Consider the following 56,370-nt stretch of genomic DNA (forward strand, 5'->3'; position numbering starts at 1 on the left):
CCCGGTCAACGGGCGAGCGAAGCCGCGAGGCGGTCGTAGAGCGGGTTGTCGCGCGAGAAGACATAGTCGAGCTCGGCGACCGACACGGTCTCGGCGCCGCGGTCGCGCAGGAAGCGGCCAAGGGCGAAGACCTGCTTCGGCGGGCAGTGCAGCGTCAGCATGCCGGACGAGGTCGGGCCGCCAAAGGGCGCCTCGACGCCGAAGCGCTGGCGCGTCTCGGCGAGCAGCGCCGCGTCCGCGCCGGCAAAGCGGGTGCGGACCTCGCGCAGCTGGCGCGCGCGCGCCTGGGCATGGATGCGGTCGAGCATGTCGCGCGCGCAGGCGAGCGCGCCATCGCCCCAGGCGGCCGTCCGGGAGGCGACGAGATGGGCCTCGGACTTCAGGATGACGCCATCATCGAGCACTTTGAGGGCATTGGCGGCGAGCGTCGCGCCCGTCGTGGTGATGTCGACGATGAGCTCCGCCGCGCCGGCGGCCGGCGCGCCCTCGGTGGCGCCCGCGGATTCGACGATGCGGTAATCGGCAATGCCGTGGCGGTCGAAGAAGGCGCGGGTGAGGTTCAGGTACTTGGTGGCGACGCGCATGCGCGTGCGATGGCGGGCGCGGTACTGGCTCGCGACATCATCGAGATCGGCCATGGTCGAGACGTCGATCCAGGCCTGCGGCACGGCGACCACCACGTCGGCGCGGGAGAAGCCGAGGGGGGTGAGCGAGACGAGGCGGTCCTCGGGCTCGGGCGTTGCCTCGTGCATGAGGTCGAGGCCGGTGAGGCCGAGATGGACGGTTCCGGCGACGAGTTCGCGGGCGATGTCGGAGGCCGACAGGAAGGCGACCTCGACATTGTCGAGACCCGGGATCGTGCCGCGATAGTCGCGGGCGCCGCGGCCCTGCACGGGCTTCAGGCCGGCGCGGTCGAGGAAGTCCTGGGCGGATTCCAGGATGCGGCCCTTGGAGGGGATGGCGAAGACGAGCGTATCGGTCATGCGCGGCCTCCCACCGCCGCGAGGCGTTCGACCCAGAAGGCGCAGCCGACGGCTGGCACCCTGGTGGCAAGCCCCAGCTTGGCGGCCATCATCTCGGTGAGGCGGTCATAGCGGCCACCGCCGACCAGCGGGCGGGCTTCCGTGCCGGCACCGTCGTGGATCTCGAAGACGAGGCCTGTGTAGTAGTCGACGTCGCGGCCGAAGCGGGTGGAGAAGCGGGCGGCGGCAAGGTCGATACCGGCATCGGCGAGGAGCTGGTGGCGGCGGGCGAGCCGGTCGATCGCCTCGTCCATGGCAAGGCTGGCGCCCCTCGCGATGTCGCGGATGGCGGGCTCGGCGGAGGCCGCATCCGTGTCGATGGCGAGGAGCTTCTCGACCACCGCGAGCTGTTCGGCGGACAGTCCGCCGGTGCCGAGCGCCGCCTGTTCGAGGAAGCGCTCCGCCACATCGGCGGCGGAGCGGCCGCCGACCGTGGTGATGCCGGCGATGGAGAGGAGATCGGTGACGAGGGCGCGCGCGGCCTTGGGGTCCGAGCCCTCCAGCGCGGCGAGGAGGCCGGCATGGGTCGGCGCGCCGCGGGCCGGCTCGGCCAGGCGCTTCAGGTCGCCCGCCAGCATGCCGGAGCGGCGGAAGTCCTTGGCCAGGCGCCGGCGCCAGGCCGGCGGCAGGCCGAGGGCGTTCACCAGCGCCATGAAGATGCCGACGTCGCCGAGGGCGAGGGTGAGCGGGCCATCGGTGTAGAGACGGGCGCCCTTGAGGCCGAGCGCCACGACTTCCGCCTCCGCCGCCTCGCGGTCGGTGCGGCCGAGAAGCTCGATGCCGGCCTGGTTGAACTGGCCGTCCATGCCGGGGCGATGGCGGAAGACCGGGCCGAGATAGGCATAGGCGGCAGCCTCGGCGGCGCGGGGACCTTCAAGATGCGCCTGCACCACGGGGATGGTGTAGTCGGGCCGCAGGCAGAGCTCGCGGCCCTCGGCATCGCTGGTGAGGAACAGGCGGCGGGCCATGGCCTCGCCGACGAGATCGCGCACGAGGTCGGCGGCAATCAGCAGCGGCGGCTCGGCGCGCGTGAAACCGGCCTCGCCCAGAAGGGCGGCGAGGCGGAGGTCGAGATCGGACAGGGCGCGCGTCATGCGGGTTCCCGGCGGATGGTGAGAAGCAATGAGCGGCGCCTGGCACACCGGAATTGCGTCCTTCGAGGCTCGCGGCCGGACGATGCTGACGCATCGCCGTGGCTCGCACCTCAGGATGAGGATGGTTGAGCCCTGCCCCTGGACCAAGCTGCCGGCGCCGCAGCCATCCCATGCAGGTCACCACCCGCCTCATCCTGAGGTGCGAGCGAAGCGAGCCTCGAAGGACGCACTGCCGATATGCAGCACACGGCCCGAAGCCTTGCCGCCAAGCCTCTAGCCGTCCCGCGCCGTCAGGTCGAGCCCCTGGTCCCAGTAGGGCACCGGCCCATAGAGCCCGGCGAGCCAGTCGACGAAGACGCGGACCTTCTGCGGCAGGAAGCGGCGGGTGGGATAGACGGCATGGACGGCGACGCGGCGGGTCGCCCGCCATTGCGGCAGCACGACCTCCAGCCGGCCGTCCTTCAGCTCCGGTCCCACGTCCCAGGTCGAGCGCAGCGCGATGCCGATGCCGGCGAGCACCGCCTCGCGCACGACCTCGGAGGAATTGGTGCGCAACGGGCCACGCAGGCGGACGAGTTGCAGGCCCTCGGGCCCCTCGAGCCGCCAGGTGTCGGTGTTGTGCGAGAGGAGCGAATGGCTGGCGAGGTCGGTGAGCGTCTTCGGCCGGCCGGCGGCGTTGAGATAGCCGGGGGTGGCGACCAGCAGGCGATGGTTCGGCGCGAGGCGGCGGGCGACGAAGGAGGAATCGTCGAGCTCGCCGATGCGTATGGCCACGTCGTAGCCCTCGCCGACAATGTCGACGAAGCTGTCCGAGAGCTCGAGATGGACGACGAGGTCGGGATTGGCGGCGAGGAAGGGCCGCAGGTGCGGGGCGATGTGTAGCCGGCCGAAGGAGGTCGGCGCCGAGACGCGCAGTGTGCCGCGGGCGAGGTTCGAGCGGCGGGTGACGAAGGTCTCCGCCTCGTCGATCGAGGCGAGGATGGCGACGACGCGCTCGTAATAGCCCTGCCCCGCCTCGGTCAGCGACAATTGCCGCGTCGTGCGTTGCAGGAGGCGCGTGCCGAGGCGCTCCTCCAGCCGCTTGATGCGCTTGGAGATGACCGCGGGGGACAGGCCCATTTCGCGCCCCGCCGCCGACATGCCGCCGGCGGTCACGACCCGGGCGAAGATTTCGAGATCGGCGAGAGGCGTCACGAACGGCTCTCCATTATTTCCCTGGAGGAAACAATCTTCGCCTCACCCGCGGCATTCCGCCATTGGCAATCCGTCGTATAGTCGTTTGAAACAATTCCAGACGGAGCGCTGCGCAGCAGCCTCCGGACGAGAACGAGGGGAGACCGCCATGGCCATCGCCTTTCCCGCCCCGCGCGCCGATGTGCTGGCGAAGCGCGACCGGGTGATCGCGGCGCTGAAAGCCATCGTGCCGGGCGAAGGGGTCATCACCGAGGAGAACGAGCGCCGGGCCTTCGAGACGGATGCGCTCACGTCCTATCGCCGCATCCCGATGGTCGTGGTGCTGCCGGAGACGACGGAACAGGTCGCGGCGATCATGGCGCTGTGCCATGCCGAGGGCGTGCCGGTGGTGGCGCGCGGCGCCGGCACGTCGCTGTGCGGCGGCTCGATCCCGCAGGAGGACGCGGTCGTCCTCGGCGTCGCCAAGATGAACCGCGTGCTCGACGTGAACTTTTCCGACCGCACCATGCGGGTGCAGGCCGGAATCACCAATCTCGCCATATCAGGCGAGGTCGCCCATGCCGGCTTCTTCTACGCCCCCGATCCGTCGAGCCAGCTCGCCTGCACCATCGCCGGCAATGTCGCGATGAATTCGGGCGGCGCCCATTGCCTGAAATACGGCGTCACCGCCAACAACATCCTCGGCCTCAAGCTGGTGACCGTAGAGGGCGAGATCGTCGAGATCGGCGGCGGTGCGCTGGATGCGCCGGGCTACGACCTCATCGGCCTGCTGGTCGGCTCTGAAGGCCAGCTTGGCGTCGTCACCGAGGTGACTGTGCGCATCCTGCGCCAGGCCGAGGGTGCGCGTCCCGTGCTCTTCGGCTTCCGCGAGATTGCGGCAGCCGGCAAGACGGTCGCCGACATCATCGGCGCGGGCATCATTCCCGTCGCCATCGAGTACATGGACCGCGAGGCCATCCATATCTGCGAGGCCTTCGCCAAGGCCGGCTATCCGCTCGACGTGGAGGCCATGCTGATCATCGAGGTCGAGGGCTCGGATGCCGAGATGGACGCGATGCTCGCCCGCATCGTCGAGATCGCCCGGCGCCACGACGTGGCGGTGGTGAAGGAATCCAAGTCGGCTATGGAGACGGCCGCCATCTGGAAGGGCCGCAAGTCGGCCTTCGGCGCCACGGGCCGCGTCGCAGACTACATCTGTATGGACGGCACGATTCCGACCGGCCGCCTGCCGGAGGTGCTCGAGGGCATCGACCGGATCGTGAAGGGCTATGGCCTGCGCGTCGCCAATGTCTTCCATGCCGGCGACGGCAACCTGCACCCCCTCGTCATGTTCAACGTCAACGATCCCGCGGAGCAGGTGAAGGCCGAACATGCCGGCGAGGACATTCTCCGGCTCTGCGTCGCGGTCGGCGGCTGCCTGACCGGCGAGCATGGCGTCGGCATCGAGAAGCGCGACCTGATGCGCGAGCAGTTCACCGAGGTGGACCTCTTGCAGCAGACGCGGATCAAGACGGCGCTCGACCCGAAATGGATCCTCAACCCCGCCAAGGTCTTCCCGCTGGATGCCCCGCGGGACGAGGCGCCGCGCGCGGCGGCCTGAGGCATCCATGACCGTCCACACACCGTCCACCGCGGCCGAACTTGCTGCCATCGTCACCGACGCCCGCGCCGCGAAAACCCCGCTCGCCGTGGCGGGCGGCGGGACACGTGCCGGCCTCGGCCGCCCGGTCCAGGCCGCGGCGACCCTCTCGACCGCCAGGCTCTCGGGCATCACGCTCTACGAGCCGGCCGAACTCGTCATCGCCGCCAAGGCCGGCACGCCGCTGCGCGAGGTGACGGAGACGCTCAGCCAGCGCGGCCAGCGCCTGCCGTTCGAGCCGATGGACCACCGGCGTCTGCTCGGCACGACCGGGGAGCCGACGGTCGGGGGCGTCGCGGCGGCCAATGTCTCGGGTCCCGCGCGGATCAATCTCGGCGCGGCACGCGACTCGATGATCGGGCTGAAATTCGTCAACGGGCTCGGCGAGGACGTGAAGTCCGGCGGACGGGTGATGAAGAACGTCACGGGCCTCGACCTGGTGAAGGCGCTGGCCGGCTCCTACGGCACGCTCGCCGTTTTCCACGAGGTCTGCTTCAAGGTGCTGCCGGTCGCCGAGGGCGAGCGGACGCTGGTGATCGCTGGCCTTCCCGTCGCCAAGGCGGTGGCGGCGCTCTCCGCAGCCCTCGGCTCGCCCTTCGAGCCGACCGGCGCGGCGCATGTGCCGGCTTCGGGCACCGAGGCCGCCCGCACGCTCATCCGCATCGAGGGCTTTGACGCCTCGCTCGCCTACCGCACGGACGCGCTCGCCAAGCTGCTGGCGCCCTTCGGCGCCGTCTCGGTCATCGACGGTGACGAGGGCCGTGCGCTCTGGGCGGGCATCCGCGATGCCGCCCTCTTCGCCGGCACCGACGAGGCCGTCTGGCGCATCTCGGTGCCGCCGAGCGCGGCCCCGGCCCTGGCGGACCGTCTGGCGCCGCTCGCGCCGCGCATGCTTATGGACTGGGGCGGCGGCCTCGTCTGGGCCGGCGTCGCCGCCGAGGGGGATGCCGGCGCCAAAGCCGTCCATGCTGCGGCCAAGGCCGCGGGCGGCTACGCGACGCTGATCCGGGCGCCGGAGACCATCCGGGGCGCGGTGGACGTTTTCGCGCCTCCCGCAGGCCCCGCCATGGCCCTGCAGCAGCGCATTAAGGCGAGTTTCGACCCGGACGGGATCCTCAATCCCGGTCGCATGTATCGGGGGATGTGAGGCCATGCAGACCAACTTCACGCCCGAACAGCTCGCCGATCCCGCCATCGCCACGTCGGAGAAGATCCTCCGGACCTGCGTCCATTGCGGCTTCTGCACCGCGACCTGCCCGACCTACCAACTGCTCGGCGACGAGCTCGATTCCCCGCGCGGCCGCATCTACCTGATGAAGGAGATGTTCGAGACGGGGCGTCCGGCGACGGCCGAGGTGGTCAAGCATGTCGACCGCTGCCTCTCGTGCCTCTCCTGCATGACGACCTGCCCCTCGGGCGTGCATTACATGCACCTCGTCGACCATGCCCGCGCCCATATCGAGGCGACCTACCAGCGGCCCTGGCAGGACCGGCTGATGCGTGGCGTGCTCGCCACCATCCTGCCCTATCCGAACCGCTTCCGGCTGGCGCTCGCCGGCGGTTTCCTCGCCAAGAAGGCGCTCTCCGTCGTCTCGGTGCTGCGCTGGAAGGGCCGCGCGGCGGTCGCCGTGTCGCGCAAGGCGATCGGTCCCATTGCCGAGCGCGCCGGCATCCTCAAGCGCACCCGCGCCATGATCGAACTCGCCCCCGACCGGCTGCCCTCGCGCTCGCATCTCGACCGGGGCGGCGTGCATCCGGCGGAAGGTGTGCGCCGTGGCCGCGTGGCGCTGCTGCAGGGCTGCGCCCAGCCGGTGCTGCAGCCGGGCATCAACGAGGCGGCGGTGCGGCTGCTGACGCGGCTCGGCGTCGAGGTGGTCTTCGCCAAGGGCGAGGGCTGCTGCGGCGCGCTCGTCCACCATATGGGCCGCGAGGAGCAGAGCCACGCGCAGGCCAAGCGCACCATCGATGCCTGGATCGCCGAGATGGATGGCGCGGGCCTCGATGCCATCATCATCACGGCATCGGGCTGCGGCACGACGATCAAGGATTACGGCTTCATGTTCCGCAACGACCCCGCCTATGCCGAGAAGGCGGCGCGAGTCTCGGCCATGGCCAAGGACGTCACGGAATATCTGGCGACGCTGGACCTGCCCGCCCGTCCCGGCAACGGCATCGTCGCGACCTATCACTCGGCCTGCTCGATGCAGCACGGCCAGCAGATCAAGGACACGCCGAAGAATCTGCTGAAGGCCGCCGGTTTCACCGTGAAGGAGCCGCCGGAGGGCCATCTCTGCTGCGGGTCGGCGGGCGTCTACAACATCATGCAGCCGGAGATCGCCGAGCGGCTGCGCGACCGCAAGGTGGCGAACCTCGACAAGACGCGGCCTGACGTGATCGCCGCCGGCAATATCGGCTGCATCACCCAGATCGCGAAGGGCTACGAAGACCACGCCCGGCCGGTGCCGATCGTCCACACCGTGGAACTCATCGACTGGGCCCATGGCGGACCGGTGCCGGAGGCGCTGGCCGATACGCTGCTGACGGCGCGGCCGGCGGGGCTTGCCGCCGCCGAATAGGGTCAGGCCGGGTCGGTTGCCCCGGCCGTGGCGTTGAGCGCATCGCGCAGCGCGGCGATGTCCTGTCGCAGCCGGATGACATCCGGCCAAGGGCGGCCGATGGCGCAGCCGAGCGCGAGCGGAATGTCCTTCGCCTTGGCCTTCAGCGCCCGGCCCTCAGCCGTGAGACCGATCCGCACGGACCGCTCGTCCTCGGGATCGCGACGGCGCGCGACGAAGCCGAGCTTCTCGAGGCGCTTGAGGAGCGGGGTCAGCGTGCCCGAATCGAGCCCGAGCCGCTCGCCGATCGCCTTGACCGAGAGGTCGTCCCGTTCCCAGAGAACGAGCATGGTGAGGTACTGGGGATAGGTCAGCCCCAGCGGCGCCAGCAGCGGCTTGTAGACGCGCGTGAAGGCCTGCGCCGCGGAATAAACCGCGAAGCACAGCTGGTCGCCGAGCTTCAGAACGTCATGATCGTCCGCCATCATCGCCTCCGCTGCCCAGAGACCGCAGCCGCCGCCGCAGCGCAAGGCTGCACATTGGGCGAGATGACCTATTGCAAACAATTTGATTGTGTGCAATCTAATTTATGACGCTGATCGAGCGCCCCTTTCACCATCGCCCCAGGGAGAGCCCCATGAAGATCCTCTACACCGCCCACGGTTCCGCCACCGGTGGCCGCACCGGCTCCGCCGCCTCGGATGACGGCCGCCTGTCCGTGACCCTCGACACGCCGAAGGAGCTCGGCGGTGGCGGCGGCCAGGGCACCAATCCCGAACAGCTTTTCGCGGCCGGCTATTCCGCCTGCTTCCTCGGCGCGCTGAAGTTCGTCGCCGGCAAGGAGAAGGTCGCCCTTCCCGCCGAGACCAAGGTGAGCGCTGCGGTCGGCATCGGCCCGCGCGATGACGGCACGGGCTTCAGCATCGATGTCGGCCTGACCATCAGCGCCCCGGGCGTGGACAAGGCCGTGCTCGAGGACCTGGTCGCGAAGGCCCACATCGTGTGCCCCTATTCGGAGGCGACCCGGAAGAACCTCGACGTGCGCCTCGCCGTCGCCTGATCAGGCCAGTTCCTCCAGCAAGGGCGTCCGCGGCTCGCCGCGGGCGCCCTTGTCGCGTCAGGCCGACGCCGGTCCGAGCGCCGAGCCAAGCCCATAGGCGGCGACGAAAGCGTCGAGATCGGCCTGGGTGATCGCGCCGCCCGCCATGGCCAGGGCGCGGTTGCCGATGAGCGCCCATTTGTCGACGGGGATGTGCCGCATGATCTCGGACCTGACGCGCGGCATGGCGGCAGCGACCTCGGGAATGGTCAGGACCCCGCGCCGGCGCTGGAAGGCCTGCTCCTTGCGGGCGAACCGGCGATTGGCGCCGCTGTCGATCTCGTAATTGGCGAAACCGAGCCCGGTCTTCAGGTACTTCATGTGCCAATAGGCGAAGCCGGCGAAGACCCGGCGGAAATGATACTTGCGGAAGTCCTCGAAGCGGCGGTCGTGGACGAAATAGGCGTCCGGCGTCATGGCGAAGAAGCCGATGTCGCCATTGCCGGAAAAGGGCGTGTCGGCGTGGATGCCGATGAGGCCCGCCTCGTCGCGGACGAGGTTGAGCCCGGAGAAACACAGCATCCGGCCGGGCGCGAGGCCCTCGTCGCGCAGCCGCTTCACCATGGGGACGAGGCCGCGCTCGAAGGCGATGTGGTCGTCGTCGAGCTTGACGACGATCTGCCTGTTCGTCCGGGTCAGGGCGAAGTTCGAGTAGTTGACGACGCTGTGCGGCGAGGCCGCGGGCTCCGCCGCATGGGCCGTGGAGCCGGGCGGATGGACCCGCGGCAGGTAGTGAAACACCTTAAGCTTGTCGGGGCCGAGCTCGTCCTGCAAGGCGGCAAGGACCGCCTCGGTGCCGTCGGTGCACTGGTTGTAGACGGCGACGATCTCATCGACGAAGGGCGCGTGGCTGAGGATTGTCGGGCGCAGGAAATCGGCGCCGTTGCGCGTGCGCACGAAGGCCGAGATGCCGGGCCGACGCTCCGCGACGGCGAGATCGCCGGGGCGGAAGGAGTAGGTGTCGACGGGAGTGATGGAGGCCATGGGATGACGCTGCGGCGGGTGCCCCGGCATTAGACGCCGCGGCCGGGAAAATCCAGCGGCCACTCGCCGCGGCTACCGACCGCACCATGTCGTCGATTGTTTCCGCGCAGGAGAAAGTCCTCGTCACCTTGGTTCGTTTCGGCATAGCCCGCGCTCGCCTATAACCCTCCCCATGGCCGCGCCCCGATCGCGGCACGAGGAGGAGATGACCATGACCGCGATGACCGGCGTCACCATCAAGGGCGCCATGGGCCCCCGCTACGACGAGATCCTGACCCCCGAGGCCCTCGCCTTCGTGGTCGACCTGCAGCGCACCTTCAACGAGACCCGCAAGCGCCTGCTGAAGCTGCGCGTCGAGCGCCAGAAGCAGTTCGACGCCGGCGCCCTCCCCGACTTCCTCGCCGAGACCAAGCACATCCGCGATGCCGCCTGGACCGTGGCGCCGATCCCGGCGGATCTCCAGGACCGCCGCGTCGAGATCACCGGCCCCGTGGACCGCAAGATGGTCATCAATGCGCTGAACTGCGGCGCCAAGTGCTTCATGGCTGATTTCGAGGACGCCAACTCGCCGACCTGGTCGAACCAGATCGAGGGCCAGATCAACCTGAAGGACCGCTGGGCCGGCACCCTCGCCTTCACCGATCCGAATTCCGGCAAGTCCTACGCGATGAAGGACAGGGTCGCCGTCATCATCCCGCGCCCGCGCGGCTGGCACCTGCCCGAGGTTCATGTGCAGGTCGACGGCGAGGACATGTCCGGCTCGCTCTTCGACTTCGGCCTCTATGTCTTCCACAATGCCAAGTCGGCGATCGCCAAGGGCTCGGGCCCCTATTTCTACCTGCCGAAGATGGAGAGCCATCTCGAGGCGCGGCTGTGGAACGACGTCTTCGTCCACGCTCAGGACAAGCTCGGCATCCCCAAGGGCACGATCAAGGCGACCGTCCTGATCGAGACGCTGCCGGCGGCCTTCGAGATGGACGAGATCCTGTTCGAGCTGAAGGACCACATGGCGGGCCTCAATGCCGGCCGCTGGGACTACATCTTCTCCTTCATCAAGAAGCTCGCCCGGAACCAGGCCTATGTCCTCCCCGACCGCGGCCAGGTGGTGATGAGCAAGGCCTTCCTGAAGGCCTATGCCGAGCTCCTCGTGAAGACCTGCCACAAGCGCGGCGCCTTCGCGATGGGCGGCATGGCGGCGCAGATCCCGATCAAGAACAATCCCGAGGCCAATGCTGCGGCCTTCGCCAAGGTGAAGGCTGACAAGGAGCGCGAGGCCACGATCGGCCATGACGGCACCTGGGTCGCCCATCCGGACCTCGTGCCGGTCGCCATGGAGGCCTTCGACCGCCTCATGCCGACGCCGAACCAGGTCTCGCGCCAGCGCGACGACGTCACCGTCGGCCAGAAGGACCTGCTGCAGATCCACGAGGGCACCAAGACCGAAGCCGGCTACCGCGAGAACATCCGCGTCGGCGTCCAGTATATCGAGGCCTGGCTGCGCGGCCGCGGCGCCGTGCCGATCTACAACCTCATGGAGGACGCGGCGACCGCCGAGATCTCCCGCGCGCAAATCTGGCAGTGGACGACCTACGGCGTGGCGCTGGAGGGCGGCATCGCCTGCACCCCGGACTTCTTCGACCGGGCGCTGAAGGAGGAAATGGAGGTCGTGCGGAACGAGGTCGGCGCCGAGGCTTTCGACAAGGGCCGCTTCAAGGAGGCGATCGGCCTGTTCCGCACCCTGTCGCTGGCGCCGGACTTCGAAGAGTTCCTCACCCTGCCGGCCTACCGCATGCTTGCCTGACGAATCACGCGCAAGACCAGAATGGTTAACAAAGGCTCTGTTGCGGCAATGCAACAGAGCCTTTGCTTCAGTTACGTGTGCCGATTATTTGGGCGGAAGACTGCTGCTTGCCTCGTTTTTTGCCTTCCCTGCCACGTCCGGTTGTGACGTGATCGTGTCGTGTTCAAGGTGATTTGGGTCGAAGCAACGGCCCCGCAGGCAGGAGACGCAGATGTTTCGCAAGTTCGTTCTCACCGGCCTTCTGGCTGCCGCGCTCGGCACGGGCGCCCAGGCTGCCGATGTGGCCGCTCCCCCGGCGATTGCCGCTCCGGCGCCGTGGGCCTTCGACTTCGCCTTCGGCGGCAAGTTGATGTCGGACTATAATTTCCGCGGTATCTCGCAGTCGGCCCGCGGCCCCTCGGTCAACGTCTACGGCGAACTGCGCTACGGCTGGCTCTATGGCGGCGCGGCCTTCTGGACCACCAAGCTGCCGACCCGCCCGGTCGGCGAGATCGACATCTATGGTGGTATCCGCCCGGTCATCGGCGACCTGACCCTCGACCTCGGCCTGATGTACTACCTCTACACGCCGGAGCGGCAGTTCATCACCACCGGCGCCGAGACCCCGGTGGCGCTTGCCGGCACCTGGACGCCGCGCAACACCGACTTCCTCGAGTTCTACGGCAAGGCCGGCTACGACATCACCCCCCAGTTCAACCTGGGCGGCGCGGTCTACTACTCGGCCAACTGGCTCGGCACCGGCGCCTACGGCCTCTATGCCGAGGTCAACGCCAAGTACAAGCTGCCGAACGATTTCGCCATCTCGGGTGCCCTGGGCCACTACTGGCTGGGCAACACGACGGTCTTCGGCGTCAACAACTTCAACATCCAGGACTACCTGTACTGGAACGCCGGCGTGTCCTGGACCTACAAGGACGCGGTCACCCTCGACCTGCGCTACCATGGCACCAACCTGACCTCGCAGCAGTGCTTCGCGACGACCGGCGACTACCGCGGCGTGTTCACCGGCTCGGGCCGCTCCAACTGGTGCGGTCACAGCGTGGTGGCGACCCTCTCGGTCGACCTGCAGTGGTCCAAGCTGCCCTACAAGTGATCTGATCCGATCCTCAGGATCATCGAAGGCCGGGGCTCGCCCCGGCCTTTGTCGTTGCAGGGGCTGCGACGCGCCGCCACGCCGATGGGCTCTGGCGTTGTGGCATTGGCGGTCCCATGTTTCCTCCGCCCAGGGAATCGTCTGCCGATGCGACATGAGATCGCCATGCAGCGGTGCCAGACAGGCAGCATGCGGGGGCGACCCGCCTCGACCCGTCTTCCGGAGGATCCTTCCCCATGAACCAACAGGAACGCGACATCATCGCCGGCCTGTTCGACCGCCTCAAATCGGCCGAGAGCCAGCAGCGCGACCCCGAGGTCGATGCCTTCATCAAGGAGCGCCTCGTCCAGCAGCCCGGCGCGGTCTACGCGCTGCTGCAGTCCATGTATGTGTCCGACCAGGCGCTCAACGACCTGTCGCGCCAGAACGAGGCGATGCAGGGCCAGCTCCGCGCCATGCAGGGCCAGATCGATCAGCTCCAGCAGCAGCTCCAGCGCCAGCCGGAGCCCCAGCAGGGCGGCTTCCTGTCCTCCATCTTCGGCTCCAAGCCGGCCGCTCCGCCCCCGGCGCCGCCGCGTCCGCTCGGCATGGGCATGGCCCCGCCGCCCCCCGGCTTCGGCCAGCCGCCCGCCGCGCCTGCCTATGGCGGCCCGCCGCAGCCCGGTTACGGCGCTCCGCCCCAGCCCGGCCCGTGGGGCCAGCCCCAGGGCGGCCCGATGGGCGCCCCGCAGGGTGGTCCCTGGGGTCAGCAGCCCCAGGGTGGTCCCTGGGGCCAGCAGGCCGCGCCCCAGCAGCAGAGCCGCGGTGGCGGCTTCCTGGCGACGGCCGCGACGGCAGCCGTGGGCGTTGCCGGCGGCATGCTCGCCGCCAATGCCATCTCCTCGATGATGGGCGGCGGCACCCGCACCGCGTCGGCGGCTCCGGCGACGGAGACCGGCGCCACCCAGTCGGCCGAGAAGAGCGCCCCGCAGGACAGCTACACCGGCGGCGCCGGTGACCAGAGCGCTGAAAAGGGCGGCTACGACCAGGGCTACGGCAACGACAGCTACCACGAGGCCGGCTACGACAATGGCGGCTACGACGATTTCGGCGGCGACGACATCTGATCGCCTCTGAAAGCTTCTCGTGCGCGGCCGCTCCCCCCGGGGGGCGGCCGCTGCCATGAGCGGGGCGCGGCTGGACATTGACCGGCGCGGGTGGCATGAACCGGACATCCGGAAATCGCGCGCAGGCGGTCCATGAAGACCTTCTTCCTCAAGTTCTTCACCTGGTGGAACAGCCAGACCTTCGGCACCCAGTTCACCATCTGGCGTGACGGCGTGTTCGTCGGCGAGGACGAGTTCGGCAACCGCTACTACCGCTCGCGCTTCGCCAAGGACCCGGCCCTCGGCCACGAGCGGCGCTGGGTCGTCTACAACGGCTATGCCGATGCCTCCGCCATCCCGCCTGGCTGGTACGGCTGGATGCATCACCGCACGGCCGAACCGCCGACCTCGGGCTCCTACCAGCCGCGGGCCTGGCAGAAGCCGCACAAGCCCAACGGCACCGGCACGGCGGAAGCCTATCGCCCGCCCGGTTCGACGCTGGCCGCCGGCAAGCGTCCCCGCGCCACCGGCGACTACCAGGCCTGGACGCCGGGTCAGTGATCACGGCGCGGGACCGCCGCCTCGGCATGGTTCCGCCACTTTCCCGCGTCACATGACCGGCGGCGGGCGCTTAGCCCCGCTTCTGCCGCGCACCGGCTGCCGGTGCCGCGACCACGGACGAGAGAGCACAGCTTGGCCCCTTCTGCCCGGACCCTCCTTGCGCTGACCGGCCTTGGCGCGCTGGCGCTGGCCGCTCTCGCACCCGCGTCCGGCCCGGTCCTGGCGCAGCTGCAGCTCGGGCCCCCGCCAACCTCGCAGCCGCGCCCGAGCGCCCCGCCGCCGGCCGGACAGCTGCCGCCGGCACCGCGGCCGCCGCAGGCCCGCCCCGCCCGTCCGGCCGTGCCGACCGATCCGCAGCCGCCCTCCGCCGACGACGCACCCCGTGACCGCCGCCGGGCGCTTCCCGGCGAGACCGTCGCGCCGGCCCCGGACGAGACGGTGATCGCCCCGCCGCGGCAGAAGATCAACAACCCGACGGCCGTCTTCTCGGGCCTCGACAAGATCACCGGCCGCATCATCTCCTTCGACGTCGCCATCGACGAGACCGTCCAGTTCGGCGCTCTGCAGGTGACGCCGCGCGTCTGCTACACGCGCCCCTCCACCGAGACGCCGCAGACGACCTCCTTCGTCGAGGTCGACGAGGTGACCCTCTCCGGCGAGGTCCGGCGCATCTATTCCGGCTGGATGTTCGCGGCCAGCCCCGGCCTCTCCGGGGTCGAGCACGCCGTCTATGACGTCTGGCTGACCGACTGCAAACAGACGGCCCCGGCCGTCCAGGGGCAGCCGCAGGCGGCCCAGCCGCCTGCTCCGGCGGCCAATGCGCCGCAGCGGCGCTGACCCGCGCGCGGCGACGATTGCCGCGGGCATGGCAGGGGCCTAGATAGGCCGCATGCGCCCGATGCGCCTTGCCGCGACCCTCCTCCTCGCCTTTGCGCTCGCGGCGCAGGCACTGCTCGTGCAGACCGCGCGGGCGGCGCAGGTCGCGGCCATGCCGGGCCCGGCGGGCTTCTGCCTCTCCGACGAGAAGAGCGACCGCCACACGTCCGACCGGGACTGCAAGGTCCACTGCCTGCTGGCCAGCGGCGGCGATGGCGCGGCAATTCCGCTCCGCGACGCCGCAACCTCTCGCGCCTTCGCTCCCCTGGCTCAGGCCCCGGGCGCACCGACCGAGGCGCCGCGGCCCCGCCCCACTCTCGACCAGGCCGCCAGGGCACCGCCGGTCATCGCCTGATGGCCGTCACGTCCCCTGTCCCTGATCGAGAGAGATCCATGAACCGACGCCAGTTTCTCGCGGCCGCCGCCGCCATCGTGCCCAGCCTCGCCCTTGCCCAGGGCCATGGCTCCCACGGCACCGCCCCTGCCAACCCCGCGGTGTTCCGCATCGGAGCGCTCGTCATCGAGGCGCCGTGGACCCGCGCGACGCCGGGCGGCGCCCGTGTCGCCGGCGGCTTCATGACCATCCGCAACACCGGCACCGTGCCGGACCGCCTCGTCGGCGGGACCTTTCCCGGCGCGCCGCGGGTCGAGGTCCATGAAATGGCCATGGCCGACGGCATGATGCGGATGCGCGAGTTGCGCGGCGGCCTGGAGATCCCCGCAGGTGGATCGGTCCAGCTGCGCCCCGGCGGCTACCACATGATGTTCATGGAGCTCGGCGAGCCTGTCCGGGCCGGCGCGCCGCTGCGGGGCACGCTGGTCTTCGAGAAGGCCGGCACGATCGAGATCGCCTACGATGTCGTGCCCGTCGGCGCACCCGGCCCTGCGGGCCATGGCGCGGCGAGGCACTGACATGATCGATCGCCGCAGCCTTCTCGCCGCTCCCGCGCTCCTCGTAACGGTCCCGGCCTTCGCCCATTCCTACCGCCACGGCGACCTGATGATCGGCCATGCCTGGTGCCTGCCATCGGAGGGGGCGACGACGCGGGCCTTCATGCCGCTGGCGGTCGTCCAGGACCAGCCGGACGCGCTCGTCTCGGCACGGACCGAGGCCGCGGAGGCGGTGGAGTTCCGCCCCGTCGCCGGCGGTCCCGCCGCTCCGCGCTGGGACATCGTCCCCCGCCGGCCGATCGGCATGCGATCGGATGGCCCGCATCTCCTGCTCACCGGCCTGAAGCGCCCGCTGAAGGTTCGAGACCGCTTCCCCCTCACCCTCGTCTTCCAGCGCAATGGCGCGAAGGAGGTCGAGGTCTGGGTGGAGCGTGCGCCCTATTCCACCTGACCCCCGAGGCCACCATGCGCTCCATCCCGCTCGATACCCTGCCGGGGGATCGGATCTACAAGATCCTCTGCTCGCTCGTCGTGCCGCGCCCCATCGCGCTGGTCTCGACGCTCGGCCCGGGCGGGGTGGTGAATGCCGCCCCCTTCTCGTTCTTCAACGTGTTCTCGGAAGCGCCACCGCTCGTCGTGCTCGGCCTGCAGCACAAGCCCGACCACTCGCCGAAGGACACGACCCGGCACATCGGCGCTGCCGGGTCCTTCGTGGTCAACATGGTCGACGAGGCGCTGGCCGACGCCATGAACACCTGCGCCATCGACTTCCCGCCTGACGTCTCCGAGGTCGAGGCTGCCGGCCTCACCACGGCGGCCTCGGTGACCATCCCGGCACCCCGCATCGCCGAGGCGCCGGCGGCCCTCGAATGCGTGCGCGAGGTGTCGCTCGCCTTTGGGCCGCAGCGGGAACTGCTGGTCGGGCGGGTGCTGCACGTCCACGTCCGGGAGGACGTGATGGACGAGAAATTCAATGTCGACATGGCGGCCTACCGCCCCGTCGGCCGTCTGTTCGGCAATCTCTATTCCCGCCAGCACGAGGTCTTCGGCCTCGATCGCGTTGACCACGCGACCTGGCTTGCGCGGAAGGAGCGCGGCGAAGGCTGATGGCGGGGCGTCAGGCCCCGAGCCGGTCGATCAGCGCCGCAACGTCCATGGCGCCGCGCGGCGGGCTGACGAGATAGCCCTGGATATGCGTGCAGCCGCAGGCGCGCACGATGGCAAGCTGTTCGTCGGTCTCCACGCCCTCGGCGGTGGTGTCGATGCCGAGGCTGCTGCCGAGCTGGGCCATGGCGCGGACGATGGCCGCATTGTCCGTGCCTCGGTCGAGATCGGCGATGAAGGACCGGTCGATCTTGATCTTGTCGAAGCGGAAGCGGCGCAGGTAGCTCAGCGAGGAATAGCCGACACCGAAATCATCCATGGCGATGCGGACGCCGAGCGCCCGCAGGTCGTGCAGCATGGTCATAGTGACGTCGTCGTTCTGCAGCAGCACCGCCTCGGTGATCTCCAGCTCCAGCCTGCCGGGCGCAAGGCCCGTCTCGGCGAGGACCTGCCGCACCGTGTCGACGAGTTGCCGGTCCTTGAACTGAACCGGCGACAGATTGATGGCGACCGGCACCGACGTGGCCCAGGTGACGGCCTGGCGGCAGGCGGTCTCGAGCACCCAGCGGCCGAGCGGCACGATGAGGCCGGTTTCCTCGGCAATCGGGATGAAGTCGTTCGGCGGAACGGGGCCGCGCAGCGCGTGGGTCCAGCGGACCAGCGCCTCGAAGCCGGCGAGCTTCAGGCCCGTGCTGTCGACCTGCGGCTGGAAGACGAGGTGGAACTCCTCCGCCGCCAGCGCCTCGCGCAGGTCGAGCTCGAGCTGGCGGCGCGCCTCCATGCTGCGGCTCATGTCCGCCTCGTAGAAGCGGTAGGTGGCGCGGCCCTCGGCCTTGGCGCGGTAGAGCGCGAGATCGGCGCATTTCATCAGCTGGTCGCCGGACGAGGCGTCGCGCAGCGCGATGGCAATGCCCATGCTCATGCCGGTGTTGATGACATGCCCCTCGACGACGAGGGGTTCGCTCAAGGTCTTGCCGATGCGGCGGGCCATGCATTCGGCGCCGCCCGGCGTGCCATCGAGCCCACTGAGCAGGATGGCGAATTCGTCGCCCCCGAGACGGGCGATGGTGCCGGCGTCTCCGACGGCCTGTTCGAGGCGGCGGGCGACGACCGACAGCATCTCGTCGCCCACCGGGTGTCCGAGCGTGTCGTTCACCGACTTGAAGTGGTCGAGATCGAGACAAAGCAGGGCGAGCGAGCCACCGGACGTGGGCAGCGCGGCGAGCCCCTCGGTCAGGCGTTCGCGGAAGAGCGTGCGGTTCGGCAGGCCGGTGAGCGCGTCGTGATGGGCGAGGTGGACGATGTGCTGCTCGACCTTGTGGCGCTCGGTGACGTCCTCGTGGACCGCCACCCAGCCGCCATGGGGCATGGGCTGGTAGAGGACCTTGTAGATCCGGTCGCCCGACAGGTGCCGGTGGGAGAGATATTCGCCCCGGCGTAGGCTGTCCAAATATCCGGCCACCAGCTCCTCGGGACTGGCCTGGGCGTAATTGCCCTGGGCGATGCTGTGGCGGACGATATCCAGCATGGCGATGCCGGGATGCACGACATCGGCGGACATGCCGTACATGTCGAGATAGCGCTTGTTGCAGACGATGAGGTTGAGGTTCTCGTCGAGCATGGCGAGGCCATGAGCCATGTTGTTCAGCGCCGCGTTGAAGCGGCGATGCTGCTCGCTGAGCTCGAGGGTCGCGCGCTCGCGGGCCGTGACGTCCTCGAAGGTGGCGAGCCAGCCGCCATCGGCCATGGGCTGGACGCGGATGTTGAGAATGCGGCCGTCGGCGAGATGCCGGGTGAGGGCATAGCCGCGGTGGGCCTCCACCATGTTCATGAATTCGCTGGCGATATCCTGCGCCGTTCGCCCCTTCGTATGGACGCCGCGGGCAACGCTGCGCTCGATCACCTCGACCATGGTCATGCCCGGCCGAACGTCGTCCTCTTCCAGGCGGTAGATTTCGAGATAGCGGCGGTTGCGAACGACGACCCGCATGTCCCGGTCATAGACGCAGAGGCCCTGCGCCATGCCCTCTAGGGTGGCGTCGAGCAGGAGGTTCTGCTGCTGCACCTCCGCGAGGGCCCGGGCCCGCTCGATCTCGGCGCGCCGCAACTCGGTGACGTCCTCGAACATGCCGAGCCAGCCGCCATTCGCCATGGTCTCGATGGAGACGGCGATGATACGGCCATCGTTCATGTGCTGGTCGTAGCTTCGCCCGTCGCTGCGGGCGACCGCTTCGAGACGCCGGGCGACGAGTTCGTCGGCGGTCATCCCGGGATAGCTGCCGAGCTGAACGCCATGGGCGAAGATGTCCCGCAGGCTGATGCCGGGCTTCACCACGGCCGGATCGGCGCGGAAGAGGGTGACGTAGTTCTCGTTGCAGACGATCAGGCGCTGGTCGGCGTCGAACATGCACAGCGCCTGGGACATGGCGTTGAGCGCGGCGTCGAATCGGCGGTGCTGTTCGTTCAGCTCCTGGACGAAGGTCTCGCGCTCCGTCACGTCCTCGGCCGTGAACACCCAGCCGCCGCCGGGCATGGGACGCGACCGGGTCTGGATCCAGCGTCCGTCGGGCAGCTGGCGGCGCTTGTTGACCTCGGAGCCCGATGCAATGGCGCGCCGTGAATCGGCCTGCAACTGCTCCAGCGTCATCCCGGCATAGATGCCGCGCTCGATGCCATGGGCCTGGACCTGGCGGAGGTGCACGCCCCGCCGGACGATGGCCGGGTCGTAGCCGTACATGGTGATGTAGCGGCTGTTGAAGATGACCAGGCGCTGATCGACGTCGAACACCGCCAGCGCGTGGGACATGTTCTCCAGCGCCTCCTCGAAGATCGAGGCCTGGGCGCGCAGTTCGTCCTCGAGGCGCTGCTGCGCGGTGATGTCGTGGTGGATCGCCACCCAGCAGCCGCCGGCGGCCGGTTGGTAGCGGATCGAGATGATGCGCCCGTCGTCAAATCGCTCGACACGCGCGAAGGGTTCACCCTTGGCGATGAGCCCTAGCCGTTCGGCCCAGGCCTCCTCCAGGCTCCGGCCGCCGAGGCGCCCGCGGCTGGCGCTGTAGCGCAGCAGGCCATACATCGGCGCGCCGACGCGGATCATCTCCTCGGGCATGCCGAAGATCTCGCGCATCCGGGCGTTGGCGAGGCGAACCGTCAGGTCGGGAGCGAAGACGCAGAAGCCGTGGTCGACGGAATCGAGGGCGATGTCGCGGTAATCGAGCGCGGCGAGATCGGCGGGTCGTCGATCCCGTTCGACTCGGCCAGCCGCTCCAGTCCGCGTCAAAGCCAATCCCTGCTCCCTGGCTCAAGCCCGCGTTGGTATCGCGATTCGCCGAACATTACGTTAACCCCGCAGTTGAAGTCGGCGATGATCGGCATCAACTGGCGAGCAAAGGACCGGGGGACCGGAATACCCCTCGTGCTGCTGCGGCAGGGCGTGCGCGTAACCGAGCGAGGCGTGGGACGCCGCCGGTTGGAAACAGGACCGCCCTAGGGCAATCTGCCCGAACCCCGACGAGGTCCGCATGTCGATGCCATCACGCCGCTCCCGCACCGCGCTCGCCGGAACGCTCGCCGTGCTCATGGGCCTCGGCGGCCTCCCGGGGCTCGAACTTCGTCCTGCCGCTGCCCAGTTCGACCTCGGCGCGGGACTGCGCGCGCTCGGCGGCGCCCAGGGTGCCGGCCGCGCCAATGATGCGCGCCGCCCCGGCGTCGCGGCCCCGCGCCGCGGCCAGCCGAGCTCGACCGCCCCGCGCGCCGTGCGCCGTGGCGCCGAACCGCAGCAGGCCGCCCCGCAGGGCCTTCCCGGTGGGCTCGGCGCCCTGGCGCCGGTCCTTGGCCTGCCCGCCCAGACCCAGCCGCAGCAGCCGCCTGTCCGCGGTGCACGGCGCGGCCCTGCCCGCGCGCCCCAGGCGCAGCCCGAGGCCGGCAATGCCGCGGGCGCCGCAGCCGCGCTCGGCGTCATCGCCCCGGTCCTCGGCGCGGCGGTCGGAGGCGGCGGCATTCCCGGTGGTCCCGGCGGCATCCTGCCTCCCGGCCTTCCCGGTGGGGGCGGCTTCGGCGGCGGTGGTGGGCGCAACGCGATCATCGGCGCGGCGGCGGCGGCGATCGCCGTGCCGGCCATTCTCTCGATCATCGAACAGGCGCGGGCCAATACCGACGCGCGGGGACCGGCCGGCGACCCGCCGGGCCTGCCGCCCGCCAACGAGCGGCGCTTCGTCTCCGGCGAGGTCCTCTTCATCATGTCGCCGGATGCACCGCCCGAGGCCATCCGCCAGGTGGAGCGGCGGTTCGGCCTGCGCCTCCTGCAGCGGGAGACGGCGGAAACGGTCGGCGCGGTGATGCACCGCTACCGGGTGCCGAACCGCCAGACCGTGCCGGCCGCCATCCGCGCCATGCAGCAGGCGGCGGGCTTCGCCTATATCCAGCCGAACTATGTGTTTGAACGGCCGGAATTCCGCGTGAAGCTGCAATCGGCCAGTGCCATGCGGGCACGCGGCGACGAGCGCCTGCAATATGTCATCGGCGCGCTCAGGCTGCAGGAGGCGCACCAGCTCGCCCGCGGCCAGCGCGTGGCGATCGCGGTGATCGATTCCGGCGTCGACGCCAGCCATCCCGAGCTCGAGGGTCGCGTCGTCCAGAGCTTCGATGCCGTCGGCGGCCAGTTCCGGGCGCATGAGCACGGCACGGGCATGGTCGGCGCCATCGTGGCGCAGCGGCAGCTTGTCGGCGTCTCGCCGGGGGCCGACATCTATGCGGTCCGCGCCTTCGCGCCCGGCCAGACCCAGGGCTCGACCGGCACCAGCTTCCATATCGTCAAGGCGATGGACTGGGCCATCCGCAACGGCGCCAAGGTCATCAACATGAGCTTCGCTGGCCCGCGTGATCCGATGATCGCCCGCGCCATCCAGGTGGCCGCCGACCGTCGCATCGCGATGATTGCCGCCATGGGCAATGGCGGACCGAATGCGCCCATCGCCTATCCGGCCGCCGATCCCAATGTCATCGCGGTCACGGCCACCGACCGCGAGGGCCGGCTGTTCGACGCTGCGACGCAGGGCGATCACGTCGCCCTCGCTGCCCCGGGCGTCGAGATCATCCTGCCGGCGCCGCGCGGCGGCTATCAGATCTCCTCGGGAACGTCGGTGGCGGCCGCCCATGTCAGCGGCGTCGCCGCCCTCATCCTCGAGCGCCATCCCGACGCCGATCCGGCGACGCTGCGGCGCCTGTTGCAGGCAACCGCCCGCCAGGGCGCGATCCCCGATCCGCGCCTCGGCGCCGGCGTGACCGATCCGGTGAGTGCGCTCACCGCCGAACTGCCGCGCCAGGAGGCCCCGCCCGCCATCGCCACCGCTCCGGCTCCGGCCGGCGAGGCGCCCCGGGCCGACGCCCAGCCTCAGCCTTCGCCGGAAGCGCCGGCACCGGCGACGGTGCCCCAGCGCTGAGGCGCCTCGCGCAGGGCGTGGTTCCCTCTCCGGCTCCAGCGCGCTAGGAGCAGCGGCGGAAGGACCCGCCGCCATGCAGGATTACATCCGCGCCATCCTCTCGGCCCGCGTCTATGACGTGGCCATCGAGAGCCCGCTTGATCCGATGCCGCGCCTGGCGCAGCGGCTCGGCACGGCCGTGCGGCTGAAGCGCGAGGATCTGCAGCCGGTCTTCTCGTTCAAGCTGCGCGGCGCCTACAACAAGATGGCCGGCCTGCCGCGGGAGGCGCTGGACCGCGGCGTCATCTGCGCCTCGGCGGGCAATCATGCGCAGGGCGTGGCGCTGGCGGCGCAGAAGCTTGGCGTGCGGGCGACCATCGTGATGCCGAAGACCACCCCGGACATCAAGGTCCAAGCGGTGAGGAGCCGGGGCGGCCGCGTCGTCCTCCATGGCGAGAGCTTCGACGAGGCCTATGCCCATGCCCGCCAGATCGAGGCGGAGAAGGGCCAGACCTTCATCCACCCCTATGACGATCCCGACATCATCGCCGGCCAGGGCACGGTGGGCATGGAGATCCTGCGCCAGCACCCCGACGCGATCGATGCCATCTTCGTGCCCATCGGTGGCGGCGGCCTGGCGGCGGGGCTCGCCGTCTTCGTCAAGTTCCTCAGGCCGGACATCAAGGTCTTCGGCGTCGAGCCGGATGATGCGGCCTCGATGCGGGACGCCATCGCCGCGGGCTCGCGGGTGATCCTCAATCAGGTCGGGCTCTTCGCCGATGGCGTCGCGGTGCGGCAGGCCGGCGAGGAAACGTTCCGCCTGTGCCGCGAGCTGCTCGACGGCGTCATCACGGTCAGCACCGACGAGATCTGCGCCGCGGTGAAGGACATTTTCGAGGACACCCGCGCCATCGCCGAGCCCTCGGGCGCGGTCAGCCTTGCCGGCCTCAAGACCTATGCGGCGAGCCATCGCGGCACGGGCGCGCTGGTGGCGATCAATTCCGGCGCGAACATGAACTTCGACCGGTTGCGCCATATCGCCGAGCGCGCCGAGATTGGCGAGCAGCGCGAGGCGCTTCTGTCTGTCACGATCCCGGAAAAACCGGGCAGCTACCGCCGCTTCATCCAGCTGCTCGGCAAGCGCGCCATCACCGAGTTCAACTACCGCTATGCCGACCCGCAGAAGGCGGAGATCTTCGTCGGGGTGCAGCTTGATGCCGGCGGGGAGGAAAAGCGCGCCATCCTCGCCCTGCTCGCCGAGCACGGTTATCCCGTGCTCGACATGAGCGACAACGAGCTGGCCAAGCTGCACGTGCGCTACATGGTCGGCGGCAAGACGCAGGGCGTCGCCGGCGAGCGCATCTTCCGCTTCCAGTTCCCGGAGCGGCCGGGCGCGCTTTTGAAGTTCCTCACCTCGCTGTCCGAGGGCTGGAACATCTCCTTGTTCCATTACCGCAATCACGGCGCCGATTACGGCCGCGTTCTCGCCGGCATCCAGGTGCCGCCGGAGGACCATGCCCAGCTCAAGAAGCGGCTCGATGCCCTCGGCTATCCCTATTGGGAGGAGACCGACAACCCCGCCTACAAGGCCTTCCTGGGCTGACGCGCGGCCCGCGACCTCACGGCAACCCTTTGGCGCAAAGTTCGTCTTGGCAACCCGTTTACCAAGCGGCGCGATGGCGTCGCCGGCCGGTACCAGGTTCCGCAAGCCGTTTCGGTGTTTACCAATTCCCCACGTCCTGACCGCACAATTCGCTGATGCCTTGAACGCCCCCAGACGAGGGCGGGGGCAACGGAACGACCGGCATGACGATGCAACAGGTCTCCATGAAGGACATGGGGTTGTTCGGCCCCATCCTGGAACAGGCTATCGACGGCGTCGTGGTCATCGACCACGCCAATTGCGTCGTGCTGTTCAATGAGGCCGCGGAACGCATGTGGGGCCTCAAGCGCGAGGACGTCCTTGGCCGGAACGTCTCCCTTCTGGTGCCGGAGGAGCATCGCAAGAATCACGATGCCGGGATCGACCGCAACCGTCATGGCGCCAAGAACCGGTTCGTCGGCACCACCGTCGAGGTCCCGATTGTCAGGCCTGACGGCTCCACCGTCTTCGGCTCGCTGTCGCTCTCCCGCACCGCCATTGACGGCTGCATCTACTACGCCGCCTTCGTGAAGGACGTGACCGAGGAGGTGCGGCGCCGCGAGGAGCTCTATCTCCTGTCGCTGGTCGCCAATGAAACCGATCGCGCCGTCATCATCACCGACCGCCACCAGCGCATCGTCTATGCGAACCGGTCCTTCATCGACATGTTCGGCTATTCGCGCGAAGAGCTGATCGGACAGGTCCCCTCGACCCTGCTCGCGGGCCAGCACACCGACGCCTCCATCCTGCGCGACCTCGCCGGCCTGTCGCATGGCGAGAAGAGCGTCACGATCGAACTCATCGGCTATGACAAGGCCGGCCGGGAGCTGTGGATCGCGGCGACGGTGAACCCGGTGCTCGACGACGCCGGCAAGCTGCGCAACGCCGTCTGCGTCATCGGCAACATCACGGAGACGCGGCAGACCCAGGTGCTGCAGCAGCGCGTGCTGGAGGCTGTCGCCCGCGACGATGACATCGAGACGGTCGCAACCCTGATCTGCCGCGAGGTGGAGGCCATCGCACCGGGCGTCGTCTGCTCGATGCTGCGCGTCGACGAGGAGAAGACGCTCCGTCCCATCGCCGCCCCGAGCCTGCCTGATCACTACTCCGCCGCCATTGACGGGCTGCCGATCGGGCCGTCCGTCGGGTCCTGCGGCACGGCGGCCTTCCGCGGCGAGCCGGTGCTGGTCGAGGACATCGAGACCGATCCGCTCTGGGCGCCCTACAAGGGGCTGCCCCTGCCGCTTGGCCTCAAGGCCTGCTGGTCGAGCCCGATCACGCTGAAGGACGGCCGGGTCGCGGGCACCTTCGCCTTCTACTACCGGGAAAAGCGCGGTCCGAGCGCCTGGCACGAGCGTCTCGTGGAGTCCTGCCTCCACCTTGCGGCCCTCGCCATCGAGCGGCACGAGGCCAAGGCCCATATCGCCCAGCTGGCCTATTACGACACACTCACCGGCCTGCCGAACCGCTCCAAGCTCGCCGATGAGATCGACCAGCGCATCGTGCAGATCGACGAGGGCGAGGGCGCCGGCATGGCGCTGCTCTTCCTCGACCTCGACGCGTTCAAGGACGTCAACGACACGCTCGGCCATTCGGCCGGCGACGCCCTGCTGGTTGAGGTCGGCCGCCGCCTCAGGGAGCAGGTCCGCCCGACCGACATGGTCAGCCGCCTCGGCGGCGACGAGTTCGTCGTCATCCTCGGCAGCTGCGAGAGCACTCATGCCTCCGCCATCGCCGAGCGCATCGTCAAGGCGCTGTCGCAGCCGCTGGCCATCGACTCCATGATGCTGTCGACCACGGCGAGCATCGGCATCAGCCTTTATCCCGGCGACAGCGCCGATCGCGAGGAACTGCTGAAACATGCCGACACCGCCATGTATGCGGCGAAGAATGCCGGCCGTGGCGCCTATCGCTTCTACGACCCGGCGATGAACCGGGAGGTCGAGGAGCGGCTGAGGATGGGCGAGGCGCTGAAGGAGTCCCTCGCCCTCGGTCATCTGCAACTGCACTACCAGCCGCAGCTGAGCGGCGAGGACGGCAAGCTGCACGGGCTGGAGGCGCTGGCCCGCTGGCATCACCCCGCCTTCGGCCAGGTGCCGCCGTCGCGCTTCATCGGCCTCGCCGAGGAGTACGGGCTGATCGAGGCCATCGGCGAATGGGCTCTGGTGGAGGGCTGCCGGCAGGTCGCCGCCTGGCGCGCCGGCGGACTGGCGATCCCCTCGGTCTCGGTGAACCTGTCGCCGATGAACTTCCGCAACCGCCGCCTGCCGCTCATCGTCAGCGCGGCGCTGGAGGCGGCGGGACTGGAGCCGGACGCGCTCACCATCGAGATCACCGAGGGGATCATGATGGACGATTGCGAGGCCACGCGGGCCACCGTCGAGGCCGTCGCGCAACTCGGCGTGCGGCTGTCGCTCGACGATTTCGGCACGGGCTATTCCAGCCTGTCGTCCCTCTCGACGCTGGCGATCGAGGAGATCAAGCTCGACCAGAGCTTCATCCACGGCCTGGAGAGCGATCAGAACGCCCGGGCCGTGGCCTCCGCCGTGATCCGTATTGGCCAGAGCCTCGGGCTCACCGTGGTGGCCGAAGGCGTGGAGACCGAGCCGCAGCGCCGGTTCCTGCAGGGCCTGCGCTGCCATGTGATGCAGGGCTATCTGTTCGCCCCGGCCCTGCCGCCCGCCGCCCTGGAGGCGTGGATCGCCGCTCGCGCGCCGGTCGAGGGCTTCGAGGCGGTCGCCTGAGGCTCAGAGCTCGACGATCTCGGCCTGCCGGGCAGGTCGGACATAGTCCTTGCACAGGCAGTTGATGCCGAGCGGGCACTGGCGCTCGTCGGCGCGGCCGTGATGGACGCCGCAGATCATGCTGGCCATGGCGGAGTCGCCGATCCGCCCGAGGACCTCCGAGCGCACCATCTTGGCGCGCGGCACGGGGCCGAAATAGACGCGGGTGCGCACGAAGGGCCGCGGCATGGCAAGGACGGCCTCCGCCCGGGCGCGCAGCGTCTTCATGCTGAAGGGGCGGGCGACATATTCGTGCACGCCTGCGGTCACCGCGCCGAGCACGGCGGCGCGGGTGGGGAAGCCCGAGATCATGATGATCGGCGTGTATTGCAGGCCACCTTCGGCGCGGCGCAGCAGCTGCGTGACCTCCAGCCCGTCGAGACCGGCGAGGTTGTAGCCGAGGATGATGAGGTTCGGCCGCAGCTGTTCGGCCTGTTCGATGACCTCGAAGCCGGTGCGGCATTCGGCGACCCGGCCAAGGCCCGTCACCACCGAGCGGATGATGCGGCGGGAAAAGGCCTGCTCGTCAGCGACGAGGATGGTCGTGCTGTTCGGACGGTGAAGGTTGACGGACGGACGTTTCGACACAGAACCTGACCCAACGTCATGTCGAGGTCCTTGATGCCACGCACGTCGTTAAGGAGCGGTTGACGCGAGTCAGGCGCGCTCCAGCAGGCCCAGCGCCACGAGACGGGTGCAGAAGGCCAGCGCGTCGTCTCCGCCGAGGGCGCGCGGCGTCGCGCCCGCCGAGAGCTGCTCGATCCAGCCGAGTTCGGCCATGGTGAGCGCCACGGACGGCCCGGCCCAGCGCAGTTCGGCGCCCTCCCCCACGGGCACGATGACGTGGTGGACGGCATCGGCGAGGATCAGGCGGTCGTCGGGGCCCGGCTTCGGCGTGCGAAGGCTGCGGCCCGGCATGACCATGCGGTCGGTGCCGAGCTGCTGAAGGAAGCGCATGGCGACAAGGTCCATCGCCTCCTCGTTGGCGACGGCGGCGAACCGCTCCCGCGCCGCCTCGACAAGGCCGGCGCGCACGGCGGGATCGCCGATGCGCCAGGTGCGGAAGGACTGGCGCAGGGCCGGCTGCTGCCGCTCCATCTGGTCGATGGCGGCCTTCAGCGCATCGGCCCAGCTGGGTTCGAGCAGGCCGACGGTGACATGCAGCGAGGGCTCGCTGCCCTCCTGCACGGAAGCGTCGTGGGCGACGCCGCGCGGCACGTAGAGCACGTCGCCCGCCTCCAGCAGCACGTCCTTCGCGCCAGCCGGATCGGCGCGATGAGTCGCGCCATCCCAGGGCGTGTTGCGCGTCGCGTGGGGCATGAGCATGTCGTCCCAGACGCGCCAGGCCTTGCGACCGGACACCTGCAGGACCAGCACGTCATGGGTGTCGTAATGGGTGCGGAAGCCCTGGGCGCCGGGCGGTGTCAGGTAGATGTTGGCCTGGACCGCATGGAGGAAGACCTTTTCCAGCCCGCGGCAGAAGCGGGCGAGCGGCGGGTGCATCTCGTGGAACTGCGACACGACGAGGGTCGCGCCGGCATCGAAGAGCCGGAACAGCTCGACCGGATTGATCCGGCCGTCCTCGTCGGTGAAGAGGTCGTCGGGAACCGCGGCGCTGCCATTGCGCGAGGAGTCGGCCATGGTGACGCGCGGCGCCCGAGCGGCGTCGGTGCGAAGAAAGGCGTCTAGATCGTCGATGCCGAGCAGCGGGCCGAAACGGCCGGCGTCACCGCCCCTGAAGTGGCGTGCGCGACTGTCCTCGCGCAGCGAAAGGACCTCCGGAACCGACAGGGAACCGAAGGCGAGGCCGAAGGCGTCGCGCGCGAGGGTCATGCGAGGATCGATCCGGCGGGCTTACCAGCCGCGCCCACGACCCCGCCGATCGCGCGGATCGTTGTCGGTCACGCGGACGTTGCGGCGATAGGTGCGCACGCGGCCGCGGCCAGGATCATCGAAGGGATCGTTGTCGGTGCCGCGACGACGCACGAAGCGACCGCGTCCGCGGCCCTCGCGGTCATAGGGGTCGCTGTCGGTGACGCGCAGGCGCTGGGCCTCGGCGGGCTGGGAGGTCGCCACGGCGACGGGCATCACCACCGTGGCGGCGCCGGCCAGCGTCTTGAAGAAGAACAGGCGGCGGTCGAGGAGCGCACCGGTCTCGGCGGGCCCGTCGGCGGGTGTGTCGTTGGTCGGCTTGATGGTGTCGGTCATGGCTGAACAGCCGCTCCCCCGGCCGGTGCACGTTCGTAACAGACCGTAGCGCCAAACTGCCGCAGCGACATGGGGGATTTAACGTATAGTCCGCGCGATTGGCGGCAGGCGCGTGGAGGGGAGGAGGCCGCTCTCAAGGGGTCGCAGATCGCTGCCCCCTCCCGTCCGAGCCATTGGCCCGGCGACGCGTAACCTGATGCCGGACCGTTCTCTGTCCTGCACGGGTGATGCCACGGCTGGCGCCCACCACATGTTGGCGCTGGCGCTCCCGACCCCCCAGATGTGGTGGGCTGTGCGCCTGGCCCCATCGGCCCTCTCGCCGTTTGCGCCTCGCATTTCGCAACAGGTCTCGCAATTTGCGACGGCGCCTGGCGAAGCCCTGCCGCGCCGGCCGCTGCCGTTGCGCCGGAGAGCCACCTCCTATAGATGCACTGCAACAGAGTTCACGCGGGCCGCCAGACACATGCTGCCCGCCTTTTTGTATTGGCCGACTGGACGCCCACCCCCATGACCATGCGCAACATCGCGATCATCGCCCACGTCGACCACGGCAAGACCACGCTCGTCGACAAGCTCCTGCAGCAATCCGGCTCGTTCCGCGAGAACCAGCGCGTCGCCGAGCGCGTCATGGACTCCAACGACCTCGAGAAGGAGCGCGGCATCACCATCCTCGCCAAGGCGACCTCGGTCGTCTGGAAGGACACCCGCATCAACATCGTCGACACGCCCGGCCACGCCGATTTCGGCGGCGAGGTGGAGCGCATCCTCTCCATGGTGGACGGCGCCATCGTGCTGGTCGACGCCGCCGAGGGTCCGATGCCGCAGACGAAGTTCGTCGTCGGCAAGGCGCTGAAGATCGGCCTGAAGCCGATCGTCGCCATCAACAAGATCGACCGCCCCGATGCCCGCCATGTCGAGGTCATCAACGAGGTCTTCGATCTCTTCGCAGCGCTCGACGCCACTGACGAGCAGCTCGACTTCCCGATCCTCTATGGGTCCGGCCGCGAGGGCTGGATGGCCGAGAAGCCGGAGGGCCCGATCGACCAGGGCCTCGCGCCGCTCTTCGACCTCGTTCTCCGCCACGTGCCGGAGCCGGATATCGGCGACGGTCCGTTCCGCATGCTCGGCACGCTGCTGGAGGCCAATCCCTTCCTCGGCCGCATGATCACCGGGCGCATTTCCTCCGGCACGGTGCGGCCGAACCAGTCCATCAAGGTGCTGGCGCGGGACGGCTCGGTGGTCGAGACCGGCCGCGTCTCCAAGATCCTCGCCTTCCGCGGCATCGAGCGCCAGCCGATCGAGGAGGGCATCCCCGGTGACATCGTCGCCATCGCGGGCCTCTCCAAGGGCTCGGTCGCCGACACGTTCTGCGACCTGAGCGTGGAGGAGGCGATCCAGGCCCAGCCGATCGACCCGCCCACCGTCACCATGAGCTTCATCGTCAACGACAGCCCGCTCGCCGGCACCGAGGGCGACAAGGTGACGAGCCGCATGATCCGCGACCGCCTGTTCAAGGAGGCCGAGGGCAATGTCACGCTGCGCATCGAGGAGAGCGCCGACAAGGACTCGTTCTTCGTCTCCGGCCGCGGCGAACTCCAGCTCGCCATCCTCATCGAGACCATGCGCCGCGAGGGCTTCGAGCTTGCGGTGTCCCGGCCTCGGGTTGTTTTCCAGAAGGGCGAGGACGGCGAGACGCTGGAGCCGGTGGAAGAGGTGCTGATCGACGTCGACGAGGAGCATTCCGGCGTCGTCGTGCAGAAGATGAGCGAGCGCCGCGCCGAGATGGTGGAGATGCGCCCCTCCGGCGGCAACCGCCTGCGCCTCGTCTTCCACGCCCCGACCCGCGGCCTCATCGGCTACCAGTCGGAGCTGCTCACTGACACGCGCGGCACGGCCATCATGAACCGCCTGTTCAAGGCCTATGAGCCCTACAAGGGCGAGATCGCCGGCCGCGTGAACGGCGTGCTCATCTCCAACGACATCGGCGAGGCCGTGGCCTATGCGATGTGGAACCTCGAGGACCGCGGGCCGATGATCATCGATCCCGGCGTGAAGGTCTATCGCGGCATGATCATCGGCATCCACAACCGCGACAACGACCTCGAAGTGAATGTGCTGAAGGGCAAGAAGCTCACCAACATCCGGACGACGTCGAAGGACGAGGCGGTGCGCCTCACCCCGCCGATCCGCATGACGCTGGAAAAGGCGCTGGCCTGGATCCAGGACGACGAACTGGTCGAGGTGACGCCGAAGTCGATCCGCGTCCGCAAGGTCCATCTCGACCCGAACGACCGCAAGCGCGCCGAGAAGTCGAAGGAAATGGTCTGAGGGTTCTTGCCTGCATGACCCGAAAGGCCCGGCATCGCCGGGCCTTTTTGGTTTCACCCTAGCCCCGCGCCTCCACGGTCGCGCTGGTCAGCGCCGCCTCGTCCACGGCGATGCCGAGGCCAGGCCCTGTCGGCAGCCAGGAGGCGCCGTCGGCGAGGCGCACGGGGGTCTCCAGGATCTCCGTCCCCAGCACGAAGGCCGAGGTGTAGTACTCCGCGCCGAGCGTCATGGCCGGCGTCGAGGCGGCGAAATGGATGCCGGCGGTCAGCGCGATGCCGGCCTCGTACATGGTGCCGCCGTAGCAGGGCATGCCGGCGGCGCTCGCAATGGCGGCGATGGCCTTCCCCTTGGCGAAGGAGCCGGCCTTCATCAGCTTGATCGAGATGGCGTCGGCATAGCGGGCGCGGGCGCAGTCCACCGCCTCCTCCGGCGAGAAGACGCTCTCGTCGGCGAGGATGGGCGTGTCGATGGCGCGGGTGATCTCCACCATGGCGTCGCGGCGGTCGCGGGCCACCGGTTGCTCGATGAAGGCGGGGCGGAAGGCCTCGACATCGCGCAGGGTGCGGATGGCATCCACCGCCGCCAGGCCCTGGTTGTAGTCGATGCGCAGCGACGCATCGGCGGGCAGGATGGCGGCAAGCCGTTCGAGGCGGCTCATGTCCTCCGCATGGGTCGAGAAGCCGGTCTTCACCTTGAAGAGCCTGACGCCCTCGGCGAGACGGGCGCGGGCGAAATCGAGGTCGGCATCGAAGTCCGGATTGGCGATGGAGACCGACAGCGGAATGCTGTCACGGACGACGCCGCCGAGGAGTTCGGCGACAGGCAACCCGGCCTGCTGGCCGGCGAGGTCATGCAGCGCCATGTCGAGGGCCATCTTGGCCTCGGGGTGGCCGACCAGCGCGCGGTCGGCTTCCGCCATGATCCGCTGCCGGTCGGCGGCGGTGCGACCAATGACGAGTGGCCGCAGATAGACGTCGAGGGCGGCGACGGCCGCCTCGGCTGTGCCGGAGAAGACCGACCAGGGCGCGGCCTCGCCCCAGCCGATGAGGCCTTCGCGGGTGTGGAGCGAGATGACGACGCCCGGCAGCGTGTCGGCGACGTCGCCGACCCCATGCTTGCGCGTCATCTTCAGCGGCCAGCGCGTCAGCCGCACCTGCATGCGATCGATGGTCATGGTGCGGCGGTTTCCCGGGCGAGCCTTGCTTCGGTCCTCGCGGCGGCCTCGCCCGCCAGGACGCCGTCCTCCCGTTCGGCCGCGCCCTTCTGGGCGAGGTAGAGAGCAACGCAGACCGCGAGGACGATGGCGACGCGCCACCAGACGGGAATGGGGTCGAAGAGCGTCGCCATGATGCCCAGCGGGATCAGCGGCAAGCGGACCAGCATCGGCAACGGCGCGCGGAAGAAGCCGAAGAAGCCTGCGGCCAGCAGCGTCAGGCCGAGAGCATTGGCGAGGAACTCGCCGATGATCTCCGGCCAGGTGTCCTGCAGCAGCAGCGCGCTGGAATGCAGGTAGGAGAAGCCCACCACGAAGCCGGCAATGGCGAGGCGGAAGGCCACAACGCCTGCCGCCATGGGGCTGCAGCGGGCGATGGAGGCGGCCGCATAGGAGGCGACCGAGACCGGCGGCGTCGCATCGGCGAGGATCGAGAAATAGAAGACGAACATGTGGGCCGCGAGGACCGGCACGCCGAACTGCTGGAGGATCGGCGCGCCGATCGCCGCGCCGATGATGTAGGCGGCGGTCGTCGGCACGCCCATGCCGAGGATCAGCACGGTGATCGCGATTAGGATGCCGGCGATGTAGAGGTTGTTGCCGGCAAGGCCCGTGACGATGGTGGAGAAGGAGATCACCATGCCGGTGACGGTGAGGCAGGCGACGAAGATGCCCGCGCCGGCGCAGGCCAGCGCCACGACCACCATGTTGCGGCCGCCGGTCGCCAGCATGCGCAGGATATCGGCGGGATAGAGCCGGCTGTGCGTCCTGAGCCATGAGCTCGGCCACACCGCGACGATGCCCCAGAAGGCGGCGAAGGACGGCGAATAGCCGAGCGCCATGGCGCCCACCATGACGAAGACCGGGATGAGCAGGTGGAGGTCCCGCACCACCACGCTCCAGTCCGGGATTTCGTCGGGATCGCAGCCGGTGAGGCGCAGGCGCTGCGCCTCGAAATGCACGCTGACCAGGATCATGAAGAAGTAGAGCAGCGAGCCGGCAATCGCCGCCAGGGCGATGGTCTGGTAGGGAATGTTGGTGATCTCGGCCATGATGAAGGCGCCCGCGCCCATGACCGGCGGCATGATCTGGCCGCCGACCGATGAGGCGGCCTCGACGCCTGCCGCGAACTGGCGGCGATAGCCAAGCTTGATCATGGCGGGGATGGTGAAGGAGCCTGTGGCGAAGACATTGGCCACCGATGATCCCGAGATCGTGCCGAACATGGCGGAGGAGACGACCTCGACCTTGGCGGGACCGCCGGCCTGCCGGCCCGCGACCTTCATGCCGAGATTGTGGAAGAGCATGCCGACGCCGGAGCCCTCGATGAAGGCGCCGAAGATGATGAACATCGCCACCATCGTGGCGGAGATGCCGGTGATCGAGCCGTAGATGCCGTTCGAGTTGAACAGGTACATCGTCTCGACGATCTGCGTCGCGGGAATGTCGCGGAAATGCAGGACGCCCGGCATGTATTCGGTGACGAAGAGGTAGAGGATGCCGACGCTGACGAGGCCGGCCAGGACCGGCGTCACCGCGCGGCGCAAGGCCTCGACGACGAGGACGATGGCGATGATGCCGAAGACCAGCTCGACGGGCGAGACCGGATCGACCGTCTCGAAGCGCAGGTTGATGACCGAGGAGCAGTAGGGCCCGCCATTGGCGCAGGTGAAGGAATAGAAGCTCGGCAGGATGGCGAGAGCCGACAGGAGCCAGTCGACGAGGCTCGGCCGGTTCTTGGGCGAGCGTTCCGTTGCGGGATAGAGGATGAAGGCCAGCGGCAGCAGGATGAGGAGGTGGATCGACCTCTGCTCGCGCGGTTCGAGGAAGCCGAAGCCACCTGTCCACAGGTGGAAGAGCGAGGCGAGCACGGCAACGGCCGCGGCGAGCCAGAAGACCGGCCCTTTCAGGTCACGCATGGCGCATTATCCCAGTCGGGCCATGAGGCCCCAAAAGGCGAAAGGCCCGGGCAGGTGCCCGGGCCTTGTCTGATCGTGGCGTCAGCCCTGCACCCAGCCGCGTTCGCGGTAGTAGCGCAGCGCACCGGGATGGACCGGCACCGGACGGTTGGCGATGGCCGTCTCGCAGCGATAGTCCTTCAGGGAGCCGTGGATGCGCGGCAGCTCGGCGACGTTCTCGCAGATGGCCTTGGTGATCTTGTAGACGATGTCCTCGGAGACGTCGGTCGAGGTGACCAGCGTCGTCGCCATGACCAGCGTCTTGACCTCGCGGTTGCCGTGGAAGCGCGGATAGGTGCCGCCGGGGATGACGCCGGAACCCATGCCATGGCGCTGCTTGAAGGCGTCCATCACGTCCTGCGGGATGTCGAGAAGCTCGCCGTCGCGGCCCGTCGCCATGTCGACCACGGCCGAGCCCGGCAGGCCGAGGGCGAAGAAGGCATAGTCGAGCTGGCCGTCGCGATAGGCGCTGGCGAGATCGCCGTAGGCCGCGAGCTGGAAGCGCCAGCCGCGGGCCCGCAGGCTGTCATAGGTCTGGCCATAGACGGCGAGCAGCCAGCGCAGGGCGATCTCGTCGGTCGCACCGTTGTTGGCGCCGCCGAAGCGGATGTTGCGCCCCTCGCGGAACAGCGTCGGAATGTCCATGGTCTGGCCCGGCGCGCGGATGAAATGATAGGGCGTATCGCCGAAGGACTGGCCGATCATGCGCAGCTTGTCGGCCAGCGGACGGCCCTGATAGGTGCCGGTGCCCGTCGCCGCCATGGACGCGAAGATGTCGATGGACATGGCGAGCTGCGCCTGCCCCTGCTGCACGGCGACCGGATTGGCCGCGCCGCCGCCGGGCACCGCCTTGATGGTGAGCCCCGGGACCTTGTCCTCGAGCAGCTTGGCGGCACCCGACACGATCGTGTACCAGCCGCCGCCGATGGATCCGCCGCGCCACTCGACGGTCTGCGCGGTCGCCGGTGCCATGGCACCCGCCACCAGAGCCGCGGCCATGCCGGCCGCTGCGATCATTCGCTTGAACATGGTCTCACACCTCTGGTCCGCGGGTCGTCTCGCCCGCCTGTATCCCAACTGTATCCAGCTGCCGGTCGCTGGCAACGGGCGATTGGCGGGCAACAGGAACGCAACGCGCGGAAACCTCTAGAACCGGCCCGGCGAGAAGGGCGCGATGGGCAAGCTCACCGGCGCGCCGATGACGATCTCGGCGACGAGGCGCCCAGTGATCGGGCCTGTGGACAGGCCGATATGGCCATGGCCGAAGGCGAAGACGACGTTGCGGTGCCGCGGCGCGCGGCCGATAACCGGTAGCCCGTCCGGCGTCGAGGGGCGGGACCCGTGCCAGGCCGTCTCTTCCACCGTCTCGCCCATGGCGAGGGTCTGGCGGGCGTCGGCCTCGACGGCGGTGATCTGGGTGAGGTTCGGCGGCGCATCGCGGCGGGCGAGCTCGACGCCGGAGAGAAGCCTCAGACCGGCATTCATCGGCGAGACGACATAGGAGCCGCCGGTGTCGTGGATGGGCCTTGAGAGCTTGTGCTCGCCGGCATCGACGAAGTGGCGGTGATAGCCGCGCTCGGCGGCCAGCGGCAGCCGGTAGCCCATGGTGCGGGTGAGGTCATGGGCGGCAGCTCCCGCGGCGATGACGACCGTGCGGGCCGTGACCGCACCGCCGCCCTCCAGATCGATGCGGGCGCCCTCCGCATCGTCCACCACCGTGCGGGCGCGGCCGGCGAGGATGGTGACGCCGCGGTGGCGGGCGGCGGCCTCATAGGCCTGCACCAGCCCGCCGGGATCGCGGACCGATCCGGTCTCGGTATGCCAGACCGCCTTCGCATAGCGCCGCTTCAGCGCCGGCTCGAACTGCGGCAACTCGGCGCCATCGATCACCTCGAAGGCGATCTTGTGGTGGCTGAGAAGCTCGCGCTCCAGGGCGGAGCCCTCGAAGGCGGCGTCGCTGCGATAGAGCTTCACCCAGCCGCGGCGCTGGATCAGGTCCCGGGCGCCGATCTCGCCGGCAATGCGCCAGTGCTCGTCATAGGCAGCCGCGCAGAGCGGGTCGAGGGCGGCGGCGGCCTCGCGGAGGGAGGCCTCATTGCAGCGGCGCAGGAAGGCGATGAGCCAGGGCGCCACGGCCAGCAGCGAACCGTAGTCGACCCGCATGGCGACTTCGCGGTTCAGCGCATAGCGCGGCAGTTTCTTGAGGATGCCAGGACCGGCGACAGGAATGATCGAGCCGCGCGAGATGACGCCAGCATTGCCGTAGCTCGCCGCCTCGCGGATGCCGCCGGGATCGACGACGGTGACCGACAGCCCGCGTTCGCGGCAGGCAAGCGCTGTCGCCATGCCGACCATGCCGCCGCCAACGATGGCGACGTCGACCCGCTCCTGCGTCATCGCCCTCGCCTCCCTCAGCGCGCCAGCGGCGGATGCTTGCCCTCGCCGAGGTCCCAGTAGAGGCCGGCCATGAGACCGATGGCCTCGCGCACCAGCGCCGAGGGTACATGCTCGTTCGGGGCGTGCTGGGAGCAGCCGGGATAGGAATGCGGCACCCAGATCGTCGGCATGCCGATGATCTCGGCGAAGACGTCGTTCGGCAGGGAACCGCCGGCATTGGGGATGACCGCCGGCTTCTTGCCGGTGGTCTCGGCGATGGAGGCCGCGGCCCAGCGCACCCAGGGATGGTCGGGGTCGGTGCGGGTCGCCTTGAAGGAGGCGTCGCGGCCGGAGGAGACCTCGACATCGGGGAAGCCGTGGCGGATGAGGTGCCGCTTGATGGCGGGGATGAAGCCCTCGGGCTCGGACCCGACGACGGTGCGGATCTGGCAGACCGCCTTGGCCGAGGGCGGCACGGCATTCTGCGGATTGCCGATGTCGCCGCAGCCGAAGGCCAGCACCTCGAAGGTGTTCCAGCCATAGACCTTCTCGGCCGGGGTGAAGCCCGGCTCGCCCCACCAGGGGTCGATCTGCGGCCCGCCGGGAATGCTCGCCGGCTCGATGTCGGACAGCGCGCGCTTCACCGATTCCGGCATCTCCTTCGGCAGGAGTTCGTGGACGCGGACCTGGCCGGTCGGGCCGATGATGGTGGAGATAGCGTGGGCGAGGCGCACGCCGGGGTTCGACAGGAGGCCGCCCCAGTTGCCGGAATGGTGGCCGCCCTCGCGCGCCTTGATCTCGAGGTCGATGCGGTAGCCGCCGCGCGAGCCGAGGCAGAGCGTCGGGCGTTCGGCGGTCATGCGCGGGCCGTCCGAGCCGATCAGCAGGTCAGCGAGGAAGAGCTCGCGGTTGTCGCGGGCCAGATCGTGGAGGCCGGCGGAGCCGACCTCCTCGCCCATCTCGATGAGGTAGCGGACGTTGAAGCCGAGCTTGCCGCGCGTCTTCAGCACGCAGCGCAGCGCCTCGATGTTGATGGCGTGCTGGCCCTTGTTGTCGACGACGCCGCGGCCGTACCAGCGCTCGCCCGTGTCATCGAGCGTCCAGGGGTCGCGGCCGTCCTTCCACTGGCCCTCGAGGCCGGCAATGACGTCGCCATGGCCATAGCCGAGCACGGTGACGAGGGCCGGGTCCTCGATCCGCTCGGCGAGGAGGAAGGGCCCCTTGGCGTTGGGATGGGTGAGGATGCGGCAGGTGAAGCCCATCGATTCCAGCGAGGGCTGCATCTCCGCCGTGAGGTAGCGGGCGAGGTCCGGCGCGCGGGCGGGGTTCTGGCTCTCGGTGGGGATCGCGATGCGGCGGGCGAAGATCGCCTTGAGGCTGCCGTCGTCGAACATCTGGTGGGCGGCGGCAACGGCGGCGGCGCGGGTCATGGCAAAGCTCTTCGCGAGGGATAGCAGCGGCAGATTACCGCCGCGGCGCGGTTTCGCCACGGCGGTGTGGAATGTGTGTCATGCGCGGCAGGGCGCGATCACGACCGGCTGTCGGGGGCCGTCACGTCGCGCAGGCCGTCGCCGATCATGTTGATGGCTAGCACCAGGAGGGCGAGCGCCGAGCCGGGGATGGCGATGAGCCAGAAGGAGAAGAACATGAAGTTCTTCGCTTCCGAGATCATCAGCCCCCAGGAGGGCAGCGGCGGTTGGACGCCGAGACCGAGGAAGGAGAGCGCCGCCTCCAGCAGGATGGCGCTCGCCGCCTCGACCGTGCCGACGACGATGAGATGCGGCAGCACGTTGGGCAGCACCTCGCGCAGGATGATGCGCAGCTGGCTCGCGCCCGACGCACGTGCTGCCTCCACATAGTCGAGCGAGCGCACCTGTTGCGTCGCCGAGCGCATGACGACGGCGAAGCGGTCCCATTTGAGGAGTCCCAGCACGGCGATGACGATGCCGAGCGTACCGCCGACCATCGCCACCACGGCGAGCGCCACCAGCACCACGGGCAGAGCCAGGCGCGTGGTGATGACGAAGGTGACGATCAGGTCGATGCGACCGCCGAAATAGCCCGCCGCGAGGCCGAGGGCCGTGCCGATCAGGCCGGAGATCACCATCACCGACATGCCGATGAGCAGCGAGATCTGCGCGCCGTAGAGCATGCGCGAGAGATAGTCGCGGCCGAGATTGTCGGTGCCGAGCGGATGGAGCCAGCTGCCGCGCTCGTACCAGACGGGTGGCACGAGGCGGTTGGTGAGGTCCTGGGCATAGGGGTCGTGCGGCGACACGAAGGGCGCCAGCAGGGCCATGAGCACGATGATGGCGAAGATGCCCGAGCCGATCAGCAGGCCCTTGTGCTTCAGCACGCGGCGGCGGAAGCGCGACGGGGCGACGGCGGCGACGACCGGGGGGATCTGGACGATGTCGCTCATGTCAGCCCACCCGGATCCTGGGGTCGATCCACGCATTGACGAGGTCGGCCGCAAGCGTCAGCACGACATAGCCGACCGAGAGCAGCATCAGCACCGCCTGGATCACCGGAAAGTCCTTCTGGGCGATGGCCTGGTAGGCGAGGTAGCCGAGGCCGTCGAGGGCGAAGACCGTCTCGATGACGATGGAGCCGCCGAGCAGGAAGCCGAGCTGGACGGCGGTGAGCGCCACCACCGGCACCAGGGCGTTGCGCAGGCCGTGGCGGATGATGACCGTCGAGGACGGCAGGCCCTTGGCGCGCGCCGTGCGGATATAGTCGGCGTTCAGCACCTCGATCATGCCGGCGCGGACAAGGCGCATGAAGGGCGGCGTCACGTAGTAGCCGAGCGCCACCGTCGGCATGATGAAATTCTCCCAGCCATCGGTGCCGGAGACCGGCAGCCAGCCGAGGCCGATGGAGAAGACCATGATGAGGCAGAGCGCGAAGAAGAAATTGGGCAGCGCCTGTCCCGCCACGGCGATCCAGAGGCAGAGCCGGTCGATCCAGGAGTTCTGCCAGACCGCCGCCATGACCCCGAGGGGGATGGAGAGCGACAGCGCGAAGAGGATCGCCGCGAGGGCGAGGATCAGCGTCGTCTGGATCTTGTCGACGATGAGCCCGAAGACGGGCGTGCGGAAATAGAGCGACTGGCCGAAATCGCCGGTAAGGGTGCGGCCGAGCCAGTCGAGGTACTGGATGATGAGCGGCCGATCGAGGCCGTATTGCTGGCGCACGGCGGCGATGTCCTCGGCGCGGGCGCCCTCGCCGGCGATGGCGATGGCGACGTCGCCGGACAGGCGCAGCAGCACGAAGGAGAGCGCCGAAACCGTCAGCGCCACGAGGGCGGCGAGGGCGAGGCGCTTGAGCGTGTAGGTGAACATGGATGCGGGCCCCGGGATTGCCGATCCGGCCGGGGCGCTGCCGCCACGGCCGGATCAAGGCCTCACTTCCAGCGCATCTCCCAGAAGCGCGGCAGCTCGTCCGGATAGGCGGCGAATTCGAGGTCGCGCGAGGCGGCGTAGAAGGTCACGAGGTTGTAGAGCGGCACCGAATAGACCTGCTCGCCGATGATCCTGTGGGCCTCGCGATAGGCGGCGATGCGCTGCTGCGGATCAGTGACGGTGTCGCCGCGCTCGAGCAGCTCGATGACCTTCGGATCGCGCGAGATGTCGTCGTCGAGACCCTTGTAATAGACCGGCGTCGAGGCCGAGGTGTCGTTGATCGAGAACGAGCCCCAGGTCTGGTGGGCCATGCCGGCGCGGTTGGCGCGGATCTGCTCGCGCATCGCCGCGTACTGGCCGAAGCGCAGGGTGGCGCGGATGCCGACGGCGCGCAGATAGTTGATCATCGCCTCGGCCTGGTTGCGCTCGCGGTAGGAGTGCAGGTCGATGTCGAAGCCATTGGGGAAGCCGGCCTCGGCGAGGAGAGCGCGTGCCTTGCCAGGGTCGTACTCGTAGACGGGTGCCTGCGAGGCATCGCAGCCGAACTGCGAGGGGAAGCAGATGGCGTTGATGACCTGCGAGCCCTCGCCGACGAGCTGACGCGCCATGGTCTGCCGGTCGATGGCATGGGCGATGGCGCGGCGCACGCGCAGATCGCGCAGCTGCGGCGCCGGCGAGTTCTCGGTGGTGGCGAAGTTCAGGAACACGATGCGCATCGTGCCGCCGGAGACGATCTGCAGCGTCGGCACGGCGCGCATCTGCTGCGCCTGGTCGGGCGCGATGTTCATGATGAAGTCGAGGCCGCCCGACAGCATCTCGGCGACCTGCGTCTGCCGGTCGGGGATGAAGCGGATGACGATGCGCTCGATCTGCGGCTGCGGCTTCGGGCCGTCGCGGAAATAGTCGGGATTGCGCTGCAGGGTGACGGAGCGGCCGATCTGATGGTCAACGACGCGGTAGGGCCCGGAGCCCACCGGCTTCTCGTTCATGCCCTTCGGCCCCACCTGCTGGTAGTAGGCCGCGGGGTGGATGACGATGGGCCCGGCGAGATATTCGATCGCCGCCGGGAAGGGCCGCTTGGTGATGATGCGGACCTTGTGGGCGTCGATCTTCTCGACGCGGTCGATCCAGTTGACGTTGGACTGGGTGGTGGAGCGGTTGGCGGGGTTCGCCACGAAGTTCAGCGTGAAGACCACGTCGTCGGCGGTGAACTCGGCGCCGTTGTGGAACTTCACGCCACGACGCAGGTCGAGTTCGAGGGTCTTCTCGTCGATCCAGCGCCAGGCGGTGGCGAGCTGGCCCTTGTATTCGTTGGTCTTGGGATCGCGGTAGATCAGCGTGTCCCAGACCTGATGGGCGATGATGACGCCGATGCGGACATTGTTGAAATAGGGGTCGATGTTCTCCGGCACCTGGTCATAGGCGAAGCGGATGGTGTTCTGCCGCTTCTGGGCTTCGGCAGCGGAGCCCAGACCCAGCGCCAGAGCGAGACCGACAACAGCCGCCAAAACCCGCCGTGTGGAGAAAAATTGCATCGCCCAAACCCCTGGCCGCAAAAAGAAGCGGCGATGCTGGTGATGTGCCACAGGCGAGTCAAGGCAATCGGGCGGGAGGCTGCCGCCCGCCTCACACCTCGCGTTCGGCAATGAAGCGCGCGGTGGCGTCCAGTGTCGCGGCAGCGCTGCCGAAGGGCGCGAGATGGGTCGCGGCCGCGGCGACGAGGCGCGTCAGTTCGTCGCGGGCCCAGTCGGCGCCACGCAGCGAAACGAGGGTGCCCTTGCCCTTCGCGGCGTCCTTGCCGGTAGCCTTGCCGGCGCGGGCCGCATCGCCTTCGAGGTCGATGAGGTCGTCGGCAATCTGGAAGGCGAGGCCGATCGTCTCGCCATAGGCAACGAGGGCCTGCCGCTTCGCCGCATCCGCCCGGCCGAGCACGGCGCCGGCAAGGCAGGCGACGCGGATGAGCGCGCCAGTCTTCATCGCCTGAAGGCGGCGGATCTCGGCCTCGGCGAGGACCAGCGGCGCGCCGCCGTCGAAACGGCCTTCCGCCGCGAGGTCCAGCATCTGCCCGCCGGCCATGCCGCCGAGCCCCGAGGCGCGGGCGAGCAGCACCGTGAGTTCGGCCCTGACAGCCGGATCGTCATGGGAGGCGCCGCCCATGACCTCGAAGGCGAGCGTCTGCAGCGCATCGCCGACGAGGATGGCGGTCGCCTCGTCATAGGCGCGGTGGACGGTCGGCCGGCCACGGCGCAGGTCGTCGTCGTCCATGGCCGGCAGGTCGTCATGGACGAGCGAGTAGCAATGGACGAGTTCCAGCGCCGCGGCGGCCGCGACGGCCTTCTCGGGCGCGACGCCAAAGAGCGCGGCGCTCTCGATGACGAGGAAGGGCCGCAGCCGCTTGCCGCCGGCCAGGACCGCATGGCGCATGGCGGCCAGCAGCCGCTGCGGCCGGTCGAGCTCGTCCGGCTGAAGCGCATCGGCGAGCAGGCGTTCGAGCTCGGCCTCGACGAGGCGCGCGGCGGCGGCGAGGCGCTGGTCGAGAAGGGATGAGGACATGGGCGAGCCGATGGACTGAATGCGGACCCTGCGAGGCGTGGCGGAGGGGCGGGCTCGCGTCAAGTCGGCAGCTTGCCGAGGGGCACGGCGGCGCTAGAGTACCGCTGCCTCGTTCGTCCCCCGTCATGCGCCGATTCTCCCTCCTCCCCATCGCCTGTCTCGCCGGCCTCCTCGCGCTCGCGCCTGTCGCGACGACCCCCGCCGCGGCCCAGTCGGGCGGCTACAGCCTCGACATGCTCACCGAGCACCAGCGCGGCGAGGTGATGCGGCGCGTTGATTCCTATGCACTGCTGGAAACCTTCCTGAAGGCCTGCGGGCGGCCGCCACGCCTCGAGGCGCGGTTCCGGCGCACCGCGGCCGGCTGCGTCTCGCCGCAAAGCATGAATGTGCTGGCCGCGGAGTTCCGCCGCTCGCTCGCCCGGCGCGCCGGCTTCCGCTGGGACTGCGTCAGCGCCGGCGGACGGCGGATGATCGCCCGCTCGGAAGAGGCCATCGCCAGGAGCTTCGCCGATCTCGCCCAGGTCTGCCGGCGCGGCTGAGGCCTCAATCCTCCGGGTCGCGCGCGACAATGGTGAAATCCACGCCAGAGAGTTTGACGTCGTAACGACGGCCGTCAGCAGCTACGGCGTCGTCCACCTCGAAACGGCCATCGTCGAATTCGACCTTCTTCCATTGGGTGAAGCCCTCCCGCCGCAGGACTGCCTCGATCTGGCGCATCTCCTCAGCGGTCACGGGCCGGTCGGTCTCCGCTCCGGCTGGAAGCATCGGCGACAGCGAGACCGCAAAAGCCAAAAGGGCGGTGCGGGTCAGGGCGTTGAACATCGGAAGCCTCCTTTCGGTCACGGCAAGACAACGCCGAACAGCCCATGCGGGTCCGGTCGCGGCCAATCACGGGTGAACACGATGGCGTGGGCGCCGAGGGTCAGAGCGGCTCGGCCGCAGCCTCGAACAGGCCGGCGGCCGAAGGGTGGGCGCGCCAGGCCGCCAGCGCCTCGTGGCCGGCCGCCGAGAGACCATAGAGGCCGCGGTCGACGCGCTCGAACCAGCCATAGACGTTGCGGGTGAGGATGGCCGGCGCGTCCGGGGCCAGGTCTTTCAGGTCGCGCGGTCGCTGTGGCCCGCCGGACAGCGCCTGCGCCATGGCCAGCGTGCGCTGGCGATAGGCGGTCATGATCGGCTTGCGGGTGGAGCCCCCGGTCGCCGGATCGCCGCGGCGGCGGCGGTGTTCGGCAACAAGGCGCGAGCGGCGCTTGGCATCGCGGCGCGGCGACCAGGGCACCGGCTCCACCAGCACCTCGACGCCGCCCATGGGCAGCACGGTCAGGAGCCCGAAGCCGCAGAGCCGGCAGAGTTTCAGCACCCGCCGGTCGCGCTCGCGGCCCTTGCCGCGGGTCGAGGCCTTGACCGCCAGCCAGACCTCGTCGGCCGCCGCTGCGCGGTCCACCGCCTGCAGCACGAGGTCGAGGGTGAAGCTCTGCTTGAGCTCGCCGATCACCACCGCCACCGGCTCGCCGTCCGAGAGCGCGACGAGGTCGCAGCCCATCACCTCGCCCTTCACGGTGAAGCCGAGGCCTTCCAGATAGGTTTTGACGGGCAGGTAAAGCGAGGTTTCCAAGGCGGCTTCCATCGGCCCGGCGCTTTGCTGGCTTGCGCGCCGAATCTTTCCGGATGATCGGACAGGCAACCGCGCCGTGACAAATGCCGGCAGCGCGAGCGGGGCAGAAGGGCGCCATGACATTCACCCGCATCCTCGCCCTCCTCTGGGCATTCGCCTGCCTCGTCCTCGCGCTCGCCGAATGGTCGAGCCTCGCCATGGTCGGCTTCCCCGACGGTCACCTCACCGTCTGGGAGCAGGAGACCGTGGGCCTCAGGCGATGGCTCCTGGCGCTCTGCGTCGTGCAGGCGCTGGTGATCGCTGGCCTTGCGATCCTCAGGCCGCGCACGAGCCGCATCGGCCTCGCCGCGGCCGTGCTGGCCGCGGGCGTTCTGGTGGTGATACCGATGATCGTTGTCGCCACGTGCCCGGGCTCGGAGTCGTGCCGCGCGGGCTACGAGAGGCTGACGGGGCGGATGCTCGATCACGGCATCGGCGGGTGAACTGGAGATAAGGCGCCATGTCACGCGGTCTTGGCTGAAGAAAGACTTACGTGTTCTTCATCCGCCTCACCTATGTCTATCGCAGTTCCGTCGGTCAGATACATCGGATCTCATGTTCCCAGATCCACATCTCCAATGGCAGCCTTATCCCTCGATCATTGACGGGATTAGAGATCCGTTTGCGATCAACAAGGGACAATCAGAGGGCAAGCTCCATCTCCTGGTCATCGACAATATCGGCTCGTCTATCCATGCAACCGGGCTCGCACATCCGGTAGCGCCCGCTTTTGGCATCTCCATCTTGTGCGACATTTATCTGGCCGTCGAAGAGATGCTGTATTCGACCGCAGGCCACGGCGATGGGTGGCAACCCACCTACATCAGACATGCCCACTCATCGCGATTGATTGCTGCGATCCCGGGTCATCATCCGATGCTCCGGAACCCGGAGATTAGGGCTCGCCGGCCTCCCCGTCATTTTTGTTTCCCTGGCAATGACTACTGCTACGAGACGTTCGGCTTTGACGAGCCGCTGATCCGTCAGTTCGCAAGCGTTGACGAGGGCTACGCTTGGGATCCGTCAGACGATTGACGGCTGACCGGCCGATCTCCTGCCCTTTCCTTGACTTTCCGCGCCTGCCGCTCTATCGCCACCGCACTCTCGTTCATCCGAGACCCAGCCTGCCGACCGGGGCCAGACCCCGGAGGCTCCCGCCCGACAGCGCAGGATGCGCCCTCGGGCGCTAAATGCGTTGCGGTCCGCGGTGCCCGGGACCATTTTCGGGGTCCCCCGGAAATGCTGGTTGGAGCGATCATGTTCGAAGGCCTGTCGACACGACTGTCCGGCATCCTCGACCGCCTCAAGGGCCGCGGCGCGCTGAGCGAAGCCGACGTCCAGGAGGCGATGCGCGAGGTGCGCCGCGCCCTGCTCGAGGCGGATGTCGCGCTCGAGGTCGTGCGCTCCTTCACCGACAAGGTGCGTGACCGCGCCATCGGCGCCGAAGTCATCAAGTCGGTGACCCCCGGCCAGATGGTCGTGAAGATCGTCCACGACACGCTCGTCGACACGCTCGGCTCCGAGGGCGTCGCCATCGACCTCCAGGCCGTGCCGCCGGTGCCCATCCTGATGGTCGGCCTGCAGGGCTCGGGCAAGACCACCACCACCGCCAAGATCGCCAAGCGCCTCTTCGACAAGCAGAAGAAGAAGGTGCTGATGGCCTCCCTCGACACCCGTCGCCCCGCGGCGATGGAGCAGCTTGCCGTCCTCGGCAAGCAGATCGGCGTCGAGACCCTTCCCATCGTCGCCGGCCAGACGCCGGTGCAGATCGCCCGCCGCGCCATCGAGGCGGGCCGCCTCGGCGGCTTCGACGTCGTCATGCTCGACACGGCCGGCCGCACCCATGTCGACGAGGCCCTCATGATCGAGGTGGCCGAGGTCGAGAAGGTCGCCCGGCCGCACGAGACGCTGCTGGTCGTCGACAGCCTCACCGGTCAGGACGCCGTCAACGTTGCCCGCTCCTTCACCGGCCGCGTCAATGTCACCGGCGTCGTGCTCACCCGCGTCGACGGCGACGGCCGTGGTGGCGCGGCGCTCTCCATGCGCGCCGTCACCGGCAAGCCGATCAAGCTGCTCGGCACCTCCGAGAAGATGGATGGCCTCGAGGACTTCCATCCCCAGCGCATCGCCGGCCGCATCCTCGGCATGGGCGACATCGTCTCGCTCGTCGAGAAGGCCGCGGAATCGATCGATGCCGAAAAGGGCATGGCGATCGCCAAGCGCATGCAGTCGGGCCAGTTCAACCTGGACGACCTCGGCGACCAGCTCGACCAGATGCTGAAGATCGGCGGCATGCAGGGCCTGATGGGCATGCTGCCCGGCGTCAAGAACATGCAGAAGCAGATCTCCGGCGCCATGGACGACAAGGTGATCAAGCGCCAGCGCGCCATCATCCACGCCATGACCCCCTGGGAGCGCCGCAACCCCAAGGAGATCGACGGCAAGCGTCGCCGTCGCATCGCCCGCGGCTCCGGCACCCAGCCGGAGGACGTCAACAAGCTCCTGAAGATGCACCGTGGCATGGCCGACATGATGAAGGCCATGGGCGGCGCCCAGGGAAAGCGCGGCCCCATGGCGGGCCTCGCCAACATGTTCGGGCTCGGCGGCGGCATGCCGCAGCCGACGCCGGAAATGCTCGCCGAGCTTCAGCAGAAGATGCCCGGCGGGCTGCCCGACAAGATGCCGTCGCTGCCTCCCGGAATGCCGGGCGGACTGCCCCCGGGTTTCCCCGGCCTTGGCGGCGGCCCCAAGCTTCCCGGCCTTCCCGGCTTCCCCTTCGGCAAGAAGAAATAGCCGGCCCCTCACCCTCCCATCACGAACGACCCACCGGAGTATCCCATGTCGCTCAAGATCCGCCTCGCCCGCCGCGGCACCAAGAAGCGCCCGTTCTACCAGATCGTCGTTGCCGACGCCCGCGCCCCGCGCGACGGCCGCTTCATCGAGAAGATCGGCACCTACAACCCGATGCTCGGCAAGGACCAGAAGCGCTACGAGATCGACGTCGAGGCCGCCAAGGCCTGGCTCGCCAAGGGCGCGCAGGCGACCGACCGCGTCGCCCGCTTCTTCGACGCCGAGGGCCTGCTGAAGCGCGCCCCGCGCAACAACCCGGAGAAGGCGAAGCCCGGCAAGCGCGCCGAGGAGCGTGCCGCCGCGAAGGCCCAGAAGGCCGGCGAGTCCGCCGAGGCCTGATGATCCCGCCGGCGGGGGCGACCTCGCCGGCTCCCGCCCTCCGCCATCGCGGAGGGCGCTTGCGTCCTTCGAGGCCCGCCGCGTGCGACGGGCGCCGAAGGACGCATCCCCGCCTCATCACAGCCCATCTCACCGAGGCCCCATGTCCACCGACCTCGTCCTCGTCGCCAAGTTCGGCGCCCCGCACGGGGTGCGCGGCGAGGTGCGCGTCAAGTCCTACACCCAGGACCCCGCCGCCATCGGCGACTACTCGCCGCTGCAGTCCCGCGACGGCCGCCTGTTCACCATCCAGTCGCTGCGGCCCGCCGGCGAGGTGCTGATCGCCCGCGTCGCCGAGCTCAAGGACCGCGACGCGGCGGAGGCGGTGACCAATCTCCAGCTCTTCGTGCCGCGTGACCGCATCCCGCCCGCGGACGGCGAGGACGAGTTCCTCCACGCCGACCTCATCGGCCTGAAGGTCGAGACCACCGCCGGCGAGGCCGTCGGCACGGTGACGGCGATCTTCGACTTCGGCGCGGGCGACGTCATCGACGTGGCGCGCAAGGGCCAGAAGGCGGTGATGATCCCCTTCACCAAGGCGGTGGTGCCGGTGGTGGACATCGCGGCGGGCAAGCTCGTCATCGACCCGCCGCCGGGCCTGCTCGAGGATACGCCGCGCGACCCCGAAGACCGCGACTGAGGCGCCATGTTCCGCGCCTCGGTCATCACGCTCTTCCCCGAGATGTTCCCAGGGCCCCTCGGCCTGTCGCTGGCAGGGCGGGCGCTGGGCGAGGCCTGGGCCCTCGAGACCCACCTCCTGCGTGACTTCGCCACCGGCAAGCACCGCGCCGTGGACGACACGCCGGCGGGCGGCGGGCCCGGCATGGTGATGAAGGCCGACGTGGTGGCCCGCGCCATCGACCACGCCTCCCCCGAGGGCGACCCGCGGCCCCGGCTCTTCATGTCGCCGCGCGGGCGGCCCCTCACCCAGACCCAAGTGCGCGAACTTGCGGCGGGCCCCGGCGCGGTGATCCTCTGCGGCCGGTTCGAGGGCGTCGACGAGCGCGTCATCGAGGCCCGTGGGCTCCAGGAAGTCTCCATCGGCGACTACATCCTCTCCGGCGGCGAGCTCGGCGCGCTGGTGCTGCTCGACGCCGTGGTGCGGCTCCTCCCCGGCGTCATGGGCCATGCCGAGAGCGGCTCGGAGGAGAGCTTCGAGACCGGCCTGCTCGAATATCCGCACTACACCCGCCCGCAGCTCTTCGAGGGACGGCCGATCCCCGAGGTTCTGGTCTCCGGCGACCATGCCAAGATTGCGAAGTGGCGGCGGGCCGAGGCCGAGCGGATCACGCGGGAGCGCCGGCCGGACCTCTGGGCGAAGAAGCAGGGTTGAGGCCAGCGCCGGCGGGCCCTGGTCGAGAAGCCTGCGCCCTCTCCGCGTCATGCCCGCCCTTGTGGCGGGCATCCACGACTTGAGACGGCAGTGGTCAAGTCGTGGATGCCCGGCATAGCCGAGGCTCCGCCTCAGCGTTCCTCACACATGACGGCGGCCAAAGGCCGCCTTTGCCCGGGCATGACGGGTCAGGAAACTCAGGGACCCAAGTCTTCTCCTAATCCCTCCCCTCGCGTCAGAATCCGCGTGACAATCCCTCCCATTTCGACTATCGAGCCGCCTTCCGGCGGGCCTGCATCCCAAGCCCATCCTCGGAACCAAGACCAACAAGATGCCGGCCAAGCCCGGCCACAAGGATTGACCCGATGAACCTCATCCAGACCCTCGAGGCTGAAGAAGCCGCCCGCGTCCTCGGCGAGAAGAAGATCCCCGAATTCGCCCCCGGCGACACCGTCATCGTCAACGTGAAGGTCCGCGAAGGCGACCGCACCCGCGTCCAGGCCTATGAGGGCGTCTGCATCGCCCGCTCCGGCGGCGGCCTGATGGAGAGCTTCACCGTCCGCAAGATCTCCTATGGCGAGGGCGTCGAGCGCGTCTTCCCGGTGCACTCCCCGTCGATCGACTCGATCAAGCTGGTCCGCCGCGGCAAGGTCCGTCGCGCGAAGCTCTATTACCTGCGCGATCGCCGCGGCAAGTCGGCCCGTATCGCCGAGCGCCAGGACCGCTCCGACAAGGAGTGAGGCCTTCGCGCCCGCGCTGATTTCCGGAACGGGGCCCTCGGGCCCCGTTTTGCGTTCCGGGGCCCCTCTCCCGGCCGCCCCCAAAACAATCGCTAGGAGAAAGCGGCGCGAGGGCGCATGATGCCGCCTGCGACGCGTGGGCCCGCCCCGCCGTCCCCCTGCCGCCCAGTCCCGCGTCTTTCGCGTGCCGCAGGACCGCCCGACCGGTTTCTCGCCGCCCGACGCCCCGCGCCTCACGCGCCCGGCCCGACGCCCGACAGCCCGCATCGCCTCCCGCCTGCCGCCGGATCCCCCGGCAGCGGAGCGCCCTCGTCCCGCGCCCCGGCGCGAAAGGTTTCCCATGGCCACGACCACCCAGCACCGCCCCGCCGCCGTCCAGCGCCAGCAATGGCGCGCCGCCGAGGCGCTCTTCCATCCCGTCGCCGCGGCCCCTGCCACCGGCAAGGTCCGCGTCGTCCCGACCGGCGCCGGCGACCGCACCGGCGGCTGCCCGGCCTGCGGCAGCCCGCTGCCCATCGCCCCGGTGCGCTCGCGAAACCGCACCGCCCGCGCCATCGAGCACGACTGGCATTGCTCGGCCTGCGACCACGACTGGACCACCACCGATGCGGTGAGCGTCGTCGCCGGCCCGCGCTATCCCGTCGGCACGATGGTCAAGCTCGTCATCCCCTATGGCTCGCGCCGGCCGCCGGCCGCGCCCTTCGAGGTCATCGCCCTGCGCCCCTCCGAGAATGGCGGGATGCAGTATCGCATCCGCAGCCCCGACGAGAGCTTCGAGCGCATCGCCAGCGAGGGCGAGCTGGAGCCGGTTCCCGGCCGGGGCGCCTGAGCCATGGGCGCCTGTCCCGCGACCCTGCGCAGCCTCGCCCTGCTCGCCGCCCTCGCCGCCGCTGATCCTCTCCCTGCGCTGGCCGACGACCTGCCGGCGCGCGCCGCCACCTCCGAGGAGGTGCGGATGATCGCCCTGGCGCTGAAGGCGGAGGGCTTTGCGCCCTGCACCACGCTGGCGCTGGCCGATGGCCGCTGGTCCTGCCGCACCACCAATGCGGCGGGCCAGGCGATGGACCTGTCGCTGAGCAATCTCGACTTCGCGGTGACGCGCCGGACGCGCGTCCCGTAGGGCGAGGCGCACAGACGTGCTGTCACGGGGCCTTCGGGCCCCGTTTTGCGTGGGGGGCGCGGGGCAGCTTGTCCCAATGGCGGCCGAGCTCCAGCAGATAGGAGAGGCGACAAGCCATGAGCTCGCCGTCCCCGGGCCAGGCCCCGGTCCCATAGAGCCGGCTGGCGCAGGTATCGGCGAGCCGGCAGGAGCGGGCGCGGCGGCAGGCCTTGCGGCGGCAGAGGCGATGCGCGCCCTCGGCGCTGTGGAGATGACGGCGCACGGCGCGCTGCTCGTCGGGGGTCATGGGCTCCTCCTGGAGGTTCTCACGGGCAGGCGCAGGAAACCCTCTCCCCTCGTGGGAAAGGGTGCCCGCGCCAGCGGGCGGGTGAGGGGGACGGGCCGCGGCGTCGGCCCGGCGAGGCGCAAATCCCACCTCTCCCCGGCGGGGAGAGGTCGGCCGCAGGCCGGGAGAGGGGGCTTGGCCGGCCCCGCGAAGGCTCCCCCTCTCCCGCCGCGCTGCGCGCGTCGACCTCCCCCCGCCGGGGGGAGGTGAGGCGGCCTGCCGGGTCTGCCGTTCTGATCCTGAAGTCGGTGCCATCCCTCCGCCCAAGCCTCTCCGGTCCCGCGCCTTGAAGGCCGGGGTTTGCCCGTCTCAGGTCCCCGCGCTCCCGTCGGAAGCGCGAGGGGTGAAGCGCCGTCAGGCGCGGAGGCGAACGCGCCTCCTGGCCCCGCAGGTCACCCCGCGGGCCCGGACTTCGATGCCGAAGCCCGCCGGCTCGCGTGGAATTCGTTGGGTGGCCCGGATCAAGCATCCGGGTGGTGGCCCGGATAAAGCATCCGGCCTTACCCCAGGAAACGACCCCCACGCGAGCCGGCGCGCCTCACGGCGCTTCACCGCGGCTTTTGTCGTCATCCGGGCCGCGCGTCCGGGGCGAGCGGTTCAGGAGGGCGGGGCCAGTGAGCCATGGGCTCGCCCCTGCCGCCTCCCGGGCCGACCGACGGGGGAGGCCTGGGCTCCCGACGGTCCGTGCCGGACGGACAAGGCGGTTGCCCGCCTCCCCGCCCCCGGCGAGGCTGACGCCCCGCCGGTCCTGCTCGCCCGCCTAGCGATGCTCCTCGCGCAACGGTCACCCCCGGCGCGGCAGCGCCTCAGGGGCCCGAAGGGGCGGTGCTCCCGGCGACGCCCCCGCGCGCGGGCTGGTGACCCGCGGCGCGACGGAACCGCCCCTCCGCCCCATCGCCCGCACCACCGGACGATGCCTCGACGAGGCAGAAGGTGCGGGAAGCATGCGGCAGGTTTGGCGGGTGGGGATAAGTTTGCGGGGCGCGGGAGGGCGGCGGCGCGGAAAGGCGCGGGAGGTCAGGGGGTTGGGCGGAGGGGGAGGATGGGAGGGGGGCGGAGTTATCCCCTGAAGCGTCTGCCGGGTTGCACCTCGCGAAGTGCGCCCTTCGAGGCTCGCCGCCGGACGATGTCGACGCATCGCCGGGGCTCGCACCTCAGGATGAGGTCGGTTGCGTCTTGCGTGGCGGTGTCCGGCTGGGCGGGCGTCATGCGAGACACCCACCTCATCATCCTAAGCCCACGGCGATGCCCGCACCGACGATCCCGGGGATCGGCATGGTGTCAGGCATCCTCCATCTCATTGAGAGCGAGCACACGAGGTCTATGCAACCGCTGCGAGCGCGCTATATTGTTCACGGAAGCGAGATCGCAGAAGAAGAGCAGTCCGAGCGCTGGAGGGGGGGGATGACGGGGTCGCCTAAAGATGCCCAGAAGGCTGTACCGCCACCGACGGACGCCGCAAAAAAGGCGGTAAAGGTGCCAAAGGCCGACATCCCAGATGGCCTTTGCTACGTCAATGCGCCAAACCAATTGAAGTCGGTTCTTGATAAAATCATCGAGGCTTCAAGGCCCGACAAGTTGACGATTGATTACGTTGGAGATGTTTGGGGCTTTAAAAGCAGCAGCTTTCGTGCTGTTCTAGCTGTATTGAAGCGCGTTGGCTTTACCGAAACCGATGGTAGGCCCACTGATACCTATTCGAAATTCCGTACGGAAAACAATCGCAGTGAAGCAGCACTCGCTGCTCTTAGAAATGGGTTTCCCGATATATTCAAACGTCGCGAGTTCGCTCAGCACCTATCGGAGAAGGATATTGCGGACATCGTGGTGGACATAACCGGGCGAGAGCGGAGCGACCCAACCTTGCGAGCCATTGTTGGTACGTTCCGGACGTTCGCGGGATATGTCGCCAAATCCGATGAAAGTAGAACTACTGCGAAGAATTCAGACGATCGCGCAGAAAAAACGGATCTTGGGGGCGTGCTAGCGCCCCCAAACGATAGGGGGAACAGCAGCATAGGACTGTCCTATCAGATCAACATTATCTTACCTGAGACAACAAATATTGAGGTATTCAATTCTATATTTTGCAGCATTCGTGAAAATCTCCTGAGATAAACGATGATCGAAAAACTCAGGAGCTTTCTACTTAACAATGCCGTACTTCAAATTGAAGTCGACAGGCTCAATTCCACGCACTCCCACTCAAGAGAGCGGCTATCTCGTGAAGTGAAAACCGATCCATTACTGCAGCCATACATCCCTCAGATCAATGCAAAGATAAGAGACCGAGCAGCCGAAATGGCTGCATACTATGAAATATTCTATATGCTTGAGAACGATATACGATCTCTTATATCGCAGACACTAAGCGAAGAGAGGGGCGAAAACTGGTGGGACGCTTGCGTTCCAGAAGCCGTAAAACTGTCAGCTAACAACAACAAAACGCGGGAACGGGACGCGGGAGTATCACTTCGATCGACTGACCCGCTTGATTATATCACATTCGGAGAGCTTGGAGAAATAATAAAGGCGAATTTCGACATATTTGGTCCTATAATTAACAGTAAAAAGGGTCTGGAAAAGGTGATGTCGTCTCTAAACTTGCTGCGAGGAACAATTGCCCACTGCGGTGTATTGTCGGAGGATGAAATCCTGCGACTCAAATTGGCTCTTCGGGATTGGTACCGACTGATGCAGTGACAACATAGTCACTGTTTCACCCCCTCCACCCCTTCCCCGGCTTGCCCCCGCCCTTTTTCCTCACCTCGGCGCCCATCGGCACCTCGCGGTCCGTCCCCGGCCCCATGGCATCCAACCCGGGCTTAGCGGCCCGTGACGGCGGCAAATTCCCCCGCGAGCCATACTTCTTCGCCCCCCTGAACCCGCCGGTGCGGTCCTCCACCGCCTCCTGCCGGGCCAGCGGGTCGTCGGCGATGGCGAGTTCGGTCTCGCGCAGGCGCTTGAGCTCGTCGCGCAGGCGCGCGGCCTCCTCGAAGCGCAGGTCGGCGGCGGCCTCGCGCATCCGCTTCTCCAGGTCGCCGATGACCGCCTGCATGTTGTGGCCGACCGCCGCGCCCTGCCTGGCGAGGCCGGCATCCACGGTGACGTGGTCCTTCTCGTAGACGCTGTCGAGGATCTGGGCGATCTGCCGCTTGATGGTCTGCGGGGTGATGCCGTTGGCCTCGTTCCAGGCCATCTGCTTCTCGCGGCGGCGGTTGGTCTCGGCGATGGCGCGTTCGAGGCTGCCGGTCATGGTGTCGGCATAGAGCAGCACGCGGCCGTCGACGTTGCGGGCAGCGCGGCCGATGGTCTGGATCAGGGAGGTCTCCGAGCGCAGGAAGCCTTCCTTGTCGGCATCGAGGATGGCGACCAGCGCACATTCCGGGATGTCGAGGCCCTCGCGCAGCAGGTTGATGCCGACGAGGCAGTCGAAGGCGCCGAGGCGCAGGTCGCGCAGGATCTCGATGCGCTCGATCGTGTCGATGTCGGAATGCATGTAGCGCACGCGCACGCCCTGCTCGTGCAGGTACTCGGTGAGGTCCTCGGCCATGCGCTTCGTCAGCACGGTGACGAGGGAGCGATAGCCGGCGGCGGCGGTGGCCTTCACCTCGCCGATGAGGTCGTCGACCTGGGTGCGGGCGGGGCGGATGATGCAGGGCGGGTCGATGAGGCCGGTGGGGCGGATGACCTGTTCGGAGAAGGTGCCGCCGGTCTGTTCCAGCTCCCAGCCGCCGGGGGTGGCCGAGACATGGACGGTCTGCGGCCGCATGGCCTCCCATTCCTCGAAGCGCAGGGGGCGGTTGTCCATGCAGGAGGGCAGGCGGAAGCCGTATTCCGCGAGGGTGGCCTTGCGGCGGAAGTCGCCGCGATACATGGCGCCGATCTGCGGGATGGTGACGTGGCTCTCGTCGACGAAGACGAGGGCGTTGTCGGGGACATATTCGAAGAGGGTCGGCGGCGGCTCGCCGGGGCGGCGGCCGGTGAGCCAGCGGGAATAGTTCTCGATGCCCGCGCAGGAGCCGGTGGCCTCCATCATCTCGAGGTCGAAGCGGGTGCGCTGCTCCAGCCGCTGCGCCTCCAGCAGGCGGCCGGCGCGGTTCAGCTCCTCCAGCCGCCAGTTCAGCTCCTCCTTGATGCCGGAAATGGCCTGGACGAGGGTCGGGCGCGGCGTGACATAGTGGGAATTGGCATAGACCTTCACGAAGCCGAGGTCGGCATTCTTCTGGCCGGTGAGCGGGTCGAATTCGTGGATGGACTCGACCTCGTCGCCGAAGAGGTTGATGCGCCAGGCGCGGTCCTCGAGGTGGGCGGGGAAGAGCTCGATCGTGTCGCCGCGCACCCGGAACGTGCCGCGGGAGAAGTCCATCTGCGTGCGCTTGTACTGGAGCGCGATGAGGTCGGCGATGAGCTGGCGCTGGTCGAGCCGCTCGCCGACCTTCACGCCGAAGGTCATGGCCGTGTAGGTCTCGACCGAGCCGATGCCGTAGATGCAGGAGACCGAGGCGACGATGATGACGTCGTCGCGCTCAAGCAGCGCGCGGGTGGCCGAGTGGCGCATCCGGTCGATCTGCTCGTTGATGGAGGATTCCTTCTCGATATAGGTGTCCGAGCGGGGAACGTAGGCCTCCGGCTGGTAATAGTCGTAGTAGGAGACGAAATACTCCACCGCATTGTTGGGGAAGAAGCTCTTGAACTCGCCGTAGAGCTGGGCGGCGAGCGTCTTGTTCGGCGCCAGCACGATGGCGGGCCGCTGGGTCTCGTTGATGATCTGCGCGGCAGTGAAGGTCTTGCCCGAGCCGGTGACGCCGAGCAGGACCTGGTCGCGCTCGCCGGCGCGCAGGCCGCTGACGAGCTCGGCGATGGCCTGGGGCTGGTCGCCGGCGGGCTTGAAGTCGGAGACGATCTCGAAGCGCTTGCCGCCCTCCCACTTCTCGGGCCGCGGCGGCTTGTGCGGCACCCAGACCTGGCCGTTGACCTCCGGGCGGCCCTCCTGGATCAGCCGCTCCAGCGCCTTGACCGTGGCGGTGACACCGGACTTGCCGACCTCCGCCTCGATGTCGAGAGCCTGGGCCTGTTCGACGCCGATG

General features: G+C 68.9%; 51 protein-coding genes (1 of these 51 cut by a window edge). 29 read left to right on the forward strand and 22 right to left on the reverse strand.

The genetic code is table 11. The annotated features are described in order from the left end of the window. Positions 1 to 5: 5 nt before the first annotated feature. The 3 genes from hisG to C8P69_RS06915 form a co-directional block, all read right to left on the reverse strand. Positions 6 to 983, reverse strand: a complete 978-nt coding sequence (gene hisG / locus C8P69_RS06905) for an ATP phosphoribosyltransferase (protein ID WP_108175379.1) — start codon at positions 981 to 983, stop codon at positions 6 to 8. Beyond that, positions 980 to 2,116 (reverse strand): ATP phosphoribosyltransferase regulatory subunit, encoded by a 1,137-nt coding sequence (locus C8P69_RS06910; RefSeq protein WP_108175381.1) that lies wholly within the window; start codon positions 2,114 to 2,116, stop codon positions 980 to 982. Before C8P69_RS06910 ends, hisG begins: the two co-directional genes overlap by 4 nt. 273 nt (positions 2,117 to 2,389) lie before the next feature. Beyond that, positions 2,390 to 3,310, reverse strand: a complete 921-nt coding sequence (locus tag C8P69_RS06915; protein WP_108175383.1) for a LysR family transcriptional regulator — start codon at positions 3,308 to 3,310, stop codon at positions 2,390 to 2,392. A 148-nt stretch (positions 3,311 to 3,458) separates the two neighbouring features. Here C8P69_RS06915 and C8P69_RS06920 point away from each other — a divergent pair, with 148 nt between their 5' ends. The 3 genes from C8P69_RS06920 to C8P69_RS06930 are packed head-to-tail and all read left to right on the forward strand — an operon-like array spanning position 3,459 to position 7,525. Continuing rightward, the gene (locus tag C8P69_RS06920) at positions 3,459 to 4,910 is read left to right on the forward strand and encodes an FAD-linked oxidase C-terminal domain-containing protein (RefSeq protein WP_108175385.1); all 1,452 of its coding nucleotides are present in this window, start codon (positions 3,459 to 3,461) and stop codon (positions 4,908 to 4,910) included. A 7-nt stretch (positions 4,911 to 4,917) separates the two neighbouring features. After that, the gene (locus tag C8P69_RS06925; RefSeq protein WP_108175387.1) at positions 4,918 to 6,096 is read left to right on the forward strand and encodes an FAD-binding protein; all 1,179 of its coding nucleotides are present in this window, start codon (positions 4,918 to 4,920) and stop codon (positions 6,094 to 6,096) included. Positions 6,097 to 6,100: 4 nt separating this feature from the next. Continuing rightward, entirely contained in the window at positions 6,101 to 7,525 is a 1,425-nt protein-coding gene (locus tag C8P69_RS06930; RefSeq protein WP_108175389.1) for a heterodisulfide reductase-related iron-sulfur binding cluster, read from the forward strand. Positions 7,526 to 7,527: 2 nt separating this feature from the next. Here C8P69_RS06930 and C8P69_RS06935 read toward each other — a convergent pair whose 3' ends face one another. Next, positions 7,528 to 7,989 (reverse strand): MarR family winged helix-turn-helix transcriptional regulator, encoded by a 462-nt coding sequence (locus tag C8P69_RS06935; protein ID WP_108175391.1) that lies wholly within the window; start codon positions 7,987 to 7,989, stop codon positions 7,528 to 7,530. Positions 7,990 to 8,141: 152 nt separating this feature from the next. On the opposite strand from C8P69_RS06935, the gene C8P69_RS06940 reads away from it, so the two are divergent. Then, positions 8,142 to 8,564 (forward strand): organic hydroperoxide resistance protein, encoded by a 423-nt coding sequence (locus C8P69_RS06940; RefSeq protein ID WP_108175393.1) that lies wholly within the window; start codon positions 8,142 to 8,144, stop codon positions 8,562 to 8,564. A 57-nt stretch (positions 8,565 to 8,621) separates the two neighbouring features. On the opposite strand, the gene C8P69_RS06945 is transcribed toward C8P69_RS06940, so the two are convergent. Beyond that, positions 8,622 to 9,587, reverse strand: a complete 966-nt coding sequence (locus tag C8P69_RS06945) for a glycosyltransferase family 2 protein (protein WP_108175395.1) — start codon at positions 9,585 to 9,587, stop codon at positions 8,622 to 8,624. Between the two features lie 211 nt (positions 9,588 to 9,798). Between C8P69_RS06945 and aceB the strand changes: the two genes are divergently transcribed. From aceB to C8P69_RS06990, 9 genes are all read left to right on the forward strand, one after another. Then, on the forward strand, positions 9,799 to 11,388 hold the full coding sequence (gene aceB, locus C8P69_RS06950) for a malate synthase A (protein ID WP_245901899.1): 1,590 nt from the start codon (positions 9,799 to 9,801) through the stop codon (positions 11,386 to 11,388). 211 nt (positions 11,389 to 11,599) lie between these two features. After that, the gene (locus C8P69_RS06955; RefSeq protein WP_108175399.1) at positions 11,600 to 12,481 is read left to right on the forward strand and encodes a TorF family putative porin; all 882 of its coding nucleotides are present in this window, start codon (positions 11,600 to 11,602) and stop codon (positions 12,479 to 12,481) included. 236 nt (positions 12,482 to 12,717) lie between these two features. Beyond that, entirely contained in the window at positions 12,718 to 13,587 is an 870-nt protein-coding gene (locus C8P69_RS06960; RefSeq protein WP_108175401.1) for a DUF2076 domain-containing protein, read from the forward strand. A 132-nt stretch (positions 13,588 to 13,719) separates the two neighbouring features. Then, entirely contained in the window at positions 13,720 to 14,127 is a 408-nt protein-coding gene (locus C8P69_RS06965) for an NADH:ubiquinone oxidoreductase subunit NDUFA12 (protein ID WP_108175403.1), read from the forward strand. A gap of 132 nt (positions 14,128 to 14,259) precedes the next feature. Then, positions 14,260 to 14,964, forward strand: a complete 705-nt coding sequence (locus C8P69_RS06970; protein WP_245901900.1) for a DUF2155 domain-containing protein — start codon at positions 14,260 to 14,262, stop codon at positions 14,962 to 14,964. Between the two features lie 52 nt (positions 14,965 to 15,016). Beyond that, a complete protein-coding gene (locus tag C8P69_RS06975; protein ID WP_108175406.1) occupies positions 15,017 to 15,358 on the forward strand; it encodes a hypothetical protein in 342 nt (113 codons plus the stop codon). Positions 15,359 to 15,396: 38 nt separating this feature from the next. After that, complete coding sequence (locus tag C8P69_RS06980; protein WP_108175408.1) at positions 15,397 to 15,915, forward strand: copper chaperone PCu(A)C; 519 nt, start codon at positions 15,397 to 15,399, stop codon at positions 15,913 to 15,915. Position 15,916: 1 nt separating this feature from the next. Beyond that, complete coding sequence (locus C8P69_RS06985) at positions 15,917 to 16,345, forward strand: copper chaperone PCu(A)C (protein WP_170118148.1); 429 nt, start codon at positions 15,917 to 15,919, stop codon at positions 16,343 to 16,345. A 14-nt stretch (positions 16,346 to 16,359) separates the two neighbouring features. Continuing rightward, positions 16,360 to 17,001: a flavin reductase family protein gene (locus C8P69_RS06990; protein WP_108175412.1), complete on the forward strand. Its 642-nt coding sequence runs from the start codon at positions 16,360 to 16,362 to the stop codon at positions 16,999 to 17,001. A gap of 10 nt (positions 17,002 to 17,011) precedes the next feature. Here the strand turns inward: C8P69_RS06990 and C8P69_RS06995 are convergent, their stop codons facing one another. Beyond that, positions 17,012 to 20,284, reverse strand: coding sequence for a PAS-domain containing protein (locus tag C8P69_RS06995; protein ID WP_108175414.1), 3,273 nt, complete (start codon positions 20,282 to 20,284; stop codon positions 17,012 to 17,014). 235 nt (positions 20,285 to 20,519) lie between these two features. On the opposite strand from C8P69_RS06995, the gene C8P69_RS07000 reads away from it, so the two are divergent. From C8P69_RS07000 to C8P69_RS07010, 3 genes are all read left to right on the forward strand, one after another. Beyond that, on the forward strand, positions 20,520 to 22,439 hold the full coding sequence (locus C8P69_RS07000) for a S8 family peptidase (protein ID WP_108175416.1): 1,920 nt from the start codon (positions 20,520 to 20,522) through the stop codon (positions 22,437 to 22,439). A 73-nt stretch (positions 22,440 to 22,512) separates the two neighbouring features. Next, positions 22,513 to 24,021, forward strand: a complete 1,509-nt coding sequence (gene ilvA / locus C8P69_RS07005; RefSeq protein WP_108175418.1) for a threonine ammonia-lyase, biosynthetic — start codon at positions 22,513 to 22,515, stop codon at positions 24,019 to 24,021. Between the two features lie 203 nt (positions 24,022 to 24,224). Beyond that, a complete protein-coding gene (locus C8P69_RS07010) occupies positions 24,225 to 26,804 on the forward strand; it encodes an EAL domain-containing protein (RefSeq protein ID WP_245901901.1) in 2,580 nt (859 codons plus the stop codon). A gap of 3 nt (positions 26,805 to 26,807) precedes the next feature. On the opposite strand, the gene C8P69_RS07015 is transcribed toward C8P69_RS07010, so the two are convergent. From C8P69_RS07015 to C8P69_RS07025, 3 genes are all read right to left on the reverse strand, one after another. Beyond that, positions 26,808 to 27,431, reverse strand: coding sequence for a response regulator (locus C8P69_RS07015; protein WP_108175420.1), 624 nt, complete (start codon positions 27,429 to 27,431; stop codon positions 26,808 to 26,810). Between the two features lie 69 nt (positions 27,432 to 27,500). Further along, the gene (locus C8P69_RS07020) at positions 27,501 to 28,676 is read right to left on the reverse strand and encodes a cupin domain-containing protein (RefSeq protein ID WP_108175422.1); all 1,176 of its coding nucleotides are present in this window, start codon (positions 28,674 to 28,676) and stop codon (positions 27,501 to 27,503) included. A gap of 21 nt (positions 28,677 to 28,697) precedes the next feature. Then, a complete protein-coding gene (locus tag C8P69_RS07025; RefSeq protein ID WP_108175424.1) occupies positions 28,698 to 29,051 on the reverse strand; it encodes a hypothetical protein in 354 nt (117 codons plus the stop codon). Between the two features lie 507 nt (positions 29,052 to 29,558). On the opposite strand from C8P69_RS07025, the gene typA reads away from it, so the two are divergent. Continuing rightward, on the forward strand, positions 29,559 to 31,379 hold the full coding sequence (gene typA / locus C8P69_RS07030; RefSeq protein ID WP_108175426.1) for a translational GTPase TypA: 1,821 nt from the start codon (positions 29,559 to 29,561) through the stop codon (positions 31,377 to 31,379). 58 nt (positions 31,380 to 31,437) lie between these two features. Here the strand turns inward: typA and C8P69_RS07035 are convergent, their stop codons facing one another. From C8P69_RS07035 to C8P69_RS07075, 9 genes are all read right to left on the reverse strand, one after another. Next, the gene (locus C8P69_RS07035) at positions 31,438 to 32,553 is read right to left on the reverse strand and encodes an enolase C-terminal domain-like protein (RefSeq protein ID WP_108175428.1); all 1,116 of its coding nucleotides are present in this window, start codon (positions 32,551 to 32,553) and stop codon (positions 31,438 to 31,440) included. Further along, positions 32,550 to 34,511 (reverse strand): TRAP transporter permease, encoded by a 1,962-nt coding sequence (locus C8P69_RS07040; protein WP_108175430.1) that lies wholly within the window; start codon positions 34,509 to 34,511, stop codon positions 32,550 to 32,552. Before C8P69_RS07040 ends, C8P69_RS07035 begins: the two co-directional genes overlap by 4 nt. A gap of 81 nt (positions 34,512 to 34,592) precedes the next feature. Continuing rightward, the gene (locus C8P69_RS07045; protein WP_108175432.1) at positions 34,593 to 35,579 is read right to left on the reverse strand and encodes a TAXI family TRAP transporter solute-binding subunit; all 987 of its coding nucleotides are present in this window, start codon (positions 35,577 to 35,579) and stop codon (positions 34,593 to 34,595) included. 117 nt (positions 35,580 to 35,696) lie between these two features. After that, a complete protein-coding gene (locus C8P69_RS07050; protein ID WP_108175434.1) occupies positions 35,697 to 36,947 on the reverse strand; it encodes an NAD(P)/FAD-dependent oxidoreductase in 1,251 nt (416 codons plus the stop codon). A gap of 14 nt (positions 36,948 to 36,961) precedes the next feature. Next, positions 36,962 to 38,356, reverse strand: coding sequence for a M20 family metallopeptidase (locus tag C8P69_RS07055; protein ID WP_108175436.1), 1,395 nt, complete (start codon positions 38,354 to 38,356; stop codon positions 36,962 to 36,964). Between the two features lie 98 nt (positions 38,357 to 38,454). Continuing rightward, positions 38,455 to 39,348, reverse strand: a complete 894-nt coding sequence (locus tag C8P69_RS07060) for an ABC transporter permease (protein WP_245901902.1) — start codon at positions 39,346 to 39,348, stop codon at positions 38,455 to 38,457. Between the two features lies 1 nt (position 39,349). Then, positions 39,350 to 40,267: an ABC transporter permease gene (locus tag C8P69_RS07065; RefSeq protein ID WP_108175440.1), complete on the reverse strand. Its 918-nt coding sequence runs from the start codon at positions 40,265 to 40,267 to the stop codon at positions 39,350 to 39,352. Positions 40,268 to 40,329: 62 nt separating this feature from the next. Next, positions 40,330 to 41,862 carry an ABC transporter substrate-binding protein gene (locus C8P69_RS07070; protein WP_108175442.1) on the reverse strand — a complete coding sequence of 511 codons (1,533 nt, stop codon included), beginning with the start codon at positions 41,860 to 41,862 and terminating at the stop codon, positions 40,330 to 40,332. Positions 41,863 to 41,953: 91 nt separating this feature from the next. Further along, positions 41,954 to 42,880: a polyprenyl synthetase family protein gene (locus tag C8P69_RS07075; RefSeq protein ID WP_108175444.1), complete on the reverse strand. Its 927-nt coding sequence runs from the start codon at positions 42,878 to 42,880 to the stop codon at positions 41,954 to 41,956. Between the two features lie 125 nt (positions 42,881 to 43,005). Here C8P69_RS07075 and C8P69_RS07080 point away from each other — a divergent pair, with 125 nt between their 5' ends. Then, positions 43,006 to 43,419 carry a hypothetical protein gene (locus tag C8P69_RS07080; RefSeq protein ID WP_108175446.1) on the forward strand — a complete coding sequence of 138 codons (414 nt, stop codon included), beginning with the start codon at positions 43,006 to 43,008 and terminating at the stop codon, positions 43,417 to 43,419. Positions 43,420 to 43,423: 4 nt separating this feature from the next. Here C8P69_RS07080 and C8P69_RS07085 read toward each other — a convergent pair whose 3' ends face one another. Further along, positions 43,424 to 43,702 (reverse strand): PepSY domain-containing protein, encoded by a 279-nt coding sequence (locus C8P69_RS07085; RefSeq protein ID WP_108175448.1) that lies wholly within the window; start codon positions 43,700 to 43,702, stop codon positions 43,424 to 43,426. A gap of 100 nt (positions 43,703 to 43,802) precedes the next feature. Then, complete coding sequence (locus C8P69_RS07090; protein ID WP_108175591.1) at positions 43,803 to 44,495, reverse strand: DUF2161 domain-containing phosphodiesterase; 693 nt, start codon at positions 44,493 to 44,495, stop codon at positions 43,803 to 43,805. Positions 44,496 to 44,611: 116 nt separating this feature from the next. On the opposite strand from C8P69_RS07090, the gene C8P69_RS07095 reads away from it, so the two are divergent. The 9 genes from C8P69_RS07095 to C8P69_RS07130 all read left to right on the forward strand — a co-directional run bounded on the left by C8P69_RS07095 (position 44,612) and on the right by C8P69_RS07130 (position 50,955). Further along, positions 44,612 to 44,977 (forward strand): hypothetical protein, encoded by a 366-nt coding sequence (locus tag C8P69_RS07095; RefSeq protein WP_146167297.1) that lies wholly within the window; start codon positions 44,612 to 44,614, stop codon positions 44,975 to 44,977. 112 nt (positions 44,978 to 45,089) lie between these two features. Next, the gene (locus tag C8P69_RS23465; RefSeq protein ID WP_146167298.1) at positions 45,090 to 45,569 is read left to right on the forward strand and encodes a hypothetical protein; all 480 of its coding nucleotides are present in this window, start codon (positions 45,090 to 45,092) and stop codon (positions 45,567 to 45,569) included. Positions 45,570 to 45,791: 222 nt separating this feature from the next. After that, positions 45,792 to 47,327, forward strand: coding sequence for a signal recognition particle protein (ffh, locus tag C8P69_RS07100; protein ID WP_108175452.1), 1,536 nt, complete (start codon positions 45,792 to 45,794; stop codon positions 47,325 to 47,327). Between the two features lie 45 nt (positions 47,328 to 47,372). Continuing rightward, complete coding sequence (rpsP, locus tag C8P69_RS07105) at positions 47,373 to 47,723, forward strand: 30S ribosomal protein S16 (RefSeq protein ID WP_108175454.1); 351 nt, start codon at positions 47,373 to 47,375, stop codon at positions 47,721 to 47,723. 142 nt (positions 47,724 to 47,865) lie between these two features. Further along, entirely contained in the window at positions 47,866 to 48,402 is a 537-nt protein-coding gene (rimM, locus tag C8P69_RS07110; RefSeq protein WP_108175456.1) for a ribosome maturation factor RimM, read from the forward strand. 6 nt (positions 48,403 to 48,408) lie between these two features. Beyond that, positions 48,409 to 49,095, forward strand: coding sequence for a tRNA (guanosine(37)-N1)-methyltransferase TrmD (gene trmD, locus C8P69_RS07115; RefSeq protein WP_108175458.1), 687 nt, complete (start codon positions 48,409 to 48,411; stop codon positions 49,093 to 49,095). Between the two features lie 365 nt (positions 49,096 to 49,460). Further along, a complete protein-coding gene (rplS, locus tag C8P69_RS07120; RefSeq protein WP_108175460.1) occupies positions 49,461 to 49,835 on the forward strand; it encodes a 50S ribosomal protein L19 in 375 nt (124 codons plus the stop codon). A 340-nt stretch (positions 49,836 to 50,175) separates the two neighbouring features. Further along, positions 50,176 to 50,664 (forward strand): hypothetical protein, encoded by a 489-nt coding sequence (locus C8P69_RS07125; RefSeq protein ID WP_108175462.1) that lies wholly within the window; start codon positions 50,176 to 50,178, stop codon positions 50,662 to 50,664. A 3-nt stretch (positions 50,665 to 50,667) separates the two neighbouring features. After that, positions 50,668 to 50,955 (forward strand): hypothetical protein, encoded by a 288-nt coding sequence (locus C8P69_RS07130; protein ID WP_108175464.1) that lies wholly within the window; start codon positions 50,668 to 50,670, stop codon positions 50,953 to 50,955. A 22-nt stretch (positions 50,956 to 50,977) separates the two neighbouring features. Here C8P69_RS07130 and C8P69_RS07135 read toward each other — a convergent pair whose 3' ends face one another. Beyond that, positions 50,978 to 51,241: a hypothetical protein gene (locus C8P69_RS07135; protein ID WP_108175466.1), complete on the reverse strand. Its 264-nt coding sequence runs from the start codon at positions 51,239 to 51,241 to the stop codon at positions 50,978 to 50,980. A gap of 1,284 nt (positions 51,242 to 52,525) precedes the next feature. Here C8P69_RS07135 and C8P69_RS23470 point away from each other — a divergent pair. Further along, positions 52,526 to 53,398: a DUF5343 domain-containing protein gene (locus C8P69_RS23470; RefSeq protein ID WP_170118150.1), complete on the forward strand. Its 873-nt coding sequence runs from the start codon at positions 52,526 to 52,528 to the stop codon at positions 53,396 to 53,398. A gap of 3 nt (positions 53,399 to 53,401) precedes the next feature. Next, positions 53,402 to 53,983 carry a Swt1 family HEPN domain-containing protein gene (locus C8P69_RS23475; protein WP_146167300.1) on the forward strand — a complete coding sequence of 194 codons (582 nt, stop codon included), beginning with the start codon at positions 53,402 to 53,404 and terminating at the stop codon, positions 53,981 to 53,983. 16 nt (positions 53,984 to 53,999) lie between these two features. Here the strand turns inward: C8P69_RS23475 and uvrB are convergent, their stop codons facing one another. Next, positions 54,000 to 56,370 carry the 3' portion of an excinuclease ABC subunit UvrB gene (gene uvrB, locus C8P69_RS07140; protein WP_108175468.1) on the reverse strand. 272 nt of this gene lie beyond the right edge of the window, so only the last 2,371 of its 2,643 coding nucleotides appear in the window; its start codon lies beyond the right edge, outside the window — the gene reads right to left on this strand; it ends in the stop codon at positions 54,000 to 54,002.

The organism is Phreatobacter oligotrophus, assembly GCF_003046185.1.
Lineage (GTDB): Bacteria > Pseudomonadota > Alphaproteobacteria > Rhizobiales > Phreatobacteraceae > Phreatobacter > Phreatobacter oligotrophus.

Coding starts and splice junctions, on each gene's coding strand:
- hisG (WP_108175379.1), bottom strand. CDS start 983: ATGACCGATACGCTCGTCTTCGCCATCCCCTCCAAGGGCCGCATCCTG.
- C8P69_RS06910 (WP_108175381.1), bottom strand. CDS start 2,116: ATGACGCGCGCCCTGTCCGATCTCGACCTCCGCCTCGCCGCCCTTCTG.
- C8P69_RS06920 (WP_108175385.1), top strand. CDS start 3,459: ATGGCCATCGCCTTTCCCGCCCCGCGCGCCGATGTGCTGGCGAAGCGC.
- C8P69_RS06925 (WP_108175387.1), top strand. CDS start 4,918: ATGACCGTCCACACACCGTCCACCGCGGCCGAACTTGCTGCCATCGTC.
- C8P69_RS06930 (WP_108175389.1), top strand. CDS start 6,101: ATGCAGACCAACTTCACGCCCGAACAGCTCGCCGATCCCGCCATCGCC.
- C8P69_RS06935 (WP_108175391.1), bottom strand. CDS start 7,989: ATGGCGGACGATCATGACGTTCTGAAGCTCGGCGACCAGCTGTGCTTC.
- C8P69_RS06940 (WP_108175393.1), top strand. CDS start 8,142: ATGAAGATCCTCTACACCGCCCACGGTTCCGCCACCGGTGGCCGCACC.
- C8P69_RS06945 (WP_108175395.1), bottom strand. CDS start 9,587: ATGGCCTCCATCACTCCCGTCGACACCTACTCCTTCCGCCCCGGCGAT.
- aceB (WP_245901899.1), top strand. CDS start 9,799: ATGACCGCGATGACCGGCGTCACCATCAAGGGCGCCATGGGCCCCCGC.
- C8P69_RS06955 (WP_108175399.1), top strand. CDS start 11,600: ATGTTTCGCAAGTTCGTTCTCACCGGCCTTCTGGCTGCCGCGCTCGGC.
- C8P69_RS06960 (WP_108175401.1), top strand. CDS start 12,718: ATGAACCAACAGGAACGCGACATCATCGCCGGCCTGTTCGACCGCCTC.
- C8P69_RS06965 (WP_108175403.1), top strand. CDS start 13,720: ATGAAGACCTTCTTCCTCAAGTTCTTCACCTGGTGGAACAGCCAGACC.
- C8P69_RS06975 (WP_108175406.1), top strand. CDS start 15,017: ATGCGCCCGATGCGCCTTGCCGCGACCCTCCTCCTCGCCTTTGCGCTC.
- C8P69_RS06980 (WP_108175408.1), top strand. CDS start 15,397: ATGAACCGACGCCAGTTTCTCGCGGCCGCCGCCGCCATCGTGCCCAGC.
- C8P69_RS06985 (WP_170118148.1), top strand. CDS start 15,917: ATGATCGATCGCCGCAGCCTTCTCGCCGCTCCCGCGCTCCTCGTAACG.
- C8P69_RS06990 (WP_108175412.1), top strand. CDS start 16,360: ATGCGCTCCATCCCGCTCGATACCCTGCCGGGGGATCGGATCTACAAG.
- C8P69_RS07000 (WP_108175416.1), top strand. CDS start 20,520: ATGTCGATGCCATCACGCCGCTCCCGCACCGCGCTCGCCGGAACGCTC.
- ilvA (WP_108175418.1), top strand. CDS start 22,513: ATGCAGGATTACATCCGCGCCATCCTCTCGGCCCGCGTCTATGACGTG.
- C8P69_RS07010 (WP_245901901.1), top strand. CDS start 24,225: ATGACGATGCAACAGGTCTCCATGAAGGACATGGGGTTGTTCGGCCCC.
- C8P69_RS07020 (WP_108175422.1), bottom strand. CDS start 28,676: ATGACCCTCGCGCGCGACGCCTTCGGCCTCGCCTTCGGTTCCCTGTCG.
- C8P69_RS07025 (WP_108175424.1), bottom strand. CDS start 29,051: ATGACCGACACCATCAAGCCGACCAACGACACACCCGCCGACGGGCCC.
- typA (WP_108175426.1), top strand. CDS start 29,559: ATGACCATGCGCAACATCGCGATCATCGCCCACGTCGACCACGGCAAG.
- C8P69_RS07035 (WP_108175428.1), bottom strand. CDS start 32,553: ATGACCATCGATCGCATGCAGGTGCGGCTGACGCGCTGGCCGCTGAAG.
- C8P69_RS07040 (WP_108175430.1), bottom strand. CDS start 34,511: ATGCGTGACCTGAAAGGGCCGGTCTTCTGGCTCGCCGCGGCCGTTGCC.
- C8P69_RS07045 (WP_108175432.1), bottom strand. CDS start 35,579: ATGTTCAAGCGAATGATCGCAGCGGCCGGCATGGCCGCGGCTCTGGTG.
- C8P69_RS07050 (WP_108175434.1), bottom strand. CDS start 36,947: ATGACGCAGGAGCGGGTCGACGTCGCCATCGTTGGCGGCGGCATGGTC.
- C8P69_RS07055 (WP_108175436.1), bottom strand. CDS start 38,356: ATGACCCGCGCCGCCGCCGTTGCCGCCGCCCACCAGATGTTCGACGAC.
- C8P69_RS07060 (WP_245901902.1), bottom strand. CDS start 39,348: ATGAGCGACATCGTCCAGATCCCCCCGGTCGTCGCCGCCGTCGCCCCG.
- C8P69_RS07065 (WP_108175440.1), bottom strand. CDS start 40,267: ATGTTCACCTACACGCTCAAGCGCCTCGCCCTCGCCGCCCTCGTGGCG.
- C8P69_RS07070 (WP_108175442.1), bottom strand. CDS start 41,862: ATGCAATTTTTCTCCACACGGCGGGTTTTGGCGGCTGTTGTCGGTCTC.
- C8P69_RS07075 (WP_108175444.1), bottom strand. CDS start 42,880: ATGTCCTCATCCCTTCTCGACCAGCGCCTCGCCGCCGCCGCGCGCCTC.
- C8P69_RS07080 (WP_108175446.1), top strand. CDS start 43,006: ATGCGCCGATTCTCCCTCCTCCCCATCGCCTGTCTCGCCGGCCTCCTC.
- C8P69_RS07085 (WP_108175448.1), bottom strand. CDS start 43,702: ATGTTCAACGCCCTGACCCGCACCGCCCTTTTGGCTTTTGCGGTCTCG.
- C8P69_RS07095 (WP_146167297.1), top strand. CDS start 44,612: ATGACATTCACCCGCATCCTCGCCCTCCTCTGGGCATTCGCCTGCCTC.
- C8P69_RS23465 (WP_146167298.1), top strand. CDS start 45,090: ATGTTCCCAGATCCACATCTCCAATGGCAGCCTTATCCCTCGATCATT.
- ffh (WP_108175452.1), top strand. CDS start 45,792: ATGTTCGAAGGCCTGTCGACACGACTGTCCGGCATCCTCGACCGCCTC.
- rpsP (WP_108175454.1), top strand. CDS start 47,373: ATGTCGCTCAAGATCCGCCTCGCCCGCCGCGGCACCAAGAAGCGCCCG.
- rimM (WP_108175456.1), top strand. CDS start 47,866: ATGTCCACCGACCTCGTCCTCGTCGCCAAGTTCGGCGCCCCGCACGGG.
- trmD (WP_108175458.1), top strand. CDS start 48,409: ATGTTCCGCGCCTCGGTCATCACGCTCTTCCCCGAGATGTTCCCAGGG.
- rplS (WP_108175460.1), top strand. CDS start 49,461: ATGAACCTCATCCAGACCCTCGAGGCTGAAGAAGCCGCCCGCGTCCTC.
- C8P69_RS07125 (WP_108175462.1), top strand. CDS start 50,176: ATGGCCACGACCACCCAGCACCGCCCCGCCGCCGTCCAGCGCCAGCAA.
- C8P69_RS07130 (WP_108175464.1), top strand. CDS start 50,668: ATGGGCGCCTGTCCCGCGACCCTGCGCAGCCTCGCCCTGCTCGCCGCC.
- C8P69_RS07135 (WP_108175466.1), bottom strand. CDS start 51,241: ATGACCCCCGACGAGCAGCGCGCCGTGCGCCGTCATCTCCACAGCGCC.
- C8P69_RS23470 (WP_170118150.1), top strand. CDS start 52,526: ATGCCCGCACCGACGATCCCGGGGATCGGCATGGTGTCAGGCATCCTC.
- C8P69_RS23475 (WP_146167300.1), top strand. CDS start 53,402: ATGATCGAAAAACTCAGGAGCTTTCTACTTAACAATGCCGTACTTCAA.